The 57671-nt window shown below is 57.9% G+C and carries 44 protein-coding genes and 2 tRNA genes (2 of these 46 only partly in view); 15 read left to right on the plus strand and 31 right to left on the minus strand.

Features of this window, described 5'->3' with window-relative positions; genetic code table 11:
* The 4 genes from CSQ92_RS21180 to CSQ92_RS21195 all read left to right on the plus strand — a co-directional run.
* A protein-coding gene (locus tag CSQ92_RS21180; protein WP_099395300.1) for an MFS transporter crosses the window boundary here: on the plus strand, positions 1 to 497 show its 3' end. 808 nt of this gene lie to the left of the window's left edge; the window shows 497 of its 1305 coding nt (coding positions 809-1305); its start codon lies off the left edge, out of view; the stop codon is at positions 495 to 497.
* Between the two features lie 338 nt (positions 498 to 835).
* Complete coding sequence (locus CSQ92_RS21185) at positions 836 to 2416, plus strand: isocitrate lyase (protein ID WP_034784508.1); 1581 nt, start codon at positions 836 to 838, stop codon at positions 2414 to 2416.
* Positions 2417 to 2557: 141 nt separating this feature from the next.
* Entirely contained in the window at positions 2558 to 2740 is a 183-nt protein-coding gene (locus CSQ92_RS21190) for a type II toxin-antitoxin system HicA family toxin (protein ID WP_099395400.1), read from the plus strand.
* Positions 2741 to 2791: 51 nt separating this feature from the next.
* Positions 2792 to 3214 carry a type II toxin-antitoxin system HicB family antitoxin gene (locus CSQ92_RS21195; RefSeq protein WP_099395301.1) on the plus strand — a complete coding sequence of 141 codons (423 nt, stop codon included), beginning with the start codon at positions 2792 to 2794 and terminating at the stop codon, positions 3212 to 3214.
* A gap of 650 nt (positions 3215 to 3864) precedes the next feature.
* Here the strand turns inward: CSQ92_RS21195 and CSQ92_RS28885 are convergent.
* From CSQ92_RS28885 to CSQ92_RS21220, 4 genes are all read right to left on the minus strand, one after another.
* Positions 3865 to 5529 carry a tetratricopeptide repeat protein gene (locus tag CSQ92_RS28885; protein WP_143450413.1) on the minus strand — a complete coding sequence of 555 codons (1665 nt, stop codon included), beginning with the start codon at positions 5527 to 5529 and terminating at the stop codon, positions 3865 to 3867.
* Positions 5526 to 6683: a protein kinase domain-containing protein gene (locus CSQ92_RS21210; RefSeq protein WP_099395304.1), complete on the minus strand. Its 1158-nt coding sequence runs from the start codon at positions 6681 to 6683 to the stop codon at positions 5526 to 5528. Before CSQ92_RS21210 ends, CSQ92_RS28885 begins: the two co-directional genes overlap by 4 nt.
* Before the next feature lie 688 nt (positions 6684 to 7371).
* Complete coding sequence (gene herA / locus CSQ92_RS21215; protein ID WP_099395305.1) at positions 7372 to 9141, minus strand: anti-phage-associated helicase HerA; 1770 nt, start codon at positions 9139 to 9141, stop codon at positions 7372 to 7374.
* A 1-nt stretch (position 9142) separates the two neighbouring features.
* On the minus strand, positions 9143 to 10375 hold the full coding sequence (locus tag CSQ92_RS21220) for a DUF4297 family anti-phage-associated protein (RefSeq protein ID WP_099395306.1): 1233 nt from the start codon (positions 10373 to 10375) through the stop codon (positions 9143 to 9145).
* Between the two features lie 489 nt (positions 10376 to 10864).
* On the opposite strand from CSQ92_RS21220, the gene CSQ92_RS21225 reads away from it, so the two are divergent.
* Together CSQ92_RS21225 and CSQ92_RS21230 are read left to right on the plus strand one after the other, a co-directional pair.
* Positions 10865 to 12538: a DUF6119 family protein gene (locus CSQ92_RS21225; protein ID WP_099395307.1), complete on the plus strand. Its 1674-nt coding sequence runs from the start codon at positions 10865 to 10867 to the stop codon at positions 12536 to 12538.
* A 1176-nt stretch (positions 12539 to 13714) separates the two neighbouring features.
* On the plus strand, positions 13715 to 14017 hold the full coding sequence (locus tag CSQ92_RS21230) for a helix-turn-helix transcriptional regulator (protein ID WP_099395308.1): 303 nt from the start codon (positions 13715 to 13717) through the stop codon (positions 14015 to 14017).
* A gap of 60 nt (positions 14018 to 14077) precedes the next feature.
* Here CSQ92_RS21230 and CSQ92_RS28890 read toward each other — a convergent pair whose 3' ends face one another.
* From CSQ92_RS28890 to acs, 5 genes are all read right to left on the minus strand, one after another.
* A complete protein-coding gene (locus tag CSQ92_RS28890) occupies positions 14078 to 14671 on the minus strand; it encodes a hypothetical protein (RefSeq protein WP_143450414.1) in 594 nt (197 codons plus the stop codon).
* Between the two features lie 268 nt (positions 14672 to 14939).
* Positions 14940 to 15563, minus strand: coding sequence for a DUF4102 domain-containing protein (locus CSQ92_RS21240; protein ID WP_180277078.1), 624 nt, complete (start codon positions 15561 to 15563; stop codon positions 14940 to 14942).
* A gap of 10 nt (positions 15564 to 15573) precedes the next feature.
* Positions 15574 to 16863, minus strand: a complete 1290-nt coding sequence (locus CSQ92_RS21245) for a tyrosine-type recombinase/integrase (RefSeq protein WP_099395311.1) — start codon at positions 16861 to 16863, stop codon at positions 15574 to 15576.
* Between the two features lie 221 nt (positions 16864 to 17084).
* A tRNA-Ser gene (locus CSQ92_RS21250) sits at positions 17085 to 17175 on the minus strand.
* A gap of 190 nt (positions 17176 to 17365) precedes the next feature.
* On the minus strand, positions 17366 to 19372 hold the full coding sequence (acs, locus tag CSQ92_RS21255; protein WP_099395312.1) for an acetate--CoA ligase: 2007 nt from the start codon (positions 19370 to 19372) through the stop codon (positions 17366 to 17368).
* Between the two features lie 308 nt (positions 19373 to 19680).
* Here acs and CSQ92_RS21260 point away from each other — a divergent pair, with 308 nt between their 5' ends.
* The 4 genes from CSQ92_RS21260 to CSQ92_RS21275 all read left to right on the plus strand — a co-directional run bounded on the left by CSQ92_RS21260 (position 19681) and on the right by CSQ92_RS21275 (position 23064).
* The gene (locus CSQ92_RS21260) at positions 19681 to 20295 is read left to right on the plus strand and encodes a YqhA family protein (protein WP_034784515.1); all 615 of its coding nucleotides are present in this window, start codon (positions 19681 to 19683) and stop codon (positions 20293 to 20295) included.
* 97 nt (positions 20296 to 20392) lie between these two features.
* Positions 20393 to 21934, plus strand: a complete 1542-nt coding sequence (locus CSQ92_RS21265) for a fumarate hydratase (RefSeq protein ID WP_034784516.1) — start codon at positions 20393 to 20395, stop codon at positions 21932 to 21934.
* Between the two features lie 66 nt (positions 21935 to 22000).
* Entirely contained in the window at positions 22001 to 22846 is an 846-nt protein-coding gene (murI, locus tag CSQ92_RS21270) for a glutamate racemase (RefSeq protein ID WP_070257173.1), read from the plus strand.
* A gap of 142 nt (positions 22847 to 22988) precedes the next feature.
* A tRNA-His gene (locus CSQ92_RS21275) sits at positions 22989 to 23064 on the plus strand.
* A gap of 154 nt (positions 23065 to 23218) precedes the next feature.
* Here the strand turns inward: CSQ92_RS21275 and CSQ92_RS21280 are convergent.
* Complete coding sequence (locus tag CSQ92_RS21280) at positions 23219 to 23695, minus strand: hypothetical protein (protein ID WP_092611764.1); 477 nt, start codon at positions 23693 to 23695, stop codon at positions 23219 to 23221.
* A 370-nt stretch (positions 23696 to 24065) separates the two neighbouring features.
* The gene (locus tag CSQ92_RS29115; protein WP_161789566.1) at positions 24066 to 24512 is read right to left on the minus strand and encodes a response regulator; all 447 of its coding nucleotides are present in this window, start codon (positions 24510 to 24512) and stop codon (positions 24066 to 24068) included.
* 287 nt (positions 24513 to 24799) lie between these two features.
* On the opposite strand from CSQ92_RS29115, the gene CSQ92_RS21290 reads away from it, so the two are divergent.
* The 3 genes from CSQ92_RS21290 to CSQ92_RS21300 all read left to right on the plus strand — a co-directional run bounded on the left by CSQ92_RS21290 (position 24800) and on the right by CSQ92_RS21300 (position 28096).
* Entirely contained in the window at positions 24800 to 26911 is a 2112-nt protein-coding gene (locus CSQ92_RS21290; protein WP_099395314.1) for a TonB-dependent receptor family protein, read from the plus strand.
* A 481-nt stretch (positions 26912 to 27392) separates the two neighbouring features.
* Positions 27393 to 27842, plus strand: a complete 450-nt coding sequence (locus CSQ92_RS21295; protein ID WP_034782544.1) for a hypothetical protein — start codon at positions 27393 to 27395, stop codon at positions 27840 to 27842.
* Positions 27843 to 27889: 47 nt separating this feature from the next.
* On the plus strand, positions 27890 to 28096 hold the full coding sequence (locus tag CSQ92_RS21300; protein ID WP_070257130.1) for a hypothetical protein: 207 nt from the start codon (positions 27890 to 27892) through the stop codon (positions 28094 to 28096).
* A 63-nt stretch (positions 28097 to 28159) separates the two neighbouring features.
* Here CSQ92_RS21300 and CSQ92_RS21305 read toward each other — a convergent pair whose 3' ends face one another.
* The 20 genes from CSQ92_RS21305 to CSQ92_RS21405 form a co-directional block, all read right to left on the minus strand.
* Positions 28160 to 28543 (minus strand): hypothetical protein, encoded by a 384-nt coding sequence (locus CSQ92_RS21305; protein WP_034782540.1) that lies wholly within the window; start codon positions 28541 to 28543, stop codon positions 28160 to 28162.
* A gap of 161 nt (positions 28544 to 28704) precedes the next feature.
* Positions 28705 to 29277 (minus strand): hypothetical protein, encoded by a 573-nt coding sequence (locus CSQ92_RS21310; RefSeq protein WP_099395315.1) that lies wholly within the window; start codon positions 29275 to 29277, stop codon positions 28705 to 28707.
* Between the two features lie 167 nt (positions 29278 to 29444).
* Positions 29445 to 29771: an energy transducer TonB gene (locus tag CSQ92_RS21315; protein ID WP_092611776.1), complete on the minus strand. Its 327-nt coding sequence runs from the start codon at positions 29769 to 29771 to the stop codon at positions 29445 to 29447.
* A gap of 81 nt (positions 29772 to 29852) precedes the next feature.
* Positions 29853 to 31592, minus strand: a complete 1740-nt coding sequence (locus CSQ92_RS21320; RefSeq protein WP_034782537.1) for a methyl-accepting chemotaxis protein — start codon at positions 31590 to 31592, stop codon at positions 29853 to 29855.
* Between the two features lie 531 nt (positions 31593 to 32123).
* Positions 32124 to 32588: a hypothetical protein gene (locus CSQ92_RS21325; RefSeq protein WP_099395316.1), complete on the minus strand. Its 465-nt coding sequence runs from the start codon at positions 32586 to 32588 to the stop codon at positions 32124 to 32126.
* On the minus strand, positions 32588 to 33583 hold the full coding sequence (gene dusA, locus CSQ92_RS21330) for a tRNA dihydrouridine(20/20a) synthase DusA (RefSeq protein ID WP_034782593.1): 996 nt from the start codon (positions 33581 to 33583) through the stop codon (positions 32588 to 32590). The genes CSQ92_RS21325 and dusA overlap by 1 nt, the downstream gene beginning before the upstream one ends.
* Before the next feature lie 118 nt (positions 33584 to 33701).
* Complete coding sequence (gene typA, locus CSQ92_RS21335) at positions 33702 to 35534, minus strand: translational GTPase TypA (RefSeq protein ID WP_034782534.1); 1833 nt, start codon at positions 35532 to 35534, stop codon at positions 33702 to 33704.
* A gap of 342 nt (positions 35535 to 35876) precedes the next feature.
* Positions 35877 to 36812, minus strand: a complete 936-nt coding sequence (gene truB / locus CSQ92_RS21340; RefSeq protein WP_052140133.1) for a tRNA pseudouridine(55) synthase TruB — start codon at positions 36810 to 36812, stop codon at positions 35877 to 35879.
* A 2-nt stretch (positions 36813 to 36814) separates the two neighbouring features.
* Complete coding sequence (gene rbfA, locus CSQ92_RS21345; protein ID WP_034782531.1) at positions 36815 to 37237, minus strand: 30S ribosome-binding factor RbfA; 423 nt, start codon at positions 37235 to 37237, stop codon at positions 36815 to 36817.
* Between the two features lie 115 nt (positions 37238 to 37352).
* Positions 37353 to 40211, minus strand: coding sequence for a translation initiation factor IF-2 (gene infB, locus CSQ92_RS21350; protein ID WP_034760145.1), 2859 nt, complete (start codon positions 40209 to 40211; stop codon positions 37353 to 37355).
* Between the two features lie 46 nt (positions 40212 to 40257).
* Positions 40258 to 41823 carry a transcription termination factor NusA gene (gene nusA, locus CSQ92_RS21355; RefSeq protein ID WP_034782529.1) on the minus strand — a complete coding sequence of 522 codons (1566 nt, stop codon included), beginning with the start codon at positions 41821 to 41823 and terminating at the stop codon, positions 40258 to 40260.
* On the minus strand, positions 41820 to 42308 hold the full coding sequence (gene rimP / locus CSQ92_RS21360) for a ribosome maturation factor RimP (RefSeq protein WP_034782527.1): 489 nt from the start codon (positions 42306 to 42308) through the stop codon (positions 41820 to 41822). The genes nusA and rimP overlap by 4 nt, the downstream gene beginning before the upstream one ends.
* 343 nt (positions 42309 to 42651) lie before the next feature.
* On the minus strand, positions 42652 to 44727 hold the full coding sequence (gene rluB, locus CSQ92_RS21365) for a 23S rRNA pseudouridine(2605) synthase RluB (RefSeq protein WP_099395317.1): 2076 nt from the start codon (positions 44725 to 44727) through the stop codon (positions 42652 to 42654).
* A complete protein-coding gene (gene scpB / locus CSQ92_RS21370; RefSeq protein ID WP_034782524.1) occupies positions 44720 to 45514 on the minus strand; it encodes an SMC-Scp complex subunit ScpB in 795 nt (264 codons plus the stop codon). The genes rluB and scpB overlap by 8 nt, the downstream gene beginning before the upstream one ends.
* Before the next feature lie 399 nt (positions 45515 to 45913).
* On the minus strand, positions 45914 to 46933 hold the full coding sequence (locus tag CSQ92_RS21375; RefSeq protein ID WP_034782520.1) for a glucokinase: 1020 nt from the start codon (positions 46931 to 46933) through the stop codon (positions 45914 to 45916).
* 389 nt (positions 46934 to 47322) lie between these two features.
* The gene (locus tag CSQ92_RS21385; RefSeq protein ID WP_099389531.1) at positions 47323 to 48285 is read right to left on the minus strand and encodes a VTT domain-containing protein; all 963 of its coding nucleotides are present in this window, start codon (positions 48283 to 48285) and stop codon (positions 47323 to 47325) included.
* A 27-nt stretch (positions 48286 to 48312) separates the two neighbouring features.
* Positions 48313 to 50004, minus strand: coding sequence for an ABC transporter ATP-binding protein (locus CSQ92_RS21390; RefSeq protein ID WP_099389532.1), 1692 nt, complete (start codon positions 50002 to 50004; stop codon positions 48313 to 48315).
* 9 nt (positions 50005 to 50013) lie between these two features.
* Positions 50014 to 51123, minus strand: a complete 1110-nt coding sequence (locus tag CSQ92_RS21395) for an ABC transporter permease (RefSeq protein ID WP_034782514.1) — start codon at positions 51121 to 51123, stop codon at positions 50014 to 50016.
* Positions 51124 to 51132: 9 nt separating this feature from the next.
* Positions 51133 to 52071 carry an ABC transporter permease gene (locus CSQ92_RS21400; RefSeq protein ID WP_034782513.1) on the minus strand — a complete coding sequence of 313 codons (939 nt, stop codon included), beginning with the start codon at positions 52069 to 52071 and terminating at the stop codon, positions 51133 to 51135.
* A gap of 28 nt (positions 52072 to 52099) precedes the next feature.
* The gene (locus tag CSQ92_RS21405) at positions 52100 to 53932 is read right to left on the minus strand and encodes an ABC transporter substrate-binding protein (protein ID WP_257219310.1); all 1833 of its coding nucleotides are present in this window, start codon (positions 53930 to 53932) and stop codon (positions 52100 to 52102) included.
* Between the two features lie 679 nt (positions 53933 to 54611).
* Here CSQ92_RS21405 and CSQ92_RS21410 point away from each other — a divergent pair.
* Both CSQ92_RS21410 and CSQ92_RS21415 read left to right on the plus strand, forming a co-directional pair.
* Complete coding sequence (locus CSQ92_RS21410; protein ID WP_257219311.1) at positions 54612 to 57341, plus strand: TonB-dependent receptor; 2730 nt, start codon at positions 54612 to 54614, stop codon at positions 57339 to 57341.
* Between the two features lie 179 nt (positions 57342 to 57520).
* Positions 57521 to 57671: the 5' end (the start) of a TonB-dependent receptor gene (locus CSQ92_RS21415; protein ID WP_099395320.1), read on the plus strand. 2525 nt of this gene lie beyond the right edge of the window; 151 of the gene's 2676 nt are visible here — the first part of the coding sequence; it begins with the start codon at positions 57521 to 57523; its stop codon lies beyond the right edge, outside the window.

The raw sequence follows: 57671 nt of genomic DNA on the forward strand, positions 1-57671 counted from the left end.
TGATGACGCCTGCCCTGCTGCAAAAGATCCACCACATCGCGCCGCGCACCACGCTGGTGGCCAATACCGTTGCGACCCTGTGCCTGGCTTTCGGTTGCATCATCGCAGGCATGCTGGCCGACCGCCTGGGCGGCAAGCGCGTGATCTTCGTCGGTTCCGTGCTGCTGGCCATCAGTACCTACATTTTCTACACCACCGTCGGCAGCCGCCCCGACCTGCTGCTGCCCCTGTACGCGATGACGGGCCTGTTCGTCGGCGTCGTCGGCGCCGTGCCCTACGTGCTGGTGCAGGCGTTCCCGGCCCAGGTGCGCTTCTCGGGACTGTCGTTTTCCTACAACTTGTCGTACGCGATTTTCGGCGGCCTGACACCCGTGATCGTCACCCTCATGCTGAAGAACAACGTGCTGGGCCCCGCCTATTACGTGATCGGCGTGTGCGTGGTGGGCATGCTGACGGCACTGTTCATCAAGGACCAGCGGCAGACGGTGGGACGTTAAATCAGCCGCCAGCGAGCCAAGCCACCTTCGGGTGGCTTTTTTTTTCGCCCTGATTTGTCGCGCTGCACCAAAATCTGAAAAGGCGTTTCACATCGCGGGATTTCAAACGGCAGACTCATCCATTAATGCTCTCACTTTTTGAAAATTCATTTCACATCATGAAAAATTATAATTAAGTCGTTGAAAAGGAACGATTAAATTTAAGTTATATGTCTTATATAAGACTTGAAGATCGGCGCGAATCGGCCTACTATTTAGTCATGCAGTTTGCTTCGACAAGACGTTGTGGCGCACTCGGCGATTTTCTCAAACATAGCTTTTCTTTTTAGGAGATTCACATGTCCCAATATCAAGACGACATCAAGGCTGTTGCTGGTTTGAAAGACCAACAAGGTAGCGCCTGGAACGCCATCAATCCCGAGTCCGCCGCCCGCATGCGCGCGCAGAACAAGTTCAAGACCGGCCTGGACATCGCCAAGTACACGGCAAAGATCATGCGCAACGACATGGCCGCCTACGATGCGGACCCATCCAAGTACACCCAGTCGCTCGGTTGCTGGCATGGTTTCATCGGTCAACAGAAGATGATCTCGATCAAGAAACACTTCAACAGCACCGACCGCCGCTACCTCTACCTGTCCGGCTGGATGGTTGCCGCCCTGCGCTCCGAGTTCGGCCCGCTGCCGGACCAGTCGATGCATGAAAAAACCGCCGTTTCCGCCCTGATCAAGGAGCTGTACACCTTCCTGCGCCAGGCCGATGCCCGCGAACTGGGCGGCCTGTTCCGCCAGCTGGACGCGGCCCAGGGTGATGCCAAGCAAGCCATCCAGGCCAAGATCGACGGCCACGTCACCCACGTCGTGCCCATCATCGCCGACATCGACGCCGGTTTCGGCAACGCCGAAGCCACCTATTTGCTGGCGAAACAGTTCATCGAAGCGGGCGCCTGCTGCATCCAGATCGAAAACCAGGTATCCGACGAGAAACAATGCGGCCACCAGGACGGTAAAGTCACGGTGCCGCACGAAGACTTCCTGGCCAAGATCCGCGCCATCCGCTACGCCTTCCTGGAACTGGGCGTGGACGACGGCATCATCGTCGCCCGCACCGATTCGCTGGGCGCCGGCCTGACCAAGCAGATCGCCGTCACCAACGAGCCAGGCGACCTGGGCGACCAATACAACTCCTTCCTCGACTGCGAAGAAGTGTCGGCTGACGCGCTGGGCAATGGCGACGTCATCATCAAGCGCGAAGGCAAGCTGCTGCGTCCGAAACGCCTGCCGAGCAACCTGTTCCAGTTCCGCGCCGGTTCCGGCGAAGAACGTTGCGTGCTCGACTGCATCACCTCCTTGCAAAACGGCGCCGACCTGCTGTGGATCGAAACGGAAAAACCGCATATCGCGCAAATCGGCGGCATGGTCAGCGAAATCCGCAAGGTCATCCCGAACGCCAAGCTGGTGTACAACAACAGCCCGTCGTTCAACTGGACCCTGAACTTCCGCCAGCAAATCTTTGACGGCATGAAAGCGGCAGGCAAGGACGTGTCCGCCTACGACCGCGCCCAGCTGATGAGCGTGGAATACGACCAGACGGAACTGGCGATCGCCGCCGACGAGAAAATCCGCACCTTCCAGGCCGACTCGGCCCGCGAAGCCGGCATCTTCCATCACCTGATCACCCTGCCGACCTACCACACGGCAGCCTTGTCGACTGACAACTTGGCCAAGGAATACTTCGGCGACCAGGGCATGCTGGGCTACGTGGCCGGCGTACAGCGCAAGGAAATCCGCCAGGGCATCGCCTGCGTGAAACATCAAAACATGTCCGGCTCGGACATCGGCGACGATCACAAGGATTACTTCAGCGGCGAAGCGGCGCTGAAGGCGGCTGGTAAAGACAATACGATGAACCAGTTCTGAGCTTTTGGTTTGGTTGTAGAGTGACAAAAGCCCGCTTTGGCGGGCTTTTTTGCGTCTGAAGGTTGCGTAGCGCCAGACTTGGAATACACACTTATACACATTCTGTGTATGATTATAGATAGCAGTACTTGGGAGCGACGCATGAACTCAAGTCAATTGATACGAATGCTGAAAGAGGATGGCTGGGAAGAGGTACGCATCAAAGGCAGCCACCATCACTTTAAACATGCAGAGAAACCTGGCTTGGTCACGGTACCGCATCCGAAAAAAGACCTGCCTGTGGGCACATGGAACAGCATATTAAGGTCTGCTGGCTTGAAATGAGAAAGCTACTGCGTGTTGCAGAGTTCTACAAATAGTAGTGAGGAACTAGCAATGGATATCCCCGTTGTCATTTTTAAGGATGCAGGTAGCGTTTACGGCGTAAACGTCCCCGACATCAAAGGCGTCCACTCGTGGGGCGATAGCGTAGAAGACGCGCTCAACAACGTCCGGACAGCCATCACCAGCCACATCGAGACACTGCTGGAACTGGGCGAACCCGTGGATATCACGCAAAGCAAGATCGAAGCCCTGCAAGCCAATCCTGAGCATGCGGGTGGCATCTGGGCATTGGTCCACCTCGACCTTGAAAAACTCGACAGCAAGCCCGAACGCATCAACATCAGCCTGCCACGCTTTGTGCTGAGCAAGATCGACCGCTATGCGGCAGCGCGGCACGAGACGCGCAGCGGCCTGCTGTCGCGTGCGGCGCTCAGCTTGATCGAGGCCGAAGCCAAGGGCGGCGGTGCGCGGTGATGTAAAACGCCTGACTCGACAACGCGCCTAGCAGGCCCGGCAATATCAGCGATGCCAACATAAATTAACGGCAATCGATATCGATGTCGTTCTGTCCGGCCTTGCGGCCTTTCCTGTAGATGAATTCGCAAAGGCTGACTCAGTGACGCAGGGTCAGGTCCGCCATTTGGACACGGATTGATGCCTTAGGTGCAGTAGAAGCCTGAAGGTCTTTGTCGGCATGGGTTCGTAACCTATCGGGGGCTTCGAAGAGTCTGACCTATAGACCCTCTTGGAATCTGCCAATTGCTGCCCGCTACGCAGGCGCAGGCAGCTTCGCGCGCTGAGGGCCAGAGTTTGTGTTCTGACTGAGCCGGCTTCTGCAGCGCTCAATACATCAGCCCGTGTCGGAATGGTAGACCTGACCCCGCCCCCGAATTTGCCCCAGCCACCGGGTGCAACAGGCACGACGAAAAAAGCCGTGATTGGAGCGATCATATACAAACTAGCACATCTGATCTATAGTGTGATCCATACTGACAAGCCCTTTGATGCACATTATGTGGTAAAAGGATTTGCCATTCAAGACGGTATCTGCCCCCGGCCCCGAGTGCTTGAATCACCTTAAACTCATTAACTAACCTACGAATATGCCAATGGCCATCTTTGTTTCACGCGCTTGAACTGTCGTGAGGCTTCACTAAAGACTCCTGAATCGGAATGAAGGTATCTGAGTTTACAAAACTGTAGTCCAAAAGGAGCTGGCGTCCATAGTCCACACGAACAGTGTTGTCTTTCCGGAAGGGCTGTTTGAATAAGTTCTCGGCATCATCTGGCCTCTTCGCTGCCTTTTTAAGAGTCGTCGCATAGAACAACGAGCCAGGAGTGGCCTTAGCCGTATCGTTTGAAAGAATTTCAACCATTCGTGCAAGCAATTCCACGCTCCAATGTGCCCTAGCAAGTATCGCTTCACGCAAATGGTTTTGAATGCATAACAACACAGCACCGGAATTCTGCTGCTGTTCGAAAATTCTCTCGGCGCTTTCATAAAATTGCTTGCCCTTCTCTAGATTCCCTGTTCGATAGAAGAGAAGTCCGATTGTTGCTTCTGCGTGAGCCACAGTTTGACGGTCTTCCGACTTTTGGGCATTAAATAGGTCGCGTAAGATTATTGCCGGCGTCACTTTAAAACGCTCCAGCATACCTGGATCGCCCGAGGCCAAAATACAGAATGCACGGTTAATCTTCAACGTCGGGTTATCGGAATTTGCCCGAAGACCAATTGATAGAATCTGCTCAATTGAAGCATAATCGTCGAGAAGACTAGCCAGATAACTTGCAACAACAGCTGCACGCGATGAGTAAGGTTCGTCTCGCACCCAGTCTTTCGCAAATCGTACTGCTGACTCCATCTCGCCGGACGCATAGGCGGCCCAGCATTTCGCTTCGCTTGCATCATCAATGGTATTCACCGCCGAAAGATCAAGGTTCAAGACATGGCGCGCTCTCTTGGCCCATTGCGCTTGCGCTAAGACGTTTCCTGTAGGTTCGATCAGCGATTGCTGAAGCAACTTTCTCGCTTGCTTAGCTTGCCCAGAATCTAATTCAAGCGTTGCGATTGCACTTGAAAGTTCCCCAAGATGAATCGGACGTAAATCAGCCGTCAGCAATTTCTTCGCCTCTTTCCAAAAGGCTGGCGCTACTCCAGCAACTTGCGAAACCGCAACATTCGCGGCTAGCAGCCATGGGTCAGCTCGTGTAAATGGATTCCTCGAAATTACATCTAATGCTCGATCCGGCATCCCCAAATGCACAAATAACCGACTTGCAGAGCGAGTGATCCATCTATTCCCTCCTGCAAGCTCAACAGCTGCGAGCATCGCTCGTTCAGACTTATGGTTTTCGCCCGCACTGGCGTACAGACGTGCTAGATCCGCCCACGCTAAAGGGTTTATCATTGATCCTCGGAGCCGCTTTCGTAGTAGCCGAATTGACACCTGCTCAGTCAAACTAGCTGGACTAACATCCGATTTTCCTATCACCTGCTGCGCAAGGCGACGAACAGCCGGAGGCATATTCACATCCTGCAAAATCAACTTGGCAGCAGCACTTACATCTAAATTATTGCCTTCTCTACTAGCAATATTCAGTAGGTCAAGTGCATTTTCGGAAGAAGGTGTCTGGGTAAACTCACGAAGCCTCTGCGGCGTCCCAAGTTCAACACTTTCATCTGGAACCGCACGTAGACGCTGCATTTCAGGTGACTGAAGCGCTTGCGTTGAATCTATCCAGATCGGTATTACACGTCGATCAGTCGTTTCGTCGAATGCACTCATGGGTTTCCGCTTAGTGCCTTTTCAGCTTTAGTGGCATTGTCGCTCATGCGAACTTGTACCTCAGCACGTTTGACCAAGATGCTTAGTCGCGTGATGAGCCGATCCAATCCAGTTGTGTTCGGGTTGCGCTTCAAAACTCCTGCGTCCCCTCGTTGAGCATAATTTGGGTGCGCAGTCTCTCTTATCAAGGCCACGAGCTCCTCACTAGCCCACGCTGGGAATGCATCGTGTCCGAGCTCGCCAAGTGTTTGCTCGAAAGCGTCAATCAAATATGGAAGTGCCATCGTATAACTGGGACCCGCGCCCCCCCATCTTCCCGGCCTCGCGGCAACATCTAACTTATCTATGAACCAAGTATTTAGCTCAACTCCAGAAAAGAGGTATACGCAAAGTGCCCCCCATTGGAAAAGATCAATGCGCTCCCTCCCATTTACCCAGTCTGATTGTGGCGCACGATACAAGATTTCTGGTGGGGCATACGAATAATCACCTGGGTACGGATTACCTGCGAAAGGACAATTTCCAGTCCCATCAATAACTCGACCGAGATCGCCGATCTTTGCCCCGAGCCGTTGAAAAATCATCACATTCGACGGTTTTAGATCCGAATGTGCAACGGTAGCTTTGTGCAATTGTTGCAATCCGGTAAGCGTGTGGTGAAGATAAGAGAGCTTAAGCACAGTTTCTGCTTCAGATATCTTGTTGACCCAGCTCCGTGCATCACCTTGATCGGCAATCTCCAACACCAAGAAGGGGACTTGATTAATCTTGTCCCCTAGCAAGGCCGTAGGCATCAGATCGCCAGCCTCGATCACCCGAACAACCCTACTCATATGGCGATCCTTGCAAAACTCATGCATTCTGCGTTCAAACTCGAATTCATTCAGTTTTTCACGAAGGTCCCCCAACAAATTCGTGGAACGTTGAAGTGCGCGATCGACGTCCAAAGCCTTTAAGAACGCTATTTCCCTCACACCCGACCTTGGGTTTACGCGATTGACTTCATAACCCACAGAAAAATTTCCGCCAGTCAATCCAGGCGTATTTAACTTTATGGAGCGTAGCAACTGAGTTACGGTCCAGCCGCCTTGCGTTGTATGGCCTATCAACCGCTCGGCCGGGGTTGGCGCTGTCCCGGATAATATTGCGTTCATATGTACCTATATAACTTAATTTTGGTCCAATCGAAACTACTGTAGTAGTTGGGCAATGAACTGATTGTACTAGGCCTTTCGATGAATGGATAAAAAATCATCTTTTCTCAAGCTTAGTACAAGAGGTAGAATTTTCCGGTCGAGCAGTGAATATACGTCTATATGGGCCTGCGGAGTTGCCCCATGTCTCCGCCTCGATGGAACCGCGTATCGGCTCGTATCGGCGTATCGGGGTCACGTATCAGGGTCAGGTCCGCCATTCGGACACAGACTGATGCATTAAGCGCCGTAGAAGCTGGCTCAGTCGAAACCTAATTAGAACCACAAACGCGCGCCGCAGGCGCGCGGGGCTGCCGCGCAGCGGCAGCAGTCAGTAGATTCGGAGAGGGCCGGGCCGGTAGGCCCGCCCCCTTCGAATCCCCCGCGCAGGGCGCGCAGGCGCCCTGCTTCTCTCCGCGTACAGACGAAAAAAAAAGCTACCCGAGGGTAGCTTTTTCTTTTTCGTCTGTGGCGGAGAGGGGGATTCGAATCATGACTGGCAATGCGCGTGGATCGCCGATTTCGGTCGCTGGAAATTTGGGGCATATCCCAAACCATGCCCTTACCAAAAAAGCTGCTTAGTTACCAACATCCTCAGTTAAATCTAAGCGCGGTCTATGCGTAATGCAAGCCAAAGGGGGCTGTCGATCTATTGCTTAAGCCAGGTCTTCTTGACCCCATCAAAGTCTGGTGTCTTCCATTCTTGCTTCCAGAGCTCGAAGTAAGGTATGTCGTTGGATGACGGCGATGGATCGCATTGCGTTACCCTAACAAGCGACGGCATCACGACCGCTTCGCCAATGAGGAGCGCTTCGCCTGCGCCAAGCGTCGGTAACTTTTCGCACAGGTTGCCAAGTGTATCCGGAAGTAGGCGCGCCACATAGCTTTGATCGTTGGGATTAGTTAGCCTCATCGCCAGGAAGTTGCTACACTGGGAAAAAATAGTTTCAGAGATTTCCGATGGCCTCTGACTCGACAGGAGCAGCGTCACACCGTACTTTCGGCCCTCCTTCGCTATCCGCTCAATTGATAGCTTTGAGGATCTGAATTTTGCTAGGTCGCTATTAGGAACGTACTTATGTGCTTCCTCATAGACAAGCAGGATCGGCGCGTCAGTATTAATCGTTTCCCCGGCTTTGCTTCTTAATACCTTGTAGTAATAACCGTGCTCAAACACGATACGGGAAATGAGAGAAACTGTAATGCTCAACACTTCGAAGGGTACACCGCTCAGATCGATTACCGTAACGTTAGCACCCGTTTGGTTGTAGCCAAGTAGTCCCTTTAGCGTTCCTTCAAGCGTAGCAGTTTCAGCTGCCGCACCAAACAGGAAGTCCAGTCGCTCCTGAGCGATCTTTGATTCGAACCGGGTAAAAAATTTGTCCAGAGTACCATCTGCATAACTACCGTTCGAAATACTTTGCGGCTTTGTCGGATGAAACTTCAAACGACTTAAGAAGTACTTATCGAGACGCTCTTTTTCTGTAAGTAATAACCCATCGGTAGCCTCCGGCTTGCCGTCGGCCGCAAGCTTATAAGATGGGTCCACTACCATATACCGCCCTTCGCTCTTCGCATGAACGGTTTCACTCTTGATGTTGTACAGCGCGTTAAGCACCTCCTTCACATCAAATTTCAGTGGACTATCATAAAACACCGATTTCGCACCTGGATTGTGTTTCCGCTTGTTTTCGGTAACCAGGTTGCGAAAAACAGACGACTGGTTGTAATTATCACGCTCCCCGGTATCAAGTAGAATTTCTTCCAACTCGTCGCTATTGAGGAGCCAGTAAGGTAGGTTCAGGTTGCTAACGTCGAGAAAGTTTGCATTTGGGAACGCCGTCCTATACTCAGAATGGATGTCGAAAATGATGACGTGAGAATTGTTGAGTGTATAGTTTCCGTCCTTCGCTGAGACGGCAGTCTGAATGATTTTTGAAATCGTATGAGACTTCCCAGCGCCGGTCGAGCCAACTACCGCAATGTGCTTGTTGAAAAAACGATTTCCGTCAACCGGTATTTGAATCTTTGGATTAGATGACAGGGTGCTGAAGGCGAACTTTTTAGCCGGTTCGACCGAGTCTTCGAAGATTTTTTTGATGTCAGCTTCGGTGGCTGGTTTAACGCCAGTAGGAGGGATTGTCAATGTGTCGCCGCCCCTGATGAATTTTCCGTCGCTGATTATACCGAGCGGCAGGGCTTCAATAATATGGCGGCGCTGTGCCTTGTCATTCACCTCAATACAGAAGTTCTCAATAATTGCGATCAGCGCACAGTCCTCACTGTCCGTAATCCTTAGGTAAGAACCGACCTTAATGCTCTGGCCGCCGGAAAATTCAGCAATGTCGTCAACTGAGATCCGTACCTTGTCGGGAAATACTGCTATCACTTCTGCCTTCATCTGGTTTGCGTCTGTCATTTTAGAGAACCTCGTTAATGAAATAGCTGCCATCGACCTTAATTCTGTGATGCGGAACTCCCGATGGAATATGAACGGTATCCAGTGGCGATGACTTGAAGAAATCGAATAATTCCACCACAGTTCCATTTATTGCGAACACCACTTGGGCAATATCGTCGACGGATGGGATAAATTTGAGTCGTATTTGGTGGTCCTTGGTCGGTGGCGCTGCGAGAAGCACAGGCGAAAATGCGGCGCCATTGAACGCATGCCCATCTGAGATACTGATTCCCTGCCCAACCAAGCAGCCCTTGAGCGAGACCAAATCTGGTGGAGACAAGCCGAGCAAAAGAACATATGGGCAGAATCTGTCCTGCGCCGGTGTCCTCGCATGCTCGACGTGGGAAAAGCCGGTACCTATCCGAGCTAGCATCTCGACTGTTTTAGCCAGATCGAATTCGCTGTCCATATCGATGACAAAGATCCTGGATGCCTTAGGAACCTTTGTTGACGCGAACTTGAAGTGTTTGCGCTTGATAAGCTTGGCGTAGTATTCGTCACCAAATTTCTGACGCAGCCATAGGCTGAACACGATGTCTTTTCGATTCACTGCGATAAGAAATCTCGCCTTAGTTATCTTACGGTCCTTCACATCTGACTGAATAGCAAGTGTCTGAATCGCGTTTATCGCGTTGGGATAGTAAAAAATCTCAGCATCCTCTAGTTTGCATCCTGAGATTTGAGCCACTAGCAACTTGACTATCCGTTTTTGCTGCTCATCGTAGGAAGGTGCACGTACATCAATGTCCAATAGTTTTAGGAAGGTCTCAAGTTGCGCATCTGTCATTCCCAGCTCTAAATGTACTTCATGAGTGACCTTCTTGTGATCGTACGTCAGGAAGTTCTTCTTTAGAAAATCCAAATCGAACGTCGCAGACAACTTGTCTTGGCCATTTTGGTAATGTCCGTAAATTCGGTAGCGGGATTCCTGGGTTGGCGGGCAGCCTTTCGAATGAAAATGTCGCAGCATATGGATCACAGCATCCTTGATGACTGAGTGATTATATTCAGTTCCTTCATAGTATTTACACTGAACAAGTGCACTGTCGTCGCCATCGTCAAAGTCAATATCCTCAATTCCTTCGACCACGATGCTCGACTGAGGTGCGGCTGCCTCAAGCAGACGCTCGATAGTGTGATCAAATTGGTAAAAATATCCCTTGATAGTTGCATTAGCGGAGCGATTGACCATTACTAAATTCTATTTAAATAATATGAAAATTCGAATAGCCCGCCGCAGATCTGCGGCGCGCCCCCTACACAGATCATCAGCGTACACTACCCAAGCTCGGTAGTGAAAATCCTTTCCAAAAAACAACGTAGGTTTATGAACTATACTCCACAATTTTGCAAAAAAACACGTGCTTTCTCACACGGATAATGTATCTTCACGGAAAGCTATACGCAACAGAAGCAAGGGAAAATTATTCTGATGGCCAATGTAGTTTGAACCCAAGCTTTACCTATGCCACCGCCACTCCATGGCCGTGCAAAGCTCAGAACTAGTTAAGAAAATAAAATTTAACTTAAAAAATTTAGTACAATAATACGAAATATTTTTATTGAATTACAGAAATCCGTAACCAACTCCATTTTATAATCGATGATGTATCTGCTGCGTTGCTAGAATCGTGCGACCGTCACATCATCCAAACCATAAAAAATTCACTCAAGGGCGGTGATGGTGAACGTTGCATTTCCGAAGAAACCGGCGGTAACGTCGCCCAGCGTGTATCATGAAGCGACCGTAGATCTGTCAATCCGTCTAATGCATCAGGGTGTCACGTCTGCCGACGCATTGAAAATCGGACATGGGCTAATGAGGCACCCATGCGACTACGGCACCCTCCTCTACGAGACCCCGAAAGCTGAACCACCCGATTGGGCCAACTTCCTCGAAGCTAGCGCTCCCGGTCTCAAAACCAAACTAAGCGGCCAGCACTCTTCCGCTGTGCTTCTTATCGAGGCCGGGCCAGCCGGAGCCAAGAGGCTATTTGCCATTTGCTTCGGCCAAGGCCATCACGTCATAGATACAGACCGCATGGAGAGACAATTCGGTTTGCGTGTCGTCCTAAACAGCGTCGCGCGCGACAAGCTGCGAGGACTCGACAGCGCAAGCCTTGACTCAACAGTGATCCAACGCCGAACCCAAGCAAGTCGTGAAAGCGACTTACTTGAATTCGGACTCGATACCAATCGCGACCTATTGCGCTTAGCGTCAGGCAAACCAAGTGACATAGCACTGGCAAAGGTAATGTCAGGCAAGGATGCACTGCAAGTCCGCAAGAAAATCGCCATATCCAATTTACCCATATTCTGCGCAGATCTACTTCTCCTGTACGCGGCTACGGAGTACAAGAAAGACTTTAAATTTATCGACCAAGTAAGGCTGGTGCACAAAGGCGCACTGCTCGATACCCTTGATGACCAACTAATGGCAGAATTGACCGACGTGGTCGCTGGAAAGCCGTCCGACCTGCACCTAGCTGTGCCGGATTTTCTAGGACATGACCAGGAGCCCGAGCTTTGCTACTATGGTCCCAACCTGCCTTACAAAAAGAAACATTTCAGCACCTTAGCGATAGAAGACTACATCCTCGAGCTGACAAAAAATTTCGCGAGAAACAAAGGGATACTGGAAATCCGTTCCCATGAAGTCCGCGCGCTGAGTACAGACTCCAACAAGTCCTTCGCTAGCATGAAAGTGTACGACTGCTTTGTCTACGAGACTATGCACGCCAATACTAAATATGTGCTGTTCGACGGCCAGTGGTACGAAATTAGCGACGATTATTACCAAGAAGTAGAGGGAATCTATCTCGATTTGCTCAGGCCGGCGTTCCTTCTATCGTCCAACGCAAAGAATGAGCGGCTATTGATTACCGAGCTGTGCACTCCAGCCTACCCGGATCTGCTATGTATGGACCAAACGAAAGTCTCTCCTACCGGGGCTAGGGGTTCGAATATGGAACCCTGCGACTTCTTTTCCAAGAACAAGCAATTTATCCACCTTAAGGATTCTGAAACGTCGGCACCGCTCAGCCATCTGTGGAACCAAGGATTAGTTTCAGCGCAATCGCTCCGACGCGATAATAAATTCCGCAAGGATGCCCGCAAGCAAGCAGGCAAGCGCGAAACAGAACATGGTCGCACTGGCTTCGTCGACTTGATGCCCAAAGTGGCGAACATGAATCCGTCGGAATACACCATTGTGTTTGGTATTTTGAAGAAAAAGCACACACGCACGAAAAAACTTAACATTCCATTCTTCAGCAAGGTCGCGCTGCGTGGAGTCGTAGGCCAACTGTCCATGATGGGATACAGAACAGAAGTGCACTTGATCGAGAAACTCTAACAAATCTGCGCTTTGGCAAGATAGTACTGTGCAAGCAGTCTCTCCGCGCAACCCTACACAGCGATTTTCCAAGATATTCGTTACCGCCTAACCCAACCCCATATTCAAAAAATTGCTCTAAGCCGTTCTACCAAACACTGCAACCAAAGCCAAAATTTCCACCTGTTCGAAAGGACAGTGGTCGCCATTGGTAGGCAGCATGTTTCTCCATTGATTTTGTTGCATCGCCTTTCCATGAAATAGCCAGCGACAATGATCTTGCTCAGTCGCACAGTGTCCGTTGAGCACGAAGTGCGAATAAGCAGGTGTGAAGTTAGCTAATCGAAGGTTAGCTAACTTCACCTATCCTGCCCCGCTTCGCGCAGCGACTAAACCACAAAAATCGTCGGACACAACTTCGACCAAACCATCTTTTTACAGGTACGAAAGCAAATTTAGCAGGAATGTATGCCGAAACTAGCACGGTAGTTCCGCCCTGTGCAGCGACTGAAACCCTTAAATCACCGGGTAATACCTCGGTCGAACCATTTTTTTGCAGGTACGAGAGCAGATTTAGCAGGAATGTATGCCGAAAGTAGCACGGTTGATGAGCGGCAATAGGCAGCGTCCAATTGGGAACATTTGACATGCATCTGGGCCGGCCTTGATCAATGTCAGCAACAAATTTTTATAGTCTGCTGTACGAGTACTACACGGCAATAGCGCGTTTCTTCTCCGATAGCTGCGCCTTTCCGCGTGGACAGAAAGAGCTCCCCCTGGAGGCGGTCAAAACAATTGCTGGCAGGTATTGATGGCGTGAGATGCAAGCAGTCGCATGCACATGTGGCGGCGATACAGCAACAGGACCAATGAAATCGGGCCTCGCCAATGCATCTATGGCATGAGGAATTCGCTGTCGATCGCCCGAGATTTTAGCTGCTAAAGCTTCCACGGACCCGCTTCTGTGTCCCGCCTTGATCTCACACATAGTGCGCGGCAGGCTTGATCCAAGTGGTATGACAGGCCGATTCTTGTTGTACCAGCGATTACGGCATTCGATACTGGCCCCATGTTTTCGCAATAATGATTGCGAGCGCGTTTCCACGAAGGACGAATCGGTGACAGGGCAAGGCCTGCCACATATGCCATTCGCCCCGGTGCGGCCGCTGGCATTTTTGGTTCACGAAAGGGGACGCCATGAAAGCTGCGACAGCCGAATACCCGAAAGAGCGCCGCGTGGAACCTCGCATGGGTGAAGAGCGCTTCATCCGCCTGGGCGAAGTGCTGGCAACCTGCGGCAAATCGCGCAGCAGCGTTTATGCAGGCATCAGAGAAGGCACCTTCCCTGCTCCTGTCAAGCTGCAGGGACGTTCTTCAGCCTGGCTCAGAAGTGAAGTGCTACAGTGGATGCAGGCTTGCATTGATGCTAGCAGACCGGCAAGGACGGCATCCGCAGTAATCGATAACTCCTCAGACAATGATCGCATCTGCAATCACTGATACGGTTCCCCTGTTGACGGCCAGAAGCTGACCGAGCATGAACGGTAACTATTTGGAGTGCTACCGCAGGCGATGCTTCTCAAGATCTTTTCCAGTGCACATTTTGTAAAGAGAAGCGAGTTCTTTGAATACATCTTCAAGTTCATCTAGGGCATAGTTTATAAATCCATCAAGATGCATCTTGTCTTTTTCATCTTCCGGGTCCACGAAATAAATCAGACTTTGGCGGACATGCTCAAGGTCAGCAACCGCATCATACGCTGGCTGCAATGCTGAATAAAGTTTCTTATCCAGAGTTGCGACCTCTAGTAGATTCTTATCCATAACCTCGCGATGTGTCTCAGCAAGGTTAGAACCGCTTTTAAATTCGGAATTTGGATGTTTAATGCGGAAAAGTACTTTGCCATTCTTGGAAAATATGAATTCAAACTGACTTCCATCTTCTGACTCGTCTCGAATAGATTCGACGATATGTCTAATCGATTTTATTGCCCAATGGTTAATTTCACACTCTCTTGCAAGAAGTGTTCTTAGTGCTTGCTTTTTCCGCTCCTCACCACGATAACGACGCACCCCCTCAAAGAGCTCTTTCAATATAAAGAGTAGAACGGTCGCGATCACTGTAACGGGGAGAATAGTAAGTAGATTTACCATAGCTTTCTAACGTTTGAATTGAGTCCCCAAAATTTCACTAGGCACCGAGAAATGTCATTTCTGGTCAAGATAAATGCTCCACAAGGTTTCCAACGCCTCATAGTGGCCATTTTCCGCCGGAAATTGCCCGCTAGTGCAGCGTGGCAATTATGATAGAGCTTCAACTTAATTGACAACCTTTTCAATAAAAATTTCGACAAGAAAACCGCTTAAACGCTAAGAAAAATAGCGAGCGCCTGCGAAGGCACAGACGCCTCACTACATGCACTCACTTCCGCCGCTGCACTACCCTGGCATCCCTCATGGCCTCATTCAAATCATCTTCATCAATGCCCAATCCAAGGCAGCCAAAGATGCTGTCGGCACAGTAGTCGTACAGCAAATCAATCACCTCTGCGCTGCGCTCCTTCTGGATTTTCTCCAGCATGACCTGCATGTTGCTTCGCACGGTTTCGTCGGCCTCGACGCGGCTCAGCGCCGGGAATACAAGGCCGTGCAACCGCTCCAGCGCTTGCCTGCCAACCTGGCTTACGCAGCGCTCTACCTTTCTATCATCCATGGCAACTGGAAGCAGACAATGCCGCCTGACGGGCTTCGGTGGACGCATATGGGCCGCGTCGAACTCTGTGCGCGGATCCAGCCCGTCATGCAGCATCTGGCGGGCGACTGCGCGGCGGCATCGAGCAAGCGCCGACGAGACTTCCGGATAGTGGCCGAATGTCAGGGCATTTTCCTTGCCGTCCTTCTGGCGAAATTTCATGCGCCAGACCTTCGAGCCAGTCGGCATGACTTCAACATACAGGCCGTAGCCGTCGAATAACCTGAATGGTTTGTCCCCAGGCTCGGCCTGTATCAGCTGTTGCTCTGTCAGAGGTTCAATTCGTCTTGGCATGGCTGTCTCCTTAACGACGCGGCGCTGGCCACACCAGTTCCAGCGATCCATGATGGCCTGGCTTCGGCGTATCGCCGCGCTCGACGGCTTCCAGGTAGTCGGCCCACTCCTGCATCATCTTGCGGCGCTCCGCCAGGAACTGGGCGCGGTCGTAGGCGCTGGCCACCTTGTCCTTGGGCGCGTGCGCCAGCTGGCGGTCCACCACTTCATGGCGGTAGCCCAGGCGCTCCTTGATGGTGCTCATGGCCAGCGCCCGGAAGCCGTGGCCGGTCATGCGGCCTTTGTAGCCCATGCGGGCCAGCGCCACCAGCAGCGTGTTGTTGCTCAGCGGCTTGTCGTGGTCGCGCTGGTTGGGAAACAGGTACATGCCGCGGCCGGTGATGGTGTGCAGCTGGCGCAGCAAGGCCAGCGCCTGGCGCGAAAGGCAGACGTGGTGATTGGTCGTGTCGGGGTTGACGGTCAGCTTGCCGCGCTTCATGCGCTGCCAGGGAATGATCCACTCGCCGTTCTCCAGATCGACTTCGCTCCATGGCGTCTCTATCAGTTCGCTGGTGCGCACGAAGATCAGCAGCATCAGGCGCAGCGCGATGCGCGTCGGCTCGAACATCCGCGCCTCGTTACGCGCCAGCGTGTCCAGGAAAACGGGCAATTCATCGGCATCGATGGCGGCGAAGTGCGAAACGCGCTTGGTCTTCAGGACGTCTTTCATGTCCACCACCAAGTTACGGTCGGCCAGGCCGCACTGGATGGCATAGCTGAATATCTGCGAGCAGACGGCCTTCAGGCGATGCGCGATCTCGGTGGCGCCACGCGCCTCGATCTTGCGCAGCGTGGCAATCAATTCGCGGTGCCGGATTTCCGTAATCGGCCGGTCGCCGATACTTGGGAAAATATCGGCTTCCAGGCGCTGCAGCATGTTCCGTGCAGTGCGCTCGCTCCACGTCGGCACCTTGTTCGCGTACCACTCGCGGGCGATTTTCTCGAAGGTATTGGATGCTTTTTCGGCGGCGAGCCGCCTGGCGTCGTCTCGGTACTTGCCGGGGTCGATTCCCTGCAGCTGCAAGCGGCGCGCCTCCGTGCGCTTTTCACGCGCCACCATGATCGAAATTTCCGGATAAGGCCCGAAGGTCAGCGTATTTTCCTTGCCGTTCGATTGACGGAATTTCATGCGCCAGATCCGCGAGCCGCTGGGCATCACTTCAACGTACAGGCCGCCGCCATCGAACAGCTTGTATGACTTTTGCCTGGGCTTGGCATTTTTGACCTGGAACTCGGTCAGGGGAGGGATAATCTTGGCCATGGCTGGTCTCCTCAGCATATGCGTCAGAAATCACTTTAGACCGGCGAATGAGGGCTTGGTTGCTAGACTTGGGGTAAGCTGATCTGTATCTAGCTCCGATTTTTGCTGGCTGCAGCTGGACAGTGCTGGACGCCAGAATACAAAAAAACCGCTTTAGCACGGGCTAAAACGGTTTTTTGTGGACGTTCTGGGACTTCCTTGAACTGGCCAATTTGTATCTTTGGCGGAGAGAGGGGGATTCGAACCCCCGATAGAGTATTACCCTATACACGCTTTCCAGGCGTGCGCCTTCAGCCGCTCAGCCATCTCTCCTGAAGGCAATGCGCGCGTCTTGCTTGCTCACATTGTGTACTGCATATCGCTTGTCGCGAAGCCGCAGATTATAGCAAAGATTCTACGGACTGCCAAAGTTATTTACCCAGGGGTAAAAGTTTGGCCAGGCCTGCCGGAAGGATGCGCCCCGGTGGCGCGCACAGCCCTTCCGGCGGGACTGGCCTGTCTGTTAAGACGCTTCCTTCAACTGCTCCAGGATGGCCGGGTTTTCCAGGGTCGAGACGTCTTGCGTGATCGTCTCGCCCTTGGCCAGCACGCGCAGCAGGCGGCGCATGATTTTGCCGGAGCGGGTTTTCGGCAGGTTGTCGCCGAAGCGGATTTCCTTCGGTTTCGCGATCGGGCCGATTTCCTTGCCGACCCAGTTGCGCAGCTCCAGGGCCAGCTTCTTGGCTTCCTCGCCGGTCGGACGCGCCTGTTTCAGCACCACGAAGGCGCAGATCGATTCGCCTGTCGTGTCGTCCGGACGGCCCACCACGGCGGCCTCGGCCACCAGCGGGTTGGCCACCAGGGCCGATTCGATTTCCATCGTGCCCATGCGGTGGCCCGACACGTTCAAGACGTCATCGATGCGGCCCGTGATGGTGAAGTAGCCCGTGTCCTTATTGCGGATGGCGCCGTCGCCCGCCAGGTACATCTTGCCGCCCAGTTCTTCCGGGAAGTAGCTGGACTTGAAACGCTCGGGGTTGTTCCAGATCGTGCGGATCATCGATGGCCATGGACGTTTTACCACCAAAATACCGCCCTGGCCGTTCGGCACGTCCTGGCCCGCTTCGTCGACGATGGCGGCCATGATGCCAGGCAATGGCAGGGTGCAGGAACCTGGCACCATCGGCGTGGCGCCCGGCAACGGGGTGATCATGTGGCCGCCCGTTTCCGTTTGCCAGAAGGTATCGACGATCGGGCATTTCTCGCCGCCGATATGCTTGTAGTACCACATCCACGCTTCCGGATTGATCGGCTCGCCGACCGTGCCCAGCAGGCGCAGGCTGGTCAGGTCGTAGTTGCCTGGATGGACTTTCGGGTCCACGTCGGCTGCCTTGATCAGCGAACGGATGGCCGTTGGCGCCGTGTAGAAAATGCTGACGTTGTGCTTCTTGATGGTTTCCCAGAAACGGCCCGCGTTCGGGTAGGTCGGGATGCCTTCGAACACCACTTGCGTGGCGCCCACGGCCATCGGGCCATACGCGATGTAGCTGTGGCCCGTCACCCAGCCGATGTCGGCCGTGCACCAGAACACGTCGTCCGGCTTGATGTCGAAACTCCACTTCATCGTCAGCGCGGCCCACAGCAGGTAGCCGCCGCTCGAGTGCTGCACGCCCTTCGGCGTGCCCGTCGAACCGGAGGTGTACAAGATAAACAGTGGATGCTCAGCATCGACCCATTCCGGCTCGCATTGCGCCGACTGGCCTTCGACCAGGTCGTGCAGCCACGTGTCGCGGCCGGCCACCATCGGCAAGTCGCTGCCCGTACGTTTATACACGATGACGTTTTTCACGGAGTCGCAGCCGCCCAGCGCCAGCGCTTCGTCGACGATGGATTTCAATGGCAGCTTCTTGCCACCGCGCAATTGCTCGTCGCCCGTGATGACGGCCACGGCGCCCGCGTCGATGATGCGTTCCTGCAGGGATTTCGCCGAGAAGCCGCCGAAGACCACCGAGTGGGTGGCGCCGATGCGCGCGCAGGCTTGCATTGCGGCAACGCCTTCGACGGACATCGACATATAGATGATCACGCGGTCGCCCTTGGCGATGCCCTTGGCTTTCAGGCCGTTGGCGAACTTGCAGACTTTTTCGTGCAGCTCTTTATATGTTGCCCTGGTGACGGTGCCGTCGTCCGCTTCGAAGATGATGGCCGTCTTGTCGCCCAGGCCATTTTCGATATTGCGGTCCAGGCAGTTGTACGACACGTTCAGCTGGCCGTCTTCGAACCATTTGTAAAACGGGGCATTGTCTTCGTTCAGGGTGCGGGTGAACGGTTTCTTCCAGCTCAGGTTTTCGCGCGCCAGCTTGGCCCAGAAGCCTTCATAGTCGGTTTCCGCCTCTTTCACCATGGCGCGGTAGGCGTCCATGCCGGAAATGGTGGCCTGTGCGGCAAACGCCGCCGATGGGTCAAATACGCGCGACTCTTCCGGTCCCTGCTGTTCCGTGCCCTGCCCTTGGTTTTCTGTAGCGCTCATGCTTGTCTCCAGTGTAGTAATTGTTTGCTAACACGATAGACCCCGTGTCTTACGGACGCCTTACATGTCGCGTTTATGCAGCGTTTTACCCCTATCAATGCTAACCATAAGCGCCTTCGGCAATGGGAGTCAAGGGGACGCCGTACAGTATTTTCACTGGGAAAATGCATGCTGCGCCGAAGGTTCAATACCACTTCATGTTTCATCAAACCTAATAATCAGGAGCAAGGCCATGCGCAGTAATCAGCAGCAAGTGTAAAATGTCGGGCATACCAAAAATTGGTATTTACTCCCCCAGGAAACCCCACATGATCGACCACCTACCACCGTCATCCAAACATACCAAGCTGCACCCGCTGTCCTCCTTCATCTTCATGTCGCGCTGGCTGCAGTTGCCGCTGTACCTGGGCCTGATCCTCGCACAATGCGTGTATGTCTTCCATTTCTGGGTGGAATTGTCCGACCTGATCGGCGCCGTGTTCGGCAATGATGCAGCCCTGCAGCACGTGCTGACGGCCGTTGCCGTGCCGGGCAGCGCCCTGCCGACCAAGCTCAATGAAGCGACCATCATGCTGGTGGTATTAGGCCTGATCGACGTCGTCATGATTTCGAACCTGCTGATCATGGTCATTATTGGCGGCTACGAAACCTTCGTTTCGCGCATGCACCTCGATGACCACCCAGACCAGCCGGAATGGTTGTCGCACGTCAATGCTTCCGTGCTGAAGACGAAATTGGCGATGGCCATCATCGGCATCTCGTCCATCCACCTGTTGAAGACATTTATCAATGCCAATTCCTACAAGATGGAAGTGATCATCGCGCAAACGGTAATCCACATGGTCTTCATCATTTCGGCCATGGCCATTGCGTACACCGACCGCATCATGACGGTAACCCAGAACCAGGCACGACCGCATTAAGGAGCGCTCCTGCACTACCGTACTAATTAGCAAGCAGCACCAAGCATCAAGTAACTAGCATCAAAGTCTTACCCTTCTTATCCACCGCGAGAACACCATGACTGTCATAAAGCAAGAAGACCTGATCGAATCCGTCGCCGCAGCGTTGCAGTACATTAGCTACTACCACCCTGCTGATTACATCGAGCACCTGGCGCGCGCCTACGCGGCCGAGCAAAGCCCGGCGGCAAAAGATGCGATCGCGCAAATCCTGACCAACTCGCGCATGTGCGCAGAAGGCAAGCGTCCTATCTGCCAGGACACGGGTATCGTCAACGTCTTCCTGAAAATCGGCATGGGCGTGCGCTTCGAAGGTTTCAGCGGCACGGTTACCGACGCCGTCAACGAAGGCGTGCGCCGCGCGTACAACTTCGACGACAACAAGCTGCGCGCTTCCATCGTGGCCGACCCGCATTTCGACCGCAAGAACACCAAGGACAACACGCCAGCCGTCGTGCACATGGAATTGGTTGAAGGCAATACCGTCGACGTGAAAGTGGCTGCCAAGGGCGGCGGCTCGGAAAACAAATCCAAGATGATCATGATGAACCCGTCCGATTCGCTGGTGGACTGGGTCATGAAGACCGTGCCGACCATGGGCGCCGGCTGGTGCCCGCCTGGCATGCTGGGCATCGGCATCGGCGGCACGGCCGAAAAAGCCATGCTGATGGCAAAAGAAGTGTTGATGGAAGACATCGACATGTTTGAGCTGAAACAACGCGGCCCGCAGAACAAGCTGGAAGAACTGCGTATCGAGCTGTGCGACAAGATCAACTCGCTGGGGATCGGCGCGCAAGGCCTGGGCGGCCTGACGACCGTGCTCGACGTCAAGATCATGATGCACCCGACGCACGCCGCGTCGAAGCCTGTCGCCATGATCCCGAACTGCGCCGCCACGCGCCACGGCCACTTCGTGCTGGACGGCTCGGGCCCCGCCTACATGGAACCGCCATCGCTGTCGTCGTGGCCGGAAGTGCATTGGACGCCGGACACGGAAAAATCCAAGCGCGTCGACCTGAACACCCTGACGAAAGAAGAAGTCGCTTCGTGGACGCCGGGCCAGACCTTGCTGTTGAACGGCAAGATGCTGACGGGCCGCGACGCCGCGCACAAGCGCATCCAGGACATGCTGGCCAAGGGCGAAGAATTGCCGGTCGATTTCAAGAACCGCGTGATCTACTACGTCGGCCCAGTCGACCCGGTACGCGACGAAGCCGTCGGCCCGGCCGGTCCGACGACCGCCACGCGCATGGACAAGTTCACCGACATGATGCTGGAAAAAACGGGATTGATCGCCATGATCGGCAAGGCCGAACGGGGACCAGTGGCCATCGAATCGATTCAGAAGCACCAGTCGGCCTATCTGATGGCTGTGGGCGGTGCCGCCTACCTGGTGTCGAAAGCCATCAAGCATGCCAAGGTGCTGGGCTTTGCCGACATGGGCATGGAAGCGATCTACGAATTCGACGTGGTCGACATGCCAGTGACGGTGGCCGTGGATGCGAAAGGCACCTCGGTGCACAACACGGGCCCGAAAGAGTGGCAGGCGAAGATCGAGCAACTCAATAGCGTCAGCAAGATTCCCGTGACGGTTGCTTAAACAAGCACTACCATTAACGCCGCGCGGCAACACAGCGCGGCGTTTTTTTATCTTCTTCGGCTTTATATGACTTCTATTGCAAGCAATGCCCGCCCGGACGCGCCCATCGGCATTTTTGACTCCGGCGTGGGCGGCCTGTCGGTGCTGCGCCATATCCGCGCGCAGCTGCCGCAGGAAGACCTGATTTACTTTGCCGATTCCGGCTATGCGCCGTATGGCGACAAGACGGAACAGCAAGTGGTCGACCGTTCGCTGGCGATCACCGCCTTTTTATTGCAGCAAGGCGCGAAAGCGCTGGTGGTGGCGTGCAACACGGCCACCATCGCCGCCATCAAGGCGCTGCGCGCGCGCTATCCCGACCTGCCCATCGTCGGCGTCGAACCGGGCCTGAAACCGGCGGCCGCCATCAGCCGCAATGGCAAGATCGCCGTGCTGGCCACGGAACGCGCCTTGCGTGGCGACAAGCTGCTGGCCCTGCGCGAGCAGGTGAGCGCCGCCACGGGCGCCACATTCATCTTGCAGCCCTGCATCGGCCTGGCCGACCGCATCGAACAGTGCGAGCTGGGCACCGATCCGCAGGACGCCACCAGCGCCATGCTGGAACGCTACATCGCCCCCATGCTGGAACAAGGCGTCGACACACTGGTGCTGGGCTGCACGCACTACCTGTTCGTGCAGGACGCCATCGAACGCACGGTGCGCACCCACACGCAGGAACAGATCACCCTGGTGGACACGGGCGACGCCGTGGCGCGCCAGCTGGCCCGTCTGCTCGATGCGGCAAGCTTGCGCCGCATTAACAATGACGCACCACGACTGCAAGGCTACACGACGGCCAAGGTCGAATCCCTGGCGAAAGCCTTCGCCGGTTTGCTGGACTTGCAGCCTCCCGTCGAACACCTATCCGTGTGAGCGGCGTGAGCAAAAGCGACCGTTTTCATGCAATCTTTCGATTCTTTAAAAAAGACTGCATTTAGATTTGCCACTTTGCCGAGTTCTTTGTATAATTCGGCACCTGTTCAGCAAAACAGCTAAACAGGTAAGTAAGACAGTGGTGGCTGTAGCTCAGTTGGTAGAGTCCAGGATTGTGATTCCTGTTGTCGTGGGTTCGAGCCCCATCAGCCACCCCACAGAATTAGTGGTAAATAAAAAGGGTTACATGCTTCGGCTTGTAATCCTTTTTTGTTTTCAGGATGATTCTTTGCGAGCAAGCATCGCACATATTAATCACAGGCAGGACAGGCAGCCAACACTGCCCGCCAGTCCACACAGAGCCGCCTGATTTTACGATTTCGTCGTCAGCGCAGGGTGCTGCGCATCGACACAATAACCATTCCAGTACACTTCCTCGAACGAGGTCAAGGAAATCCCTTTTCTTGACGCCTCTTTGTCCTGCATGCTGGCTTCATCCATCTCGACAATATAAGTGTCAAAGGTGTTCAGCTTTTCATGATCGGCACTGACGGAAACAAAACGCGTGCCGCCGGTATATGCCCCAAAGCCATTCTTGCCGTCAACGATACCGCACACGACGATTTCCATCGTTTCGCTATCCTTGCGCTTGTGAACGAGATACGAGGAGCGGATCACCGTCGAATCGGGATCTTTCATTTTCGCCTTCAACGCCTTGAGGGCATCGTCCTTTGCCCAGCCATCGGGTCCGGCCATCTTGTTACGCACATAATAGCCTGCAGCCATTAACGATGGCACGCCAATAACGAGCACCACCACAGCAATCAGCAACCACTTCAGAAATTTCATACCCACCCTTCAAAAACCAATATCAGAGAATGCGCCGGCCGTGCAAATACACTGCCAGCGAGCAATAAAACTCTCGCATGATCATTTGAATATGCCTGAATGTCAACTTTCAAAATACCGGGCATTCGCACGCCAGGTTTGGCCAGTTTGCTCACGGCACCAGCATCACCTGGAGCCAATGGCAACACGTTCGGAACAAGAATTGTGCGAACGCAACGAGGGACACCCGATGCGGAAGCCGTGCTTATGCTTGCGCACGGCATAGGGAGACAATCCCGGCACCTGCGGGACGAAGTTCTTTCGTGCAAGCGGGGCAGCTTAACCCCAGGCAGGCAAAGGCTCGCCAGGCAGTGCTTGATGACGCGAAAACCTAGCCCGCCAGCACCGACTGCACCGTCGTCGCCAGGTCGTCCAGGCGCACGGGTTTGACGAGGAAGTGGCGGAAGCCCACGGCCAGCGCATCGTCCATGTACATGGGCAGGCTGTGGCCCGTGACGGCGATCAGCACGGCGTTGGCCGTCTCGGGATTGTGGTGCAGGCGGCGGCCGATTTCGATGCCGCTGATGCCGGGCATTTCGATGTCGAGGTAGACGGCATCGGGCACGCACAGCTTGACTTGCTCGACGGCCATCTGCCAGTTGCGCACCACCACCGCGTGGTGGCCCAGCGCTTCGAGCAGCATGGCCAGCGATTCGCCCACTTCCTGGTTGTCGTCGACCACCAGCAGATTCAATTTGCGCGCAGCACTTGCCGGCTGGTCGCCCTGACGGCGTTCCACGGGGGGATTGCCTGGTGTCGTTTCAGTTGTCTGGCTCATTGTACGTTTACGTCTGACGGCTGCAAAAGCGGGAGTATACAAGAAGCGCGCGCAATGCCGCCGCACCCGAGCAATGGTGCCAGGCGGCAATCCAAGCCGCCCGCTGTACCGGGCCAGCAACACTTCTCCGCCCGCAGGCAGCCATATGGCCACTACGCAATATTCGCAATTGACGGATAAAATGAGAATCATTATCATTATCATCCCCTTGCGCCGGATGTCCACGCCACGATGTTGTCGCGCCGCCTTGCCGAACGCGCAAACATTGTCATTACGGAGATCCATGCATGGCTGCCACACCTTTCACACTGCCCTTTTCGCTGCGCCCGTGCGCGCTGGCCATCGCCCTCGCCTGCCTGGGCGTTTCTTTTTCCGCGCAGGCACAGGAGGCCAATACCGCCGATGACGCCGGCCCCATCCTGGAATCCATCCAGGTCAGCAGCAATCTGCTGGGCACCAGCATGGCCGCCAGCACGAAGAATTTCGCGGGCGCCCGCACGGTGGTGCAAAAGGATGACATCGAGAACTCGGGCGCTACCAGCCTCAGCGACGTGATGCGCCGCATTCCCGGCGTGCAGATCAGCGACAACTCGGGCAGCGCCGGCAGCGCCATTTCACTGAACATCGGCGTGCGCGGCCTGGCCGGACGCTATTCGCCGCGCAGCACGGTCTTGCTGGACGGTATCCCGATGTCGGTGGCGCCGTATGGCCAGCCGCAACTGTCGTTCGCGCCCGTCAGCCTGGCCAATGTGGAAACGGTCGACGTGGTGCGCGGCGGCGGCGCCGTGCGCTTCGGCCCGCAAAACGTGGGCGGCATCATCAACTTCAAGACGCGCCGCGTGCCCACCACGCCAGGCGTGACGGGCGACGCCACCGTCCGCTACAACTCGTACAGCGAAGTGGGCCACAACACGCAGGCCAGCGTCTTTGCCGGCACCCAGCTCGACAGCGGCCTGGGCCTGGCCGTGCTGTATTCGGGCATCCGCGGCAGCGACTGGCGCGTGGGCAGCGATGAGAAGGTCAACGACTTCGCCCTCAAATTCCGCTACGACCTGAGCCCGACGGCCGAGGTGTACGCCAAGCTGTCCTACTACGACGTGACGTCGCGCACGCCGGGCGGCCTGACCGCCGCCCAATACAAGGCTGACCCGTTCCAGAACACGCGCCCGACCGATTACTGGAGCGGCGAGCGCAAGGCCTTCGACATCGGCTACCTGAACGCCATTTCCAGCACGCAGGAATTCGAAGTGCGCGCCTATTACAACAAGAGCTCGCGCGAAAGCACCCTGATCAACGCTGGCCGCACGGGCCTGGGCCGCCAGCCGCGCAACTATGAAACGACGGCCATCGAGCCGCGCTACACGCAGCGCTTCACGACCGGCAGGGTATCGCAGGACATCACCGTCGGCTATCGCTACCTGGCTGAACGGGCCGACGAGACCATCTACAACATCGTCATCGCCAGCGGTGTAAGGCAAAAGCCGACGCGCTTCGCCGACAATTCCACCGATGCGCAAGCCGTGTATATCGACGACAAGATCGCCATCGATGCCTGGCGCATCACGCCCGGCGTGCGCTATGAACACATCAAGACGGAACGCTTCAACCACTTGCCGACCGACCAGAAGATCGAGTTGCTCAACAATAAGGCCCTGCCTTCGCTGAACGTGGCCTACTTGCTCAACAACAACGTGACCCTGTTCAGCAACTACAACAGCTCGTTTGGCGCCGTGCAAAACACGCAGCTGAACTCGCAATCGGACAAGAATCCGCTGCAGCCGGAACTGGCCAAGACGGCCGAACTGGGCGCGCGCTGGAAGAGCGGTCAGCTGTCGGCCGAAGCGACCTTGTTCAACATCAAGTTCGACAACCAGATCCAGTCCGTCGGCAGCGGCGAAAGCGCCGTCTTCTACAACGTGGGCGCCACGCATCACCGGGGCCTGGAAACGGCCATCGACTACCATTTCGACAAGTCCGGCCCACTGGCCGGCTTGAATGCCTACGCCACCTACACCTACACCAAGGCGACCTTGCAGGATGGCGTGAATGCGGGCAATGACGTGCCCTTCTATTCGCGCAACACGGATACCGTCGGCGCCCACTACCAGCTGGGCGCCTGGGGCTTCGACCTGTCGAGCAACCACCAGAGCCGCCAATTCGCCGACGAAGCCAACACCGTGGCGGAAAACGCGGCCGGCAACCTGGGCGTCATTCCCGGCTTCCGCACCTGGAACACGCAAGTGAAATGGAAAGTGCCGGGCCAGGCGGGCCTGGAGCTGGTCGCCGGCGTCAACAACCTGAGCGACAAGCGCTACTTCACGCGCACATCGGACGGCAACCTGGGCAAGATGGTGGGTGCGCCGCGCATGGTCTACCTGCAGGGCCGCCTGGCGTTCTGAGCTGATCCGCTGCCCCCGCCTATCGAGTCGATAGGCGGGGGCGCACGCTTGCGACACGCAAAAACCTGCACCGTTGTTGGAATGGTGCAGGTTTTTTTACGCCCCCGATGTCACAAAAATTCTTTGCTGCAAGCACGCTGCAGGCCGCGTTCGCTGTGGGGAAAAATTGCAGCTGGGCCTGGGCTTGCTGGGTTTCATGGTGCGCCGCAAGGCAGCCTCCTGAATCTGAAAAGCCGTCACGCAACAGCCGCTCCGCCGCCTGGCCGGGCGGCTTTTTTCATGGAAAAACGGGAGCATCACATCAGTAAATGTTGCCAAGAAGAATTAAATTGACGCTACAATAGCGGGGTATCAAGCAATGCCAAGCATCGCTCCGCCAGGGCCCCTACCCCGCCCTGATCATCAGCACGCATTTTTTGAACAGGATGACTGGCGCTGCCGGGCCCGATTGCGCTCCCGGCACGGCCACCACACACGCACCATGTCCGCAGAAAAAACCATTACCGAAACGAGTTCCTACGGCAAGGAAACGCCCGTAGGGCGTCCTGACATCGATGGCCGCGCCGGCATTTTCGTGCCCACGGCGGAATTTGACATCAACAACACCACCACCATCCGCAAGGGCGCGGGCATTGTCGGCTTCGGCAACCTCGATGGCACCCTGACCGTATATTTCGAAGCGAACCGCTTCGACGAAAGCAATCTGCACAAGTGGGAACACAAGGCGCGCAAGGCGTATGACCGCATGGTCATGGGCGCGCCCACGGTGTCGAAAGCGAAAATCGATGCGCGCATGCTGGAACAGGTCGGCATCATCGATGGCATGGGCATCAATCTCAAGCACCCGGAACGCCTGACGCACTGGCTGGCGATCTCGAACGTGCCGGACACGGCGCCGGAAGAGCCGGTGGTGCGCTGGAAAAACCGCTAAACAATCGGGGAGCGAGGCGGGGTGCCAGGCACGAGGTGTTGTCCTACATGGCGGCGGACATTCATCCGATGCCCAAAGGCATCAACTCATCCTATGATGAAAGCCTGACCACACCTCACACCACTCAGGAGTACGACATGTCCCGCCTCATCCCGATCAGCTTTGGCGCCTTGCAAATAGGTCTGGCAGCGGCGGCGATGTACATCCTGTGTTCGGCGGACGTGCTGCACCAGGGTTCGGTTTATTTCCACTAATAAAATGACAAAGCCGGGCAAGCAACGCTTGTCCGGCTTTGTCCTGCATGCAAGTGCAATAGTCTAGCGGCGGCCGTGGTAGCGTCCATGCCCGCCCCAGCCGCCGCGGTGTCCACCGTAGCGCCCAAAGCCAAACATGAAGTCCAGCCCGATCGTCACGGGCGGATTGTAATAATACGGTTGCGGCGCGTACACGGGCGCCGGCACATATACGGGTTGCTGCACGTACACCGGCTGCTGCTGCACGTACACGGGTTCATTCGTGTATTCCACGCGCGGTGCGCTCATCACGCGGCCCGACTGCACCGGCTCGGACGAGACTGTATGCCATTCATAGGGATTGTAGGCCCCCTGCGGCGCGCGCGAACCGTAATATGCGGGACCGGGGGGTGCCACGGCGCAGCCACCCAGGGCGGCCAGCGAAATTACTGCCAACAGGGTTTTCATTGCAATTCTCCTCGAGTACCAATTCCATGTACTACCTTAATTAAGTACTATAAGAAATTACGTCGAGCTTTGCTGCGCTTTTACCGATTGTTACACGCCGACGCACGCCGCAACATGAAATGTGGCAAAGCCGCCACAAGCCACTCGTGCGGCATGTTTCCTCAAATAAACGGAATCGCGCACGTATCGATGGCCTTGCCGGCCGCGTCGTAGCGCTGCACGCACACCTGGTAGCGCACGCCGTAATCGAGCTCGACCTGCTCGACCTTGCCATACTTCAATTTCCAGCTGGGCTGCACCTGTTGCCGGCCAGCCAGCGCGGCCACATCCTGCGGAATCGCCATCGCCGTTTGCGTCTCGCCCTGGCGCGCATCCTGGCGCCGCGCCACGTCGGTCGATACGCTCACGGCCAGGTCCACGCCGCCGTCCACATAGCTCAGCGTGGGCGCGCTGCGCTGCGCCCGCATCACGCCCCAGGCGCAAGGCTTGCCGCCGGCCTCGCATTGCTTCAGCTGCGCCAGTGGAAAATATTCAGGGGCAATCTTGCCATCCTTGATGGGCCAGCTGGTGCGCACGCCGTCGCGCTTGCCCGTCAGGGGATTATCCCAGCTCAGGCTATTGACGACGGCCACGGTCTGCCCCGCCTGCAAGCCCACGGGCGTGTCCAACGAGGCGCAGGCGGAAAGCAGCAAGCCGCTGGCGGCCAGGGAAAAAAGTGTCAGGATGCGCTGCATGGTAGGCCTCTTGTAATGGAAGATCCCGAAGGTATGTTTCGAGGGTAACAGAATCGGCGGCGACAGTGCCGTTGGCTGGCGCACATAACAGTACGGGCGGCACCCTTGCAGGCGCCGCCCGTAGCGGATATGCCATGCCGGGAGCCTCGCTCCCGGCAATACGTGGATCAGTCCAGCTTCCAGGCGTAGTCAACCTTGGTCCAGGTTTGCGCTGCGGCGCCATCCTTGGTACCCGGCTTGAACTTGCACGCAGACAGGGCCTTGATGGCGGCCTTGTCCAGGTTCTTGAAGCCGCTGCTCTTGTCGACTTTCGAATCGGCAACAGTACCATCGGCATTGACCAGGAAAGACATCGACACGGTGCCCTGCTCTTCGTTCATCAGCGAGGCTTTCGGATAGTCGGCCTTGCAGTTCTTGGCATCGAACGACGCCGGCACCTCGGCAGCAAAGGCCGCGGAAGAAACGGACACCAGCAAGGCTGCTGCAACACTCATAAAACGCTTATTCTCAAACATGTGCTTCCCCATGATTATCAGATACGGTAATTACAATTTCCGGTGCGCTGTTGACCGCGCTTAAAACTCTTCCCACTCGTCATTGCTGCCAGCGCCTGCCGCCTTGCGTGGCGCCGCGGCGGCCACGGGAGCGGCCGCTTCCGCCTTGCGGGTCAGCGACTTCACCGGGCGCAATGCCGCTGCCGGCTTGCGCACGGCCACTGGTGCGGCGGCCACGGGAGCCGGCACATACGCTGCCGGCTTCTCTTCGCCTTCGACCAGTTTGAAGATGCTGACCACATGGGCCAGTTCGGCCGCCTGGTCTTGCAAACTTTGCGCCGCGGCGGCTGCCTGCTCGACCAGGGCGGCATTTTGCTGCGTCATGCCATCCATCTCGATGATCGACAGGTTGACCTGTTCGATGCCGGCGCTTTGTTCCTGGCTGGCACTGGCGATCTCGCTCATGATGTCGGTCACGCGGCGCACGCTGTCGACCACTTCGCCCATCGTCACGCCAGCCTGGCCGACCAGGCGCGTGCCCCGTTCCGTTTTCTCGGCCGAATCGTCGATGAGGATCTTGATTTCTTTCGCCGCGCCAGCGGAGCGCTGGGCCAGGTTGCGCACTTCCGACGCCACCACGGCAAAGCCGCGGCCTTGCTCGCCGGCACGTGCCGCTTCCACGGCCGCGTTCAGCGCCAGGATGTTGGTCTGGAAGGCGATGCCATCGATCACGCCGATGATGTCGACAATTTTCTTCGCCGACTCATTGATCGAGCTCATGGTGTCAACCACTTGCGACACCACGGAGCCGCCCTTGATGGCGACATCCGAAGCGGTGGCCGCCAGCTTGTTGGCTTCCCGCGCATTGTCCGCATTCTGTTTCACGGTCGAGGTCAGCTCTTCCATTGCCGACGCCGTTTTCTCCAGCGCGCTGGCCTGCATTTCCGTACGCGACGACAGGTCGATATTACCGTCGGCAATTTCACGCGAGGCCGTGCCGATGGTTTCCGTACCGACGCGCACCTGGCCGACGATGCCCACCAGGCTGTTGCGCATTTCCTTCATTTCCGCCAGCAGGCTGGAGGTATCGGAAGGCTGCGTGTGGATGCCGATCGACAGGTCGCCATTGGCGATGCTGCCGGCGATCGATGCCGTGTAGTCCGGTTCGCCGCCCAGCTGTTTCAGCAGGCCGCGGGTAATCACCAGTGCCGCTGCCACGCCCATCGCCACGGCCAGTACGCCGAGGATGATCATGAACAGGCGCGCGCTGTCGAAGGCCTTGCGGGCGTCCGATTGCATCTGCTCATTGAGCTTGTCTTCCAGCACGGCCAGCTGCTCCAGCGCTTCCATCCATTTTTTCTGTACCGGGCGGATTTCCTTGATCATCACGCGCGTGGCGCCTTCCGCATCGTTGGCCATCCACAGCGCGGATGCCTTGGCGATGGCCGGCATGGCGGCGGCTTCATATTCCTTGATCGAGGCCAACAGGGCTTTTTCTTCAGGAGTCGACTCGACGGCGAATTTCTCTTCGAGCTTCTTCTGCGTTTCCTGATAGGTGCTGGTCTGCGTCTTGATACGCGCCATTTCAGGTTCCATATCGCCCGCGTCGGTCATCAGGGTCAGAATGCGCAGCGAAGTGATGCGGTCGCTGACGTTGCCACGCATGTCGATCACGAGGCGGGTGACGACGTTGTTGACATTGATCACGTGATCGAGACGTTCCTGGATTTGCGCCATGCGCGCGATGCCGAGGACGGTCACGGCCACCAGCAGAACCAGTACCAGGGCGAAACCCAGGCCCAGGCGGGTACCAACCTTCATTTTTGCTAAATTCATTTCGGCTCTTCGTAAATGAAACTATTGATAAGAATTTTGCCCGGCACGACAAGACGAAGGCTGCGTAACACCGGTATCCGCCCTTACCATTGGTATGCTGGCGGTCTCCGGCCGCACGCAGCCTGGGGTACTTCCTGGTCTACAACAGCCCTGAAAACGCCAGTGACTGCGAATGCAAATTTGTTCCACACACTGAATTTTTGACACCGTTGATGTGAGATCAACATCAAACATTCATATGAGAAATATTTGTCTATAATCAATTATAGGTGTAAATTTTGCCTCAAAGCAAGCAATAAGTACCTGAATAAATAGCTGATTAACTTTCTTCGGGGAAATGGCAACAATGCCGTTTCTTGCCCCTTAGAAATGCCCCACGACAGTGCGGGCGTGCGCCGAAACAGCGCATTTACAACACATGGCATAGCCGGTGACATCGTTTTGGGAAAGGTACTCAGAGGAAGGGGTAATGCGGACAATACCACTGCGCCGGGGCAGCGGTATAGACAACTTGGATCAGCGGTCCCAGCTGCAATACATCATATAGGCATGGCCGTCCGTGCCGAAGACAAAGATGCTCCAGATGGCACCCAATCGACCAGCCACGATGCCCTGGCCCGATGATACCAATTGATACCAGTGCGGCTCGCTGCCCAGCAGCTCGGACAGTTCGCCCTCGAAACCGTCATATAAACGGGCGTCGAGCGGCTCGCGGTCGGCCTCGCTCATCGGAAGCAAGCGCTCGAGCAGCCACTGGCGCGGCGTGCACAAGGCACCGCTGCATACCATGCTTTCGATCGGCTGCAGGCGCATGCCGTCCGGCGGCAGCTTCAGCGTGCGGCACAAGGCGTCAAGCGACGCCTGCGGCGCGATGGGCCCCAGATACTCGCAAAGAAACAGACTGCCATCATCCTTCAGCGCGGTGACGGCTTGCAGGTAGCCATGCAACTGCTGTGCATGGGCGTGGCAGTCGCCGCGCATCAGGCAGGCAAGGACAAGCGCGCCGCCGCTTCCAGCAGCAAACGCGGGTCGCCCGAGGCCAGCTTCTTCGAATCCGACAGGGTCTGACGGAAGCCGCGCGCGCCGGGCAGGTTCTGCATCAGGCCCAGCATGTGGCGCGTGACGCTGTTCAATTTCAAGCGCCCCGCCTCTTTTTCCAGCTGCGCGCTGATGTAGGGAATCATCGCTTCGAGCACCTGCTCGCGCGTTTTGACGGGAGCGTCGTCGCCATAGTAGCGCTGGTCGAACTGCGCCATCACATACGGGTTGTGATACGCCTCGCGGCCCAGCATGACGCCGTCCAGGTGCTGCAGGTGCAGGTCGATCTCGTCGAGCGTCTTGATGCCGCCATTGATGATGAACTCGAACTGGGGAAAATCACGCTTCAAGCGGTAGGCATAGTCATACTTAAGTGGCGGCACTTCGCGGTTCTCCTTCGGGCTCAAGCCTTTCAGGATGGCGTTGCGCGCATGCACGATAAACGTCTTGCAGCCGGCGTCGGCCACGGTGCCGACGAAGTCGCGCACGAAGTCGTACGATTCGCTGTCATCGATGCCGATGCGGTGTTTCACCGTGACGTCGATATCGACCACATCGCGCATGGCTTTCACGCAGTCGGCCACCAGTTGCGGCTCGGCCATCAGGCAGGCGCCAAACGCGCCCTTTTGCACGCGCTCGGACGGGCAGCCGCAGTTCAGGTTGACCTCGTCGTAGCCCCACTGCTGGCCCAGCTTGGCGCTGGTGGCCAGGTCCTTCGGATCGCTGCCGCCCAGCTGCAGCGCCACCGGATGCTCTTCCTCGTTGAAGCGCAGATGGCGCTCCACGTCGCCGTATACCAGCGCGCCCGTCGTCACCATCTCGGTGTACAGCCAGGTGTGGCGTGTGATTTCGCGGTGGAACTTGCGGCAATGGCGGTCGGTCCAGTCCATCATCGGGGCAACGGACAGGCGGCGGGAAGGCAAAGAAGAGGAAGTCATGGTGTCTACAAAAAACAGGAGCTGCAAATGACAAACCCGCTGCGCGCCTCACCAGTGATGGTGACGCGGCGCAGCGGGCCGGGAGCGGCATGGCCCGCAGGCCATGCTCTACAACAGATTACGAATCACGCGACGCTTTTTTACGCTCGTGCTCTTTCAGGAAGCGCTTGCGCAGACGGATCGATTTAGGCGTGATTTCCACCAGTTCGTCGTCCTCGATGAATTCGACTGCGTATTCCAGCGACATCTGAATTGGCGGTACCAGGCGCACCGCTTCGTCGGTACCCGACGAACGCACGTTGGTCAGCTGCTTGCCCTTGATCGGGTTGACGACCAGGTCGTTGTCGCGCGAGTGGATACCGATGACCATGCCTTCGTAGACTGGGTCATTGTGCGACACGAACATGCGGCCGCGGTCTTGCAGTTTCCAGATAGCGTAGGCAACAGCAGCGCCGTCATCTTGCGAGATCAGCACGCCGTTACGACGGCCAGCCATTTCGCCACGGGTGTTGTCGACTGGCGCGTATTCATGGAATACGTGGCTCATCAGGCCGGTGCCGCGGGTCAGGGTCATGAATTCGCCCTGGAAGCCGATCAGGCCACGCGCAGGGATCAGGTACTCGAGACGCACGCGGCCCTTGCCATCCGATTCCATGTTTTGCAGGTCGCCACGACGACGGCCCAGTTCTTCCATGACGCCGCCCTGGTTGACTTCTTCCACGTCAACCGACAGGTTTTCAAACGGCTCGTGGCGCACGCCATCGACCATTTTGAAGACCACGCGTGGACGCGAAACGGCCAGCTCGAAGCCTTCGCGACGCATGTTTTCGATCAGAATCGTCAGGTGCAGCTCGCCGCGGCCCGATACTTCAAAGATCGTGTCGTCGTCGGTTGGTGCCACGCGCAGAGCAACGTTGGCTTTCAATTCTTTTTCCAGACGGTCACGCAGTTGACGCGAGGTAACAAACTTGCCTTCGCGGCCAGCCAGTGGCGAGTTGTTGACCATGAAGTTCATGGTCAGGGTCGGCTCGTCGACGGTCAGCATAGGCAGCGCTTCCGGAGTGTCCACTGCGCACAGGGTCGAACCGATGCCGATTTCGTCGATACCGTTGATCAGGCAGATGTCGCCGGCGACGGCTTCGTCCACCAGCACGCGCTCCAGGCCCTTGAAGTTCAGCACCTGGTTGATGCGGCCTTTGATTGGCGTGGCGCCTGGGCCATTGATGACCAGCACGTCCTGGCCGACCTTGACGGTACCGCGGTTGACGCGGCCAATGCCGATCTTGCCGACGTACGACGAGTAGTCCAGCGAGGTGATCTGCATTTGCAGCGGACCTTCAGGATTGTCGTCGCGTACTGGAACGTGTTCCAGGATGGCGTCAAACATCGGCTTCATGTCGCCGCCGCGCACGTCTTCTGTCAGGCCTGCATAGCCGTTCAGGCCCGAAGCATAAATGATAGGGAAGTCCAGTTGTTCGTCGGTAGCGCCCAGCTTGTCGAACAGTTCGAACGTCTGGTTGATGGCCCAGTCCGGACGTGCGCCTGGACGGTCGATCTTGTTGACGATAACGATAGGCTTCAGACCCAGTGCCAGCGCCTTGCGCGTGACGAAACGGGTTTGCGGCATCGGGCCTTCTTGTGCATCGATCAGCAGCAGAACCGAGTCCACCATCGACAGAACACGTTCCACTTCGCCGCCGAAGTCGGCGTGGCCTGGGGTGTCGACGATGTTGATGTGGGTGCCTTCGTACTCAACGGCGCAGTTCTTCGACAGAATCGTAATGCCGCGCTCCTTTTCCAGGTCGTTCGAGTCCATGACTCGGGTGTCGACCGCTTGGTTTTCACGGAAGGTGCCGGACTGGCGCAGCAGCTGATCCACCAGCGTGGTTTTGCCGTGGTCAACGTGGGCGATAATGGCGATATTACGAATTGCGCGTTTTGTATTTGACATGGTCGTAGTAGTTACTGAAAAACTGCGGAGTGCGTACAAGGTGTACGAGATACCCGAATGCTAATCTATTTCCGGAACCGCGTAGTATAGCATGTTGCGTTGCAACGCTATCTAAAAATGCTGGCGGCTCCCGCAGTCGGGGACGATTTGTTTAAAAAAGCGACACCGGGTTAGCAGTGTCGCTGATCAATATGACTTGACCATGACTTACCTATGACTTAACGACACCTGACAAAACCGTAGCGAGCGGAAGTGAGTTGTGGCTAAGAAGCGCAGCTGTGCGCATGCACAGTGAGCATCGCAGGCCGCAAATCACGACGCGCAGTAGGTTTGGTCAGGTGTTCACTGATGCGCGGTGGCGATCAGACGCTCCGGGGCCAGGATGCTGTACTCCTGCAACTGGCCCGTGCCCAGCAATTTGCTGTCGTGATACACGCGCACTCGGCCCGGTTCGGCCGGTACGGCGACGTCTTCCTTGCCCAGCGCGATGCGCTGGCCATGCAGGAAACGCTTGGCCAATTCTTCCGTCAGCTGGACGGCGGGGAAACTCGACAATAATGCATCGACGGGCGCCAGCAGGCTCAACGGTTCGGCATGCGCCGTCAACTCGTCGAGCGTGACGACGCCGTCCAACGTCAGGCTGCCCACCTGCGTGCGGCGCAAGGCGTTCAAATGGCCGCCGCAACCGAGGGCATGGCCGATGTCTTCGCCCAGCACGCGGATATACGTGCCTTTGCTGCACATCACGGACAATTTCAGGAACGGGGCGTCATAGCCGAGGAACTCGAGCTTGTGGATGGTCACCGGGCGCGCTTCGCGCTCCAGGGTGATGCCTGCCCTTGCATACTCATATAAGGGCTTGCCGTCCCTTTTCAAGGCCGAGTACATGGGCGGCGTCTGCAGGATAGGCCCGCGGAACTGCGCCAGCACGGCTTCGATCTGCTCGTCGGTGACGTTGACGTCGCGCGTTTCCAGCACTTCGCCTTCCGTGTCGCCCGTATCCGTCGTCTGCCCCAGGTGCACCAGGGTTTCGTAGGTTTTATCGGCTTCCAGCAAGTCCTGCGAGAACTTGGTCGCTTCGCCAAAGCACAGCGGCAGCAAACCCGTGGCGAACGGATCCAGCGTGCCCGTATGGCCCGCCTTCTTCGCGTTCAAGACGCGCTTGGCCTTGATCAGGGCGTCGTTGCTGGACCAGCCGACAGGCTTATCCAGGAGCAAGACACCATCGACCAGGTCGCGCACCCGCTTGATACCGGGCGGTTTCTTCGGACCCGCCACGCTTATTGCTCGTCCGCTTTGTCTGCAGGCTTTTCGTCCGGCTCGGCGTCGGCCGCGCGCGTGGCGTTGGCCTTGTCGATCAGCAAGGACATTTCCATGCCGCGCGAAGTCGAGCTGTCATGCACGAAATGCAGCATCGGCAGGGTGTGGATGTGCAGGCGCTTGCCCAGCAAGCCACGGATGAAGCCAGACGCGGCCATCAGGCCTTCGGTGGTGTTCTTGATGGCTTCCTTGCTGTCTTTCAACATCGTGAAAAACACCTTGGCGTGCGCGTAATCGGGCGTGATCTGCACTTCGGTGATGGTGATCATCGTGCCGACGCGTGGGTCCTTCAATTCGTAGGCGACGATTTCAGCCAGATCGCGCTGGATCTGGTCGGCCACGCGCAAGCCGCGCGCTGGCATGGTTTTGCTATGTTTAGCCATGATTATTATGCTGTCCTAAGTGCAGCAGGGCGCATGGGTCAAACGGTTGCCCGTTGACCAATGCGCCCCACGTGTTTGCGCGGACAACGATATGTCCGCGCCATTACTTCTGTGATTACAGGGTACGAGCGATTTCCTGGACTTCGAACACTTCCAGCGTGTCGCCAACCTGAATGTCGTTGTAGTTCTTCAGCGACAGGCCGCACTCCAGACCGGCGCGAACTTCTTTCGCATCGTCCTTGAAGCGTTTCAGGGAGTCGATCTCGCCGCTCCACACCACGATGTTGTTGCGCAACAGGCGGACGGAAGAAGCACGCTTGACCACGCCATCGGTGACCAGGCAACCGGCAATCGCGCCCACTTTCGAGACCAGGATAACCTGGCGGATCTCGACCTGGCCGATGACGGTTTCGCGTTTCTCTGGTGCCAACATGCCCGACAACGCCGATTTGATCTCGTCGATCGCATCGTAAATGATGTTGTAGTAGCGAATGTCCACGCCATTCGACTCGGCCAGCTTGCGCGCCTGGGCATCAGCACGGGCGTTAAAGCCGATGATGACCGCTTTCGAGGCGACTGCCAGGTTGACGTCCGATTCCGTGATGCCGCCGACGGCAGCGTGAACGACTTGTACGCGCACTTCGGAGGTCGACAGTTTCTGCAGCGAACCAACCAGCGCTTCTTGCGAACCTTGCACGTCGGTTTTGATGATCAACGGCAAGTTTTTCACTTCGCCTTCGGCCATCTGGTCGAACATGTTTTCCAGTTTCGCAGCTTGCTGCTTGGCCAGTTTCACGTCGCGGAACTTACCTTGACGGAACAGACCGATTTCACGCGCCTTGCGCTCGTCAGCCATGACGACGACTTCTTCACCGGCAACCGGCACTTCCGTCAAGCCCTGGATTTCGACCGGAATCGAAGGACCCGCTTCAGCGATGGACTTGCCGTTCTCGTCCAGCATGGCGCGAACACGGCCATACGAAGAGCCCGCCAGAATCACGTCGCCGCGCTTCAGGGTACCGGACTGCACCAGGATCGTCGCGACAGGACCACGGCCCTTGTCCAGACGTGCCTCGACTACCAGGCCGCGTGCAGGCGCATCGACCGGTGCCGTCAGTTCCAGCACTTCGGCTTGCAACAGCACTTGTTCCAGCAGGTCGTCGATACCTTGACCCGTTTTGGCCGAGACCGGCACGAATGGCGACTCGCCACCGTATTCTTCCGGCACGACTTGTTCTGCGACCAGTTCCTGCGTCACGCGGTCCACGTTGCCACCCGGTTTGTCGACTTTGTTGATCGCCACGACCAGCGGTACGCCGGCTGCTTTCGCATGGGCAATCGCTTCTTTCGTTTGCGGCATCACGCCATCGTCGGCGGCAACCACCAGAATCACGATGTCGGTTGCCTTGGCGCCACGGGCACGCATGGCGGTAAACGCTTCGTGGCCCGGGGTGTCGAGGAAGGTGATCATGCCGCGTGGCGTATCGACGTGGTAAGCGCCGATATGCTGCGTAATCCCGCCCGCTTCGCCGGAGGCAACCTTGGCGCGACGAATATAGTCCAGCAGCGAGGTCTTGCCGTGGTCGACGTGACCCATGACGGTGACCACCGGTGCGCGTGGCTTGGTTTCGAAGTGCGCGTGTTCGCCCACATCGGCCAGCAGCGCTTCCGGATCGTCCAGTTCGGCGGCGAACGCCTTGTGGCCCATTTCTTCCACCAGAATCATGGCGGTTTCCTGGTCCAGCACCTGGTTGATCGTGCACATCTGGCCCAATTTCATCAAATGCTTGATGACTTCGGATGCCTTGACGGACATTTTGTGCGCCAATTCGGCCACGGTGATCGTTTCCGGTACGTGCACGTCTTTGACGACGGCTTCCGTAGGAGCCTGGAAGTTCGATTCACGGTCGTCATGGTGAGTCGGGCGACGGCCCTTCGCGCCACCGCGCCAGCTGTCACGGCCGCCTGGGCCGCTATTGCCGCGTGGCTTGGGACCACCGGTGGTGCCGCGTTTTTTCGCGTCATCGGACCAGGTGGACGACACATTGGCCGACTTGATGGATTTCTTGTCTGCAACAGCAGGCTTCTTGTCGCCCGGCTTGTCGCCAGGTTTCTTGTCAGCAGGCTTGTGCAGGGTGCCTTCCGGCGCCTTCGGCTTGACCGGAACCGGTACGGGTTCAGGTGCCTTGATGGCGCGGCGTGGCGCGTTCATCATGGCCTTGATCTGGGCAACTTCGTCGGCAACGGCCTTGCGTGCACGCTCGGTGGCTTCCGCTTTGTCAGCGGCTTCCTTGGCGGCAACAGCAGCGGCAGCCGCTTTCTTCTTCGCTTCTTCGGCGGCAGCAGCTTTTTTCGCTTCGGCGGCGGCGTCGTCAACGACAGGCGCAGCAGCGCTGGCGGCAGGCGCGGCAGCAGCCTTGGCGGCGGCTTTCTTCGCTTCCGCTTCCGCTTCTTTCTTCGCAGCCAGTTCAGCCTGTTGCGTGGCTTTCGCCTGGGCTTCTTTTTCCGCGTCGAGCTTGGCCAGACGTTCTTGCTTTTCGCGCAGATCGGCTTCCTGGCGGGCGATCAGTTCAGCCTGTTTACGGGCTTCTTCTTCACGGCGCGCCACGTCGGCTGGATCGATCACCGGCGCGGCAGGCGCGACCGGTTCTGCTGCGACCGGCGCAGCTTCGTCACGCTGGACGAAAGTGCGTTTCTTGCGCACTTCCACCTGGATGGTGCGCGATTTGCCGGTTGCGTCAGCTTGCTTGATTTCAGTCGTTTCCTTGCGGGTCACGGTGATTTTTTTCTTTTCTGTGTCAGCCGCTGCGCCGTGTGTGCGGCGCAGATGATCCAAAAGCTTGTCCTTATCATCTTTCGACAATGGATCTGACGTCGAACTTTTCTCGACGCCGGCAGAACGCAGCTGCGTCAGCAGCAAATCTGCAGGCATCTTCAGTTCGGTGGCAAATTGGGCTACGTTGTTACTCGCCATTCAGTCCTCTTTTCTATGTGTCGCGGAGATGATAAAGATACTCAAATTAAGCCTTTGCGGATTCGGCCAGACTCCATGCCTTGGCTTGCAACGCCTTGGCACGATCGTCGTATTTCGAGTCAACCAACTTCATCTCATCGTCGGTCACATCTTTAAATTCACTTGTAATCAGTTCACGCGCACGGTCCGCAGACAAGGCCAGGATTGCGCCAAATTCGTCGTATGCCAGTGCTGCAAATGCTTCAACGGTCTTGATACCAGCCAGACCCAGCTTGCCGGCGGTAATGCGGTCCATGCCTTCCAGACCCACCAACGCCTCGTCCATGCCTTCCAGACCCTCTTCCGAAGCAATCGCTTCGGTCACGAGCGCATCACGCGCACGGGTACGGAGTTCATTGACGGTATCTTCGTCAAACGATTCGATTTCCAGCATTTCGGAAATTGGCACGTAAGCGATTTCTTCCAGACTGGCGAAACCTTCTTCCACCAGAATATCGGCCACTTCCTGGTCGACATCGAGCTTTTCCATGAACAGGATGCGCACGGCAGCCGTTTCCTGGGCAGCTTTGTCAGCCGATTCTTCGGCCGTCATGATGTTGATCTTCCAGCCGGTCAGGTCCGAGGCCAGGCGCACGTTCTGGCCGGAGCGGCCGATCGCGATTGCCAGGTTTTCTTCGTCCACGACGACATCCATCGCGTGTTTTTCTTCATCGACCATGATCGACGACACGTTCGCCGGCGCCAGGGCGCCGATGACGAACTGCGCCGGATCTTCCGACCACAGCACGATGTCGACGCGTTCGCCACCGAGTTCGCCAGTCACGGCCTGCACGCGCGAACCGCGCATGCCGACGCAAGTACCGATCGGGTCGATGCGCTTGTCGGCCGTGTAGACGGCGATCTTGGCGCGCACGCCGGCATCGCGGGCTGCGGATTTGATCTCCAGCATGCCTTGCTCGATTTCCGGCACTTCCAGTTCGAACAGCTTCATGATGAATTCCGGCGCGGTGCGCGACAGAATCACTTGCGGGCCGCGCATGTTGCGGTCGATGCGCAAGATGAAAGCACGCACACGGTCGCCGATACGCAGATTCTCTTTCGGGATCATCTGGTCGCGTGGCAGACGCGCTTCGATCTTGCCCGATTCGACGATGGCGTCGCCGCGTTCCATGCGCTTGATGGTGCCGGTGACGAGCGAATCGCCGCGTTCCAGGAAGTCGACCAGGATCTGTTCGCGTTCGGCGTCACGTACGCGCTGCAGGACGACCTGTTTGGTATCCTGGGCGAAACGGCGGCCGAATTCAACGGATTCGATCGGCTCTTCGATATGATCATCGACTTCGATATCGGAAATCTGTTCTTTTGCCTCGAAATGCAGGATCTCCTGATCCGGCAATTGCAGGCCCGCTTCATCGGGCACCACGTGCCAGCGGCGGAACGATTCGAATTCGCCCGTTTCGCGGTCGATCGAAACGCGGATGTCTACCTCACCCTCATACCGTTTCTTCGTGGCTTGCGCCAACGCGAATTCGAGGGCGCCGAAGACGACATCTTTATCGACGTTTTTTTCGCGCGCCAGCGCGTCAACCAATAATAAAACTTCGCGGCTCATGCTTTGCGTCCCTTAAAAACCACCTGCGGCACCAAGCGTGCCTTATCCACATCCGCGAGCGTAAACTCCAACATCGCCGGACCATCCTTACCTTCAAATTCCAACGACAATTTATCGCCCACGGGTTCTTGCAAGATCCCCTGGAACGATTTCCGGTTGTTCGTACCCGGCATCGCCACCATCAGCTTGACGATGATTTCCTGGCCTGCGAAACGGACAAAGTCTTCCAGCTTGCGCACCGGACGATCCAGACCCGGGGAAGAAATTTCGAGACGCTCGTAAGGAACGTTCTCTACCGTCAACACATGCGATAACTGGTGACTCACCGTGGCACAGTCTTCGACCGTGATCGGACCTTTTTCAGCGGCATCGGCGGCGCTGAAATCAATAAAGACGCGCAGCAGTCCGCGCTCGGCACGTTCGACATCAACGAGCTCATAGCCCAGACCAATCACTGTCTTTTCAATTAATCCCAACTGCTGCAAGAAATTCTCCAGAAATAAGGCCCGTTTTCAGCATGAGAGCGCCGCATTGAGCGCCGACAACATGCAAAACACGCATTCAAGTCATATATGGCCCCTTGCGGAGCCATTACAAACGGTTCAACAAAAAAAAAATGGGCATCTGCCCATCTTCTTGTATTTTCCCAACCAGATGAAAGCACTCCCCACCAAACAACCCTGCGGAGAACTTTTATTAGGCTGCAGATTATAACCTCTTATTAACTTCGCCGCAATGCCGCACGCAAGGAGCGGCCCGGCTTACAACAGTTACAAGAGCGCGCACCCGCAGCAGATCAGCGGGCGCGCAAGAAGAAACTCTTCCCGATTAACCTTTGCTGCGGCGGCGCGGCATGCCATCCATGCCGCCACGGTCCATGCCGCCACGCGACTGACCACCGGAACGCGCTTGCCCACCGGCACCACCGCCCGTATTGCGGCGCGGACCCGTGTTGGCGAAGCCGAATGCCGTTTGCAGCGGATCGGGCTGGCGCGGACCGCGCTGCGGCGCGCGGCCTTCGCCACCACCGGCCGGACGGCCCTGGCCTGCCGCACGCGGCGGACGACCCTGGCCTTGCGGCGAACCTTCAAACGATGCCGACGAACGGGGCTGGCCACCCTGGAACGGACCTTGCGGCTGGCCGCGGCCAGGACCACGCGCTTCGCCTGGACGGCCTGCGCCACCCGGACGACCCTGGCCTTGCGGACGGGCAAACTGGCCTTGCGGCTGGCCACGGCGCGGCGCGACCGGGAAAGGATCGGCGTTGCGGTTGCTCACATCGATACGGTTGCCATTCGGCTCGTCATCACGGCTGGCCTTGCGCGCTTCGCGGCCCTTGGCGGCACCAGCGGCACGAGGGTCGCCCGATGCCGGCATTTTCTTTTCGATGCCGTAGGCGGTCAGCAGGTCGCGCACGGTGTTTTCATCCATCTCTTCCCAGCGGCCGCGTTTCAGGCCGCTCGGCAGGGTCATGGCGCCGTAGCGGGTACGGATCAGGCGCGAAACGGTCAGGCCGATCGCTTCGAACATGCGGCGCACTTCGCGGTTACGGCCTTCGCCGATCACCACGCGGTACCACTTGTTGATGCCTTCGCCGCCGCCATCGGCGATCTTCGAGAACTGCGCCAGGCCGTCTTCCAGCTCGACGCCGGCCAGCAGTTTCTGGCGCATGCCCTCTTCCAGCTCGCCCAGGGTACGCACGGCGTACTCGCGGTCGATGCCGTAGCGCGGGTGCATCAGGCGGTTGGCCAGGTCACCGGACGTGGTAAACAGCAGCAAGCCTTCCGTGTTGAAGTCGAGGCGGCCAACGGCCAGCCACTTGCCCGCTTTCATGGTCGGCAGGCGGTCGAACACGGATGGACGGCCGTCCGGGTCGTTGTGGCTGACGATTTCGCCGGCCGGCTTGTGGTAGACCAGTACGCGTGGCGGCTTCTTGCTGACGCGGCGCTGGATCAACTTGCCGTTGATGCGCACGTGGTCGCTCGGCAGGATGCGCTGGCCGATGTGGGCCGGCTCGCCATTCACGGACACGCGGCCCGAAATGATCAGGTCTTCCATGTCGCGGCGCGAACCGAGACCGGCTTCGGCCAGCACCTTGTGCAGCTTCGGCGCGTCATCGTCGGACGTCAGGTCGCGGCGCACGGCCGCTTTCTGCACGCGGCCCGTGCCGCCCTCTTCGCTGTCGAAAGCGTCGGAGGTGACAAACGAGAACACGGCGTCAGCGTCGCTGAGCTTGCCTGGCGCAGCCTGGCGGCCCTTGCCTTTCTTGCGGCTCTTGCCGGCATTCTTGCCAGCGCCCGGCACATCGTTGCGCGGACCGCGCGGCAGGCGCGGGCCGGACACGAGATTGCCTTCGGCATCGAACACGTCGGCGACAGGCGCGGCAGCTTGCTCCGCGGCAGGCGCTGCGGCAACGGCATCGGCTGCCTGCGGCGCTTCCGCGCGCGGCGGCTGGCGCAGCGCGCGTTCCGCCTGCACGCCACGCATCTGGCGCGGACCGCGGGTCGGGCGTGCTTCGGCCGGCTTTTCAGCGGCAACTTCCGGCGCGGCTTCCGCTTCGGCGGCAGCGGCCTTGGCGGCGGCGCGGGCGCGCGGTGGACGCGGCGCAGGTGCGGCGACGGCTTCGGCAGCCGCTTCGGCGGCGTCGGCCACGGCCTTCAGGGCTGGCTTGGCGCGGGTTTTCTTGACGGCAGGCGCAGCTTCTTCTACCGCAGCAGCGGCAACGGGCGCGTCGGCAGCCACGTCGGCTTTCGTGCGGCGCTTCGGCTTGGCAGCGGCGGTATCGCCGGCAACTGCAGCAGCAGCCGTATCGGCTTCGATCTGGGCCTTGGTGCGGCGCTTGGGCTTGGCAACGATGGCTTCGTCGCTGGCGATTACTGTCTCGGGTGTGTTCGGATTATTCATTCTTCGTTTCTTGGCTGTGCTGACCTGGCGCAGCGTCAACCGTTAGTTCTGGCGCAGGGTCGTGAGTGTAGGCTTCGTCCGTGGGCGAAGCATCGGGGCCGGCATCAAGGCTTGCTGTCACATCTACATCTGTCACAGCCGTATTGCTACCTGCACCAAGCTGGGGGACAAGCTCATTGCTTGCCTTGTCAAAATTTTCTTGCAGGGCCGCTTCCAGGGCTTCGAGCCCATTGCCCTGCATTTCACTGATTTGCTGCAAAGGCGGCAGCTGGGACAGCGAATGCAAACCCAGGTCATCCAAAAACTGCTTGGTGGTGGCCAGCAAGGCCGGCCGTCCCACCACGTCGCGGTAGCCGATGGCATCGACCCAGCCACGGTCTTCCAGCATCTTGATCGTCTGCGAATTGACGGCAACGCCGCGAATCTCCTCGATATCGCCGCGCGTCACCGGCTGGCGGTAGGCGATGATGGCCAGGGTTTCCAGGGTCGCCCGCGAATACTTGGGCGGCCGCTCGGGCGTCATGCGATCGAGATACATCTTCATTTCCGGGCGGCTTTGAAAGCGCCAGCCCGAAGCGAGACTGACGATCTCGATGCCGCGCCCTTCCCACTCCTGCCGCAACTCTTCCAGCAATTGCTTGATCGTATCGGCGCCAACGCCGACACCACGCACGCGACCATTCTCGTCCGCATCGACGAACAGCTTCTTCAAGCTGTGGATCGTCAGCGATTCACGAGCGCACAGCAACGCGGTTTCGAGGACTTTTTTAGCCTCAATTGTATTCATAGCAATTCTGTGCGGATGTGTATTGCAATTCGTATGCAGAGAAAGAAATCAAAAACGTTCATTTCAACGTAACAGATGGCAGACATCATGATGACGCCGTGCTGGGTTACTAGTTGAGGCTGTTTTTCCGACGCCTTGGCCGATGCGCGCAAAGCGGGACTAAAGCGGATGCAGTGAAAGTCCTGCCATCCATGGTGCTGGCCTTAAATAACCAGCAATGAAACGAACTCCGGAGCAGCTGCTTTTCCCGTGGCGGCGAACCAGCCAGACGGGAGAGCGACAGTCGTCGTTTCATCCAACGATGCCAATTGTACCTGATAAAAAGCGGAAAAGCGCAAAACCGGGTAAAACACGCGTTTTACCCGGCCCTGGCGCGACACATCGCCCGCACCCTGTATATCACAGGGAGGCGAGTTTCTCCGAGAGAATGGCCGATGCACCCAGGAAAGCTGGGTACTGCGCCGTGATGACGAAGGTCGGCACTTGCGACACATAATTGGCGAAACGGCCCTTGCGCTCGAAGCGGGCGCGGAAGCCGGAGCGGTCGAAACGCGCCCCCAGGCGCGGCACGATGCCGCCGCCGATATAGATGCCGCCCAGCGCGCCCAGGGTGACGGCGACGTTGCCCGCCACCGTGCCCAGCATGCAGCAGAATGCTTCGATGACGTCGTCGCACAGCTGGGATTCGCCAGCCAGCGCGCGGCGCGTGATTTCCGCCGCCGGCAAGTCTTCCGCCGGCACGCCCGCGCGGTCGGCCAGGGCGCGGTAGATCAGTTCCAGGCCATCGCCGGAAATCAGGCGCTCGGCCGAGACGTGCTCGTATTCGCGCCAGGCAAATTGCAAAATGCTCACTTCCACTTCATTGAACGGCGCGAAGCTGACGTGGCCGCCCTCGCTTTGCAGGGCGATCCAGCCGCCGTGCGACGGGATCAGACCCGACACGCCCAGGCCCGTGCCGGCGCCGATCAGGCCGATGGCCGTGTTCGGACGGGCCGTGCCGGCGCCCACCTGGTGCTTTTGCTCGTTCGACAACTGCGGCAAGGCGCGCGCCAGGGCCGTGAAATCGTTGACCACGTCCAGGGTCGTGAAACCGCACTCGTCGCGCATGGCGCGGATCGAGAACGACCAGTGGTGGTTCGTCATGCTGAGGAAATCGCCGTCGACCGGATTGGCGATGGCAATCACGGCATGGCGCACGGCTTGCCCGCCGGCGGCGGCGATGTGCGGCAGGGCCAGGTAGGCTTGCAGGGCGGCGGACAGGCTCGGGTAATCGGCACAGGGTAACACTTCCACCAGGGTGATGTGGCCAGCGGCCACTTCCAGGGCGAAACGGGCATTGGTGCCGCCCACGTCGGCCAGCAGGCGCGGTCCATCGGCGAAGGCGGAAGTCGGCAGTACGGGAGAAGACGAAGCGCTCATGATTTTAAATGATGAAGTGGGACGCATGGGACGCCAAGCTTAAAGGATGAATGCGCCCGGAGGCAAGCAAAGTTTGTAGTTTAAGTACATCAAAACAAGCCTTTATTGGTAGTTCCACTCCAAATGCAACAGGCAGCGCAAAAATTGCTTAGAAACAATGATTTATAGTAAGTACTTGCACTCCTCAGGTACGCGAAAAGCATGCTGCACAGCAGCAGGAGTCGCCCTGAAAGCAGAGTATGCCGGAGTTTGCGCAAAGGCGCTTTGTACGCGGCGGCGGCGGTGCGGCGCTCCCGTCCTGGCGGCGCCGCCAAGGTGTTTTCGTATTATTACTACCGTTTTTTATTGCGGGTCTTGCTGCCAGCCTGGCGTGCCGGCGGCAGCCCGGATCAGGACGGCAAGCCTTCGCCCAGCAGGCTGGCGGGCGCCGGCTGGTCCGAGCGGTAGGCGGCATTCCACGCATCGAGGCCGCCATGCAGGGGCTTGGCCCGGTGAAAGCCGTGCTGGTGCAGCAGCTTGGCCACTTGCGCGGCCGTCACGTCGTTGGGACAGCTGCAATACACGATGATGTGGCGGTCCTTGTCCATGGCGATCATGGCTGGCACGGGTTCCTTGCCATTGAAAAACAAGGCGCCCGGCACGGCCGGCTCCAGCGCCTGCGCCGTGGCGCTGCGCGCGTCGACCATCAGCGGCTCTGCGCCCTGCTCTATGAGTTCGAGCAACTCATCGATGCCGATGCGCTCAATCTGCAAGGCCTGGCGGAAACGCCGGCGTTCGAGGAATTTGTACAGCAGGAACAAGCCCAGCAAGGTGGCCAGCATCAGCAAGGCCGTGCTGCCCATGGTGCTGAGCAAGTCGAGCACCTGCTGCACGCTGGCATGAAAAATCACGCCGACGACGATGCCCGTGCCGCTCCACAGCAGGGCGCCCAGGCCCGCGTACAGGAAGAACAGGCCCGGCGGCGTGCCCAGCGCGCCCGACATGGGCGCGGCCACGGTATTGAAACCCGGCACGAATTTGGAGACGATCAGGGCTTTCGGGCCCCAGCGCTTGAATTTGTCTTCCGTCTGGCTGACGCAGTAATCGGGCGACAGCGAGATGCGGCACAGCAGCCGCAGGATGCGCTTGCCGAAATGGCGGCCCGCGCGGAACCACGTGAAGTCGCTGATCAGGCAAGCGCTGAGCGCGGCGGCCAGCACCAGACCCCCATTCATGTCGCCATCGACGGCCAGCGCGCCCGCCACCACAAGGATGGGAAAGGCGGGAATCGGCAGGCCGAGCTGCTCCACCAGCACGATGCCAAAGACAATCAGGACACCGTAATGTTCGAGCAGATAAATGAGGTTGGGCATGGCCGCTATCTTACCGTAAAAAGCTCCTTACAACTGCACGCCCTTCGGTATGGCGCTGAGCAAAGTGCGCGTGTACGGATGCACGGGATTGCGGTACAGCTCATCCGAATCGGCCAGTTCCACCACTTGCCCCTTGTGCATCACCATCACCTGGTCGGCGATATATTTCACCACGGACAAATCGTGCGAAATGAAGATGTAGGACAGGCCGAATTCATCCTGCAAGTCCTGCAGCAGATTGAGCACCTGCGCCTGCACCGACACGTCCAGCGCCGACACGGATTCGTCGCAGACGAGAATTTCCGGCTGCATGGTCAGGCAGCGGGCAATGGCGATGCGCTGGCGTTGTCCACCGGAAAACTCGTGCGGATAGCGGTGGAAGGCCTGTTCCGGCAAGCCAACCTTGTCGAGCAGCCAGTAGGCCTTGGCGATGCGTTCCTGGTCGTTCGCGCCGATCTTGTGGATGCGCATGGGTTCCAGGAGGATCTGTCCCACCGTAAAGCGCGGGTTCAGCGACGCATACGGATTCTGGAAGATGATCTGGATGCGGCGTTTATACGGCAAATATTCCCTGTTCGGCATGGCAATCAGATCCTTGCCGTGGAACATGGCCGTACCGCCCGTTGCCTGGTGCAGGCGCAGCAGGGTCAAGCCCACCGTCGTCTTGCCGGAGCCGGACTCGCCCACCACGCCCAGCGTCTTGCCGCGCGGCAAAGTGAACGACACATCCTTGACGGCCTGGAACTCGCGCTTGCCGAACAGTCCCTCGCGTGTGTAAAAACTTTTACTCAAGTTATTCACCACCAGCACGGGCTCGTCACCGGGCGTGTAGCCGCGCGTGCGCTGTTTCACCTCGATGCCGGGGCCCGCCTTGCCGTCCATATAGTCGGCGATGACGGGCAGGCGCCATGGGCGCTCGTCCAGCGATGGGCGGCAATGCAGCAGGGCCTTGGTATAACTGTCTTGCGGCGCTTCAAACACTTGCCGCACTTCCCCCGTCTCGCGCACTTCGCCGTGGCGCATGACGATCACCTGGTCGGCGATCTCGCCCACCAGGCCCAGGTCGTGGGTAATGAACAGCACCGACATCTGATGCTTCTTTTGCAGCGCCGCGATCAAGTCCATGATCTGCTTCTGGATCGTCACGTCCAGCGCCGTTGTTGGCTCGTCCGCGATCAAGAGCTTCGGTTCGCAGGCGATCGCCATGGCGATCATCACGCGCTGCTGCTGGCCGCCCGACATCTGGCTCGGGTAGGCGTCGATCTTGGTGGCAGGATCGGGTATGCCCACTTCCTCAAGCAGCGCCAGCGTGCGCGCGCGCGCCTGCTTGCGGTTCATGCCCATATGCTGGCGCAACACTTCGGCGATCTGGAACCCGACCGTAAACACGGGGTTCAGGGACGACATCGGCTCCTGAAAGATCATCGAGATATCCTTGCCGCACATGGTGCGCCGCTCGGCGATCGACAGTTTGAGCAGATCGCGCCCGCCAAAATGGATGCTCGAGGCGGGATCGATGATGGTGTTATCCGGGGGCAACAAACCCATCACGGCCAGCGAACTGACGGACTTGCCGCTGCCCGATTCCCCCACCAGCGCGACGGTGCTGTTGCGCGGCACGTTGAACGAGATGCCCTTGACGGCTTCGAACGTGGTCTTCTTGTCCAGGCGGAAGGTGACGCGCAGGTCGCGCACTTCCAACAGGTTATTCTGGTCCATGAGCAACTCCTATTTCACTTTGGGGTCGAGCGCATCGCGCAAGGCATCGGTAAACAGCGAGAACGCCGTCACCAGCACGGCCATCGCCGTGGCGGCCGCTGTCAGCTGCCACCATTTGCCCAGGATCAGTTCATTTTGTGCCTCGTTGAGCATGCTGCCCCACGAGACGGTACCCACCGGCACGCCAAAGCCGAGGAAGCTCAGAATCACTTCGGCCTTGATGAAGCCCACGACCAGAATCGACATCTGCACCAGCGCCACGTGGCTGACGTTGGGGAAGATGTGGGAAAACATCTTGCGCCAGTGCGAAGCGCCAATCGCGTCGGCCGCCATCACGTATTCGCGCGCCTTGTGCTTGATGTATTCGGCGCGGATCAAGCGGTACGGCCCCGTCCAGCCCGTCAAGCCCAGGATCAGCACGATGGTCAGCACGCCCTTCTGCTGCAGCACGGCCGCCACCGTCAAGATCATCAGGATGGACGGAATCGACGTGAAGATGCTGTAGAACCAGTTGAAGAAGTCATCGACGACGCCGCCAAAGTAGCCGGACACGGCGCCAAAAATCGTGCCCAGCACGACGGCCAGCAAGGCCGCCACCAGGCCCACGACGATCGACGTTTCGCCACCCTTGACGGTTTTCTGCAGGATGTCGTGGCCCCACTTGTCGGCGCCGAACGGCAGTGTTGCCGCCTTGTGCGTGACGAGTTTCTTGGCCTTGCCCATGCCGGCGCGCAAGGCCGTCAAGTCGTCGGCCAGCGGGTCGGTGACGCCGTACATCTCGACGCCAGCCGATGGGTTGCTGCCCATCTGGGCGCGCAGTTCGGCGATATCGTCGGCCAGCGGATCGAGCACGTTGACGGGGGTCGGTGCGCTGCGCTCGTCCGTCACGGGCATCGCGCCATCGGCGGCGACATCCCTGTCGGCACCCACAAACGTGGGCGGCGCATAGCTGACGGCCACTTCGTCTTCCCAGTTCGAGGCGACCAGGCCGCTGGCGGAGGCCAGCACCAGCAGGAAAAAGGCGCCGACCACGGCCAGCGATACCATTGCAATCTTGTCGCCGCGCAAACGGCGCCACGCCAGGGCCCACAGGCCGGGCGATGTATGAGGTTTCGACATCGTCTCTTTCTACTTCAGTTGTACGCGAGGATCGACCGCCTGGTACAGCAGGTCGGTGAGCAGGTTGAAGAGCATGGTGGCGGCGGCAACGTACACGGTGATCGCCTTGATCACCGGAAAGTCGCTGCGCTCGACGGCCAGAATCACTTCACGCCCGATGCCGGGGATGCCGAAAAAGCGTTCCAACAGGAAAGCGCCGATCAGCAGGGCCGGCAAGTTCGACATCACATAGGTAATGATGGGAATGCCGGCGTTGCGCAGCACGTGCACCCACATGATGCGGCCTTCCTTGAGGCCCTTGGCGCGGGCCGTGCGCACGTAATCCTGGTTGGCCTCGTCCAGCACGAAGGTGCGGAACAGGCGCAGGGTCGGCGCAATCGACACGGCCAGGCCGATCAGGATTGGCAAGGTGGAATAGCGCAGCAGGTTTTCCCAGAAGCTGTCGCCCCAGCCTTGCACGGGGAACAGGCCCAGTTTATAGGCGAAGCCGTACTGGAAGACGATGATGTAGACGAGGATGGAAATCGACATGCCCACCGTGCAGGCGATCATGACGGCGCGGTCCGTCAGCGAGCCACGCACGAAAGCGATGGCCAGCGCCAGCGCCACGCCAAAAAACGTTTCCAGCACGGTCAGCGGGATCAAGACCATCATCGACGGCCCCAGGCGTGAGGTGATGATGTGCGACACGGATTCCCCCGTGGCCCAGCTCTGGCCGAAGTCAAACGTGACGATCTGCTTGATGAAGATCCACAGCTGCACATAATAGGGCTGGTCGACACCGAGCTGGCGGCGGATGTTGGCGATGCTTTCCGCACTAGACATCTTGCCGGCCAGGATGTAGGCGGGATCGCCGCCCACCCAGTTGAACAGGATAAACACCAGCAGGACCACGCCCAGCATGGTGGGCAGCATCTGCCACAAGCGGCGCAGGATATAAGCAAACATAATGATTCCTTGTCGTTATAAGCCGCGCTTATTTGCTGGCGGGAGCCGGAGTAACAACCGGCGTGCCCGTGCTGTCGATATCCATGTACGCCCATTCCTGGAACAGGATCGGGTGCTTCTTGTAGCCCTGCACCGACTTTTGCGCCAGCATGTTGCGGTAGCGCGCATAGCCGATCAGGGCGCCCGCATTGACTTCCAGGCGGCGCGCCATCTTGTGGAACAGCTCGTCGCGCTCGGGGCTGGCAGGCATGGCCTGGCTGGCCGCATACCACTTGTCGTATTCCGGATCCTGGTAGCAGCCATTGTTGTTCTGGTGCGTGTTCGGGCCATAGAACAGCTGCATGAAATTGTCGCCGTCCGGATAGTCGGCCAGCCATGGCGCCGTGCGCGTCTGCATCTTGCACTGCTTTTCCGTTTTTAAAATGTCGGAAAAGATCATGCGGTCGTTTTCCATGCGGATGCCCAGCGAGTTGTACGTCTTGCGCCACATTTCCGCCTGCAGCACGCCATTGGCTTCGTTGCGCGAAGCGTAGCGGATCAGCAGCGGCTTGCCGTCAGGCAAAGTACGCCAGCCATCGGCGCCCTTCTTGTAGCCGAATTTATCCAGCAGTTTGTTCGCCAGCACGGGATCGTATTGCAGCAGAGATTTGTAGTGCGGATCGTAGCCGACGACGCCGGGCGGGATCGGATAGTCGAGGCGCTTGGCCTGGCCATTCCAGATGATGCGGATTTCTTCATCGATATTGTGCGCCATGGCAATGGCACGGCGCAGGGCGATCTTTTCCTTGCTGAAGCCACCGAGGGTCGGGTCTTCCATATTCCAGTAGTAATAGCTGATCTCGGGGTCAAGCAGGCGCGACAGTTGCACGCCCTTCTCCGCCAGCTCGGGACGCAGCTTGCCGTTCAGCAATGCTTTCGGCGCCAGCGGGCCGTCGAGCCAGAACACGTCCGTGCCGCCGCTCTGGAAGGACAGCCAGCGCGACTGGTCTTCGATCATCACGGAAATTTCGATGCGGTCGATGGCGGGAATGCGTTTACCTTGCATCTGGCGCACGATGCGCTGGTCGTCCGGGTCGTCGCCGGCCATGAAATTCCACGTTTCCGGCAAATGCTGCGGATTGCGGTTCAGGACGATGCGGTTGCCGCGCGTCCATTCACCGAGCGTGTAGTAGCCGGTGCCGACGGGATTCGAGCCTACTTCGCCCTTCACGTCGCCGTATTTGTCCACCACTTCGCGCGCCACGGCGGCTGTCGGCACGTAGGCGAGGATCATGGGGAAATTGAAATCCGTCTTGGTCAGCGTGATGCGCAAGGTGTACGGGTCGAGGATTTCCAGGCCGGCCACCTTCTTGTTGAAGTCCAGCTTGTTCGCCTTGGCCGCGTCCTTGGCCAGGTCATCCAGCCCCACCACCTTGCCTTCAAACAGCCAGCTGTGCGGCGAGGCCAGGCGCGGATCGAACAGGCGCTTCCACGAATACACGTAATCGGCCATCGTCAGTTCGCGGCGCTTGCCGCCAAACGCGGCGTCGGGCGTAAACAGGATGCCTTTTTTCAGGCGGATGGTGTAGGTCTTGCCGTCGGCCGACACTTCCGGCATGGCGGCGGCCGCGCCGGGCACCACCTTGACGGGGCGCGCCAGATAATCATAGGTGTACAGGGTGTCGAAGACGGCCTGCGTGATGTGGTTCGAATACAGGTCGCGCGCGGTGGCGGGATCGAAGCCCGTCTCGGCGGCCGGCAGGATATAGCGCAAGGTTTTGACCGGCGCGGCCGCGGGGGCGGCGTCAACGGCAATGGCCGCCAGCGGCAGGGTGGCCAGGCAAGCGAGCAGCGCCACGCGCCGCATCCATGGTGACTTCATGTAATACCCTTCATCTCGATTATCTGTCGCACCGTATTGGTGCGCTTGTACTGGCTTCCCCCTGGGATACAGGATTCCACCGCCAAAACCAGTCCATCCTCGCAAGATCTATGCCTTGTTCATCGTCCGTCCCGTCCGCATGCAGGCGAGCTGGAAAAAGGCGTAACGATAACGCATATTTTGTTCGCCGGGCGAAAAGCCGCAGCAAGGGCGTGGCACGCAGCCACGCCCGCCTGCCCCATGGAGGAAATCTTCCGCAGTGCAACAAAGGCAGCTCACCACCATGAAAAACCGACTTGGTAGAAACCCTTACGGCCCAGAATGACAACGGTTTTTATGGCAGTACGGAAAATATGCGGCGCAGTGCAACATTAAAATAATTGCACATATTGAAACACATCAACATTATAAAAAACACTGTTGTTTCCATGCTGAAAGAGCATGTGTGCGCGTTGACAAGGTTTCTCGGCAAGTGGTCTTATCGATGACGGCACTTATAAAAATGCCGCCTTATCCACAGCGATTGCCGACGCAGCAATCTTTATCACCTTGGCAAAGCTGTGCCGCACGAAGGCCAGCCGAGCTTACTTTCGGAGTTCAGAGAATGATGATGGAAACAGTGATATCCCGCTCCGTACGCCTGATTTTTTCGGGTAGCGTAGCAGCGCTCGGCCTTGGCATGATGGCTGCGCCGGCAATGGCGCAAGACGCCAATGTGCAACGTGTGGAAATTACCGGCTCGAGCATCAAACGAGCCACGGCCGAGACCGCATCACCGGTACAGCTGATCACCCGCGACGACTTGATGAAATCGGGCAAGGCCACCGTCGCCGAATACCTGCAAACCCTCACCGCCGATGGCGCCGGCTCCCTGCCGACGGGCTTCGGCAACGGTTTTGCCGCCGGCTCCACGGCCATCTCGCTACGCGGCCTGGGCGCCACCTCGACCCTGGTCTTGCTCAATGGCCGCCGCATGGCCCCGTTCGCGCGCGCGGACGATGGCCAGAAGAGCTTTACCGACCTGTCCACCATGCCGATGCAGATCGTCGAACGCATCGAAATCCTCAAGGATGGCGCTTCGTCCACCTACGGCGCGGACGCCATCGCCGGGGTCGTCAACATCATCCTGCGCAAGGACTTCGAAGGCCTGACCCTGAAGGGCGACACGGGCATCTCCGGCGACAGCGACGCCAAACAGCACCGCGCCTCGCTGACCTTCGGCAAAGGCAACCTGGACACGGATAAATTCAACTTCGTCGTCAATGCCGAATACAGCAAATCGGACATGCTGATGAACAGCGACCGCGCCGGTCGAAAATGGATAGGCAAGGGCGACCTGCGCCCGTATGGCTATGCGATCAACACCCAGTTCGCCGGCGGCTACATCAATAGCAACAACGATGCGAATGCCGCGCCGACAGGCCTGATCCGCGACCCCGTCACCAACAACTATGTCTCCCTGCCCGGTTGCTCCACCTTGTCCGTGTCTTCGCCGCAAGATCCGAAAGGCGGCTGCGTGTGGCACCACGACCAGTTCCGTTCGATGCAGCCTAAGATCGAATCGGTCAACCTGTACACACGCGGTACCTGGCAAGTCAATGCCGACACCCAGGTATATGCGGAAGCGGGCTACTCGAAACGCGATACGGCGTTCACCATGATCCCGCCATCGGTCACGCCCACCGTCGCCTTCCCGCCGAATGCCGGCAACAAGGCGGGCGTCATCAACTACGCTAGCGGCAGCGGCACCAGCATCGTGCTGGCGGCCAACCACCCGCAAAATCCGTATGGCGTGCCGGTGCGCGTGCGCTACCAGGCTTTCGACGTCGGCCCCAGCACGCGCAAGGCCAACAACGAGTTCAACCGCATCGTGCTCGGCGTCAAGGGCAATGCCATGGGCTGGGACTACGATGCCGGCTATACGCATTCGGAATCGAAGCTGCACCTCGATTACAGCAACATGCTGAACATGGCCGTTGTCAGGGATGCCCTAGGCGATTCCAGTCCAAAAAACCCGTATTTCCCATACTACGTCGGGGCGCAGGCAAACAAGAATCCCGCCTCGCTGTACGCGGCCATGGTAACGAACGCCACCTCCGATTCCACGACCAAGCTCGACATCATCGACGTCAAGGCCACGCGCGAACTGATGCAGTTGCCGGGCGGTGCCCTGGGCTTGGCCGTGGGCGCGGAACACCGTCGCGACAAGCTCGACAATCCCTCCCTGACGGGCACGGAAGACGGCTCCATCAACGCCAGTTACGTGGCGGCCAAGGGCGCCAGCAAGGTCTCGGCCGTGTTCCTCGAAGTGCTGGCACCCATGATCAAGACGGTGGAACTATCGGGGGCCTTGCGTTACGACAAATACGACCGTTTCTCGTCGACCACGCCGAAACTGGGCGCCAAGTGGACGCCGCTGAAAACCTTCGCCGTGCGCGGCACGTATTCGGAAGGCTTCCGCGCCCCAGGCCCCGCCGAAAGCAATGCCGATTCGCAATCCACGGGTACCTCGACCGTGACCGATCCCGTGCGCTGCCCTGGCGGCAACCGCCTGCCGGGCGCCAATGCCAGCGACTGCGAACTGCAAGTGGCAGCCGTCAAGGTCGGCGACCCCAGCCTCAAGCCGGAAAAATCCAAGGGCTACACCCTGGGCCTAGTGTGGGATCCGTTCAACGATACCAGCCTGTCGCTCGATGCCTGGAAAATCAAGCGTGAAAACGAGATCAATCCGCTGCCGTACAACGAAGCGGCCGCCCTGCCGACCGCCATCCGTTCCGACAACAACCTGACCATCAATGGCGTCGTCACGCCGAACACGGGCACTTTGCTGATCACCAAGGCACCGTACCGCAACTCCAGCTTTACGGAGATCAAGGGTATCGACCTGGACGTCAAGCAGCGCGTGCGCCTGGGCGACTACGGCCGCGCCACGTTCGGCCTGACCTGGACCCACATCGCCTCATGGGTACGGGCCGAGTCGTCCACTGTGCGCTACCAGTTCGCCGGCACGCACGGCAATTGCGATACCTCCAACTGCGCCGGCACGCCGAAGGACAAGATCAATCTCACCGGTTCGTGGGACCTGGGCAACTGGAACGTCAGCGGCGTGCTGAACTACCGTTCGGACATGAAAAATATCAAGTTTGAAGGCGACCCTTGCGCTTCCAAACTGGCGAACGGCACACCGGCGCCGAACGGTTGCAAGCTCGCCTCGTTCACCACGCTCGACCTGTCCTCCCGTTGGAACATCAACAAACAGTTGCAACTGTTTGCCTCGATCAACAACGTGACCGACAAGATCGCGCCGCTCGACCCGCTGACCTACGGCGGCATGAGCTACAACCCGATGGATGCCAGCGGCGCCATCGGCCGCTACTTCAAACTGGGCGGCAGCTACAAGTTCTTCTAAGCTGGCACAGGCATCCTGACGCGAGGCGGTGAGCAATCACCGCCTTTTTTTCGTCGGCGACTGTGGCGCCAGTTCACTCATCCACACGCCTATTGCGCCAGCGCAAACCTTATCTCCTGCGCGCCTGTAAAACTCCCTTGCAAGCCACTTGGCCCATGACCATGCCACAGGAGTGTCAGATGACGCAAACCCGCAGTCCCTCCCCTACCTTGCGCCTGCTGTGCGCAGCCTTGCTCGGCGCGTTTGGCCATGCGGCCATGGCGCAGGAAACCGACGCCGCCGGCACGCCCGCCATGCAAAGAGTCGAAGTCACCGGTTCCTCCATCAAGC

Source organism: Janthinobacterium sp. BJB446 (assembly GCF_002735655.1).
GTDB lineage: Bacteria > Pseudomonadota > Gammaproteobacteria > Burkholderiales > Burkholderiaceae_D > Janthinobacterium > Janthinobacterium lividum.

Bases quoted from the DNA above. Each gene is read 5' to 3' on its own strand.
- CSQ92_RS21185 (WP_034784508.1), top strand. From the start codon at position 836: ATGTCCCAATATCAAGACGACATCAAGGCTGTTGCTGGTTTGAAAGAC.
- CSQ92_RS21190 (WP_099395400.1), top strand. From the start codon at position 2,558: ATGAACTCAAGTCAATTGATACGAATGCTGAAAGAGGATGGCTGGGAA.
- CSQ92_RS21195 (WP_099395301.1), top strand. From the start codon at position 2,792: ATGGATATCCCCGTTGTCATTTTTAAGGATGCAGGTAGCGTTTACGGC.
- CSQ92_RS28885 (WP_143450413.1), bottom strand. From the start codon at position 5,529: ATGAGTGCATTCGACGAAACGACTGATCGACGTGTAATACCGATCTGG.
- CSQ92_RS21210 (WP_099395304.1), bottom strand. From the start codon at position 6,683: ATGAACGCAATATTATCCGGGACAGCGCCAACCCCGGCCGAGCGGTTG.
- herA (WP_099395305.1), bottom strand. From the start codon at position 9,141: ATGACAGACGCAAACCAGATGAAGGCAGAAGTGATAGCAGTATTTCCC.
- CSQ92_RS21220 (WP_099395306.1), bottom strand. From the start codon at position 10,375: ATGGTCAATCGCTCCGCTAATGCAACTATCAAGGGATATTTTTACCAA.
- CSQ92_RS21225 (WP_099395307.1), top strand. From the start codon at position 10,865: ATGGTGAACGTTGCATTTCCGAAGAAACCGGCGGTAACGTCGCCCAGC.
- CSQ92_RS21230 (WP_099395308.1), top strand. From the start codon at position 13,715: ATGAAAGCTGCGACAGCCGAATACCCGAAAGAGCGCCGCGTGGAACCT.
- CSQ92_RS28890 (WP_143450414.1), bottom strand. From the start codon at position 14,671: ATGGTAAATCTACTTACTATTCTCCCCGTTACAGTGATCGCGACCGTT.
- CSQ92_RS21240 (WP_180277078.1), bottom strand. From the start codon at position 15,563: ATGCCAAGACGAATTGAACCTCTGACAGAGCAACAGCTGATACAGGCC.
- CSQ92_RS21245 (WP_099395311.1), bottom strand. From the start codon at position 16,863: ATGGCCAAGATTATCCCTCCCCTGACCGAGTTCCAGGTCAAAAATGCC.
- acs (WP_099395312.1), bottom strand. From the start codon at position 19,372: ATGAGCGCTACAGAAAACCAAGGGCAGGGCACGGAACAGCAGGGACCG.
- CSQ92_RS21260 (WP_034784515.1), top strand. From the start codon at position 19,681: ATGATCGACCACCTACCACCGTCATCCAAACATACCAAGCTGCACCCG.
- CSQ92_RS21265 (WP_034784516.1), top strand. From the start codon at position 20,393: ATGACTGTCATAAAGCAAGAAGACCTGATCGAATCCGTCGCCGCAGCG.
- murI (WP_070257173.1), top strand. From the start codon at position 22,001: ATGACTTCTATTGCAAGCAATGCCCGCCCGGACGCGCCCATCGGCATT.
- CSQ92_RS21280 (WP_092611764.1), bottom strand. From the start codon at position 23,695: ATGAAATTTCTGAAGTGGTTGCTGATTGCTGTGGTGGTGCTCGTTATT.
- CSQ92_RS29115 (WP_161789566.1), bottom strand. From the start codon at position 24,512: ATGAGCCAGACAACTGAAACGACACCAGGCAATCCCCCCGTGGAACGC.
- CSQ92_RS21290 (WP_099395314.1), top strand. From the start codon at position 24,800: ATGGCTGCCACACCTTTCACACTGCCCTTTTCGCTGCGCCCGTGCGCG.
- CSQ92_RS21295 (WP_034782544.1), top strand. From the start codon at position 27,393: ATGTCCGCAGAAAAAACCATTACCGAAACGAGTTCCTACGGCAAGGAA.
- CSQ92_RS21300 (WP_070257130.1), top strand. From the start codon at position 27,890: ATGGCGGCGGACATTCATCCGATGCCCAAAGGCATCAACTCATCCTAT.
- CSQ92_RS21305 (WP_034782540.1), bottom strand. From the start codon at position 28,543: ATGAAAACCCTGTTGGCAGTAATTTCGCTGGCCGCCCTGGGTGGCTGC.
- CSQ92_RS21310 (WP_099395315.1), bottom strand. From the start codon at position 29,277: ATGCAGCGCATCCTGACACTTTTTTCCCTGGCCGCCAGCGGCTTGCTG.
- CSQ92_RS21315 (WP_092611776.1), bottom strand. From the start codon at position 29,771: ATGAGTGTTGCAGCAGCCTTGCTGGTGTCCGTTTCTTCCGCGGCCTTT.
- CSQ92_RS21320 (WP_034782537.1), bottom strand. From the start codon at position 31,592: ATGAAGGTTGGTACCCGCCTGGGCCTGGGTTTCGCCCTGGTACTGGTT.
- CSQ92_RS21325 (WP_099395316.1), bottom strand. From the start codon at position 32,588: ATGCGCGGCGACTGCCACGCCCATGCACAGCAGTTGCATGGCTACCTG.
- dusA (WP_034782593.1), bottom strand. From the start codon at position 33,583: ATGACTTCCTCTTCTTTGCCTTCCCGCCGCCTGTCCGTTGCCCCGATG.
- typA (WP_034782534.1), bottom strand. From the start codon at position 35,534: ATGTCAAATACAAAACGCGCAATTCGTAATATCGCCATTATCGCCCAC.
- rbfA (WP_034782531.1), bottom strand. From the start codon at position 37,237: ATGGCTAAACATAGCAAAACCATGCCAGCGCGCGGCTTGCGCGTGGCC.
- infB (WP_034760145.1), bottom strand. From the start codon at position 40,211: ATGGCGAGTAACAACGTAGCCCAATTTGCCACCGAACTGAAGATGCCT.
- nusA (WP_034782529.1), bottom strand. From the start codon at position 41,823: ATGAGCCGCGAAGTTTTATTATTGGTTGACGCGCTGGCGCGCGAAAAA.
- rluB (WP_099395317.1), bottom strand. From the start codon at position 44,727: ATGAATAATCCGAACACACCCGAGACAGTAATCGCCAGCGACGAAGCC.
- scpB (WP_034782524.1), bottom strand. From the start codon at position 45,514: ATGAATACAATTGAGGCTAAAAAAGTCCTCGAAACCGCGTTGCTGTGC.
- CSQ92_RS21375 (WP_034782520.1), bottom strand. From the start codon at position 46,933: ATGAGCGCTTCGTCTTCTCCCGTACTGCCGACTTCCGCCTTCGCCGAT.
- CSQ92_RS21385 (WP_099389531.1), bottom strand. From the start codon at position 48,285: ATGCCCAACCTCATTTATCTGCTCGAACATTACGGTGTCCTGATTGTC.
- CSQ92_RS21390 (WP_099389532.1), bottom strand. From the start codon at position 50,004: ATGGACCAGAATAACCTGTTGGAAGTGCGCGACCTGCGCGTCACCTTC.
- CSQ92_RS21395 (WP_034782514.1), bottom strand. From the start codon at position 51,123: ATGTCGAAACCTCATACATCGCCCGGCCTGTGGGCCCTGGCGTGGCGC.
- CSQ92_RS21400 (WP_034782513.1), bottom strand. From the start codon at position 52,071: ATGTTTGCTTATATCCTGCGCCGCTTGTGGCAGATGCTGCCCACCATG.
- CSQ92_RS21405 (WP_257219310.1), bottom strand. From the start codon at position 53,932: ATGAAGTCACCATGGATGCGGCGCGTGGCGCTGCTCGCTTGCCTGGCC.
- CSQ92_RS21410 (WP_257219311.1), top strand. From the start codon at position 54,612: ATGATGGCTGCGCCGGCAATGGCGCAAGACGCCAATGTGCAACGTGTG.